Raw genomic sequence first — 57,671 nt, forward strand, 5'->3', positions numbered from 1 at the left:
TTCTACAATTGAAGAAGATTCAAGACGATACTTCAAAAAAGGAAACAACAGATTCCAATTTGGATATGCCTGCTGTTTGCGAAGCAAATTTATTTCTTTAAGTGGCATCCATTGTTTTAAGTTAAAGTCAACTTGGTTATGTAATATAAGGTTACGAATCGCACTTGCACTCTGAACTATACCATTGTGTTGCAAAATATCATCGTGACCGGCTCCAATTCGGTTAACTGGATGTAAAACTAATGGCGATCCCAAATTATAATTAGCAACGGCATAAGCCAAGGCTAAAATTGCATTAGGTTCATTAACTTCTTGACCAACTTCACGAGCCACCATTTGATTATACTGAGTAGAATATGTTTGACTATAATCATTAAAGTTCATATGGTTGGGAGGTATTTCAGCAATTTTACTTCCTAAATAAGCAAAATTTTGAGTTGCATCTTCAACGCCAAAAATTAAGTGATTTACGCCGATCTTAACCAATAAATCAATACTACCAAGAGCAAACAAATCTGCTGGTTCAACTGAGGTTGAAAAAGGGAGTTCAAACACCAAATCTGCTCCACTTTCAAGGGCAGTTTGCGCTCGTGACCACTTATCCATAATTGCCATCTCACCACGTTGCACATAATTTCCTGACATGACGACAATAATTGGATCTTTACTACGAGCAAGATTGCGTGCCTCATTCATCAAAAACTCATGCCCACTATGAAAGGGATTATATTCTGCTATGATCCCAACTACACTCATTGTTAGTTAATCTTCCTTTAATTCTATTTTTTTACCATCTACCCATAATTTTTCAACATTATAAAAATCACGAGCTTCTTCAGTAAATACATTAACCACAACATCACCTAAGTCAAGTAGCAGCCAATTTGATTCACTGGTCCCTTCAACTCGATAATTATAAAAGTTGGCTTTATGAGCTTCATCAATAATCGCATTCGCAATTGCGTGCAACTGCCTATTTGAGCCAGCACTAGTCACAACATAATAGTCAGACAAAATGCTATACCCTTGCATGTCATAGGCAGCCGTATCTTCGCCATGACGATCACTAATCGCTTTCAAGACGAAAGCTAAGATATCTTTACTAGTCAATTTTTCTCCTCATTATCTTTAATACTCCACACATTATATGCAGCCAAAGTGCGTGGATATACCTTATTTCTATTTCCTATTAAAAAATTAAGAGTGTGAGCTAATTGAAAACCAACACCTTCATCCAAATTAGCAAAAGTGATTTTTCGTGCCGTGTCGACACCCACAAAATCTCTTCCCGGCTCAATATAATCAGCCATATAAACGATTTTGTCAAGCATTGTCATTTCAGTATCACCCGTAGTATGGCGTCTAACGGCTGTTAAAATTTCAGGATCAGTAATTTTTAAATCTCGTTTAATAAAATATGTTCCTACAATTCCATGCCAAATTGCCGGCCCCCAATTCAAAAGCTCTTGATCAAAGCCCTGTGTCTGAATTGTTTTGCGAAAATCCGCAACCGAAACTTGTTTGGCATAATCATGGATAAATCCTGCTAAAGCAGCCTTATCTTCATCATAATTGTTAAGATGTGCCAATTTACGTGCCGTCAGACTTACTCCGATACAATGTTTAAAGCGCTTATGATCCATGTTATTTTCTTCTAACTTGATCAATTCACTACTGGATAATGAAGAATAAGTATTTTTCAAAACAAAATCAGTCATTATAAAGCCTCTTTTGGTAAAGATAATTTTCAACAGCTTCTGGCACCAAATATTTAATGGAGCCTCCCATTGCAATTGTTTGTCTAATTAATGTTGAGCTTATTTCTACTTTTGGCACATCAACCCAAATTATTGGTAAAGCTGCCTTTTGTGGGTATCCTGGTCGCTGAACACCAACTAAAGTAGCTAATTGTGCTATCTTAGTAGGCTCCTTCCAACTTTTTAAATTATTAACCTGATCACTACCTATAATTAAATAATAGTGGTTTTGGGGCTGTATATTATGTAAATGACGCAATGTATCAACCGTATATGAAACGCCACCGCGAAATAATTCAAAAAGCTTTACATAAAATTGTGGATTATCGTGCGTAGCTAATTCAAGCATATTGGCTCGATCTTCAGGTGAAACTTTCGGTGCATCCTTTAAGGGTGGAATATTAGTTGGAATAAACCAAATTTCATCTAAATGAAGTTTAGTTACGACTTGTTGCGCAACAAGCAGATGTCCCAAATGAACCGGATTAAAGGTGCCACCCAAAATGCCAATTTGTTTACCCTTAATTGAATCAATTTTTTCTGTTTCAACAGCAACTACTGGACTTTTTTCATCCTTAGAAATAGCAATCATTTTCCCCTCTAAATCAGTGCGCGTCTTATACCTAAGCCAATTTGACTAGGTGTATAAACTTTAACTAAGCAATCATTTGGCACTGTTACAAATCCGATGCCGCCAAACAAGAGATCACTCTTACTACTTGTATGAAATTTTTTCCCTTTCAATTCTGGTAGTTTATCCTCATTACTTGGCGGACTAAGCAATTCCCCCACATGTTTTGAGTAAAATTCATCAGCTTTTTCTGTCTTAGTTCGGTGAATATATAATTCTCGTGCAGCATAAACTGTAAAACTAGCAGGTTCACCTTTCAAAAAATCAATTCGACCTAATCCGGCCAAAAACAGAGTGTTACCTGGCTTCAATTGATAAGTTGCCGGTTTAAGCGGTTTTTGCGGTGAAATAATTGCTAACTCTTTTGCACTTAAATGCGTTGCCAATTGATTTTCTGTCATAATCCCCGGAGTATCAACCAATAAGTGCCCATTTTCTAGTGGAATTTCAATTTTATCAAGTGTAGTTCCTGGAAAGCGAGAGGTGGTAATCAAATCTTGAATATCGCCCATTTGATCAATGATTGCATTTAGCAAGGTTGACTTGCCGACATTAGTCATCCCAACAAAATACACATCTTGGTTGCGTGATTCTATATCAAGATAAGATATTAATTTTTCAAGATTTTTTTGCTTTTTAGCACTAACCAAAAATATTTTCTTAGGGAATAAACCAACGCGATTCGCTTCTTGACGCATCCAATCCTTAATCTTACTTTGGCGCAAATTTTGCGGGAATAAGTCAAATTTATTCCCAACTAAAATGAAATCATTATTACCAATAAAACGTGTTATTGATGATAAAAGTGAATTAGTAAAATCAAACAAATCTACTACGTTAACAATTAACGCTTTTTTTTCTGCCATTGAATTTAACAAAGCTAAAAAGTCATCATTATTGGTATCTACCGGCATAATTTCATTATAGTGACGCAAGCGAAAGCATCGCTGACAATAAACATCATTATCTTCACCATCTTGAACATTCTTCAATCTGGATGCGGGAATGTACCCGGCTTCTTCAGGACAAGTCGATTGCAATATTGCCCCACAACCAATACAAATAATTTTATCATCCATGTTTTAATGTCTCCTTAAAAGTTACAGGGTGTGATAAACCCAAAAAGAAAAAAATAATTTTTTCCAAAAAGCGGTTAATGCGCGTATTCCACTTATCTGTCTGAACAAGTGGTTTAACTAACACTGATTTTACGCCAGCAAGATTACCCGCTTGAATATCCGTAATCAACTGATCACCAACCATCATTACTTGATTAGAACTTAAGCACATTTTTTGTGTTTTATTTTTAATTGCAAACGGTAGCGGCTTTTTTGACTTGGCCACAAAGTCAATCTGATAAGGATTAAGCACCTTACCAACCCGCTCAGCGTTATTATTCGAAATAACCACCAATTTAATTCCAGCATCAGCTAAACGTTCGTTTAGCCTTCCCATTTCATTTGCCGTTTCAAACTTATTCCACGCTAAAAGAGTATTGTCTAAATCAGAAAATACCGCTTTAATTCCTAATTGGTGAAGCATATCGGTATCTAGATGATAAATTGTATCAATTGTATATCGTGGCCTAAATAACATTTAACTTTCCCCTCATTGTCATTCCATAGTTTAATATACCAAAGATTAACCTTCAAGTAATAATTTTTTACATAAAAAAACGGCGCAAATGCGCCATTTTCTAGCTTAGTTTAAAGCCTTCTTAGCAGTTTCGGCTAATGTTGCAAAAGTTTCTGAATCGTTATAAGCAATATCAGCTAACATTTTACGGTTAATGTCAATACCAGCAACTTTCAAACCATGCATCAGCTTAGAGTAAGAAATGTCATTTTGTCTAGCTGCAGCATTGATTCTAGCAATCCATAACTTTCTGAAATCGCTCTTACGTCTTCTACGATCACGGAATGCATATCTATAGGATACAAATAATTGTGTACTTGCAGCCTTAAATTGCATATGCTTTGCGCCACGGTACCCCTTAGCAAGCTTCATAACCTTCTTACGACGTTTACGTGTAACTGTTCCACCCTTAACTCTTGGCATCTAAAATTCCTCCTAAATATCGTTTTTACTTAATAATTAACGCATTTGAGAGAGCATCTGTTTGATGCGCTTCAAGTCGCTGCGTGAAACTAATGCAGCTTTTCTCAAATGACGACGTTGTTTCTTAGTCTTACCGTGGAAACGGTGACCAGTAAAAGCGTGATGACGTTTTAATTCACCAGAGGCAGTTCTTTTAAAACGCTTAGCAGAAGCGCGGTGGGTTTTCATTTTAGGCATTTTCTAATTCCTCCAAATTAACTATTTATTTTTTATCACTCTTAGGAGCAAGTATTAAGAACATCGAACGACCTTCCATCTTTGGCTTGCTAATCACAGTAGCAATATCAGATGTAGCTTCCGCCATCTTTTCAAGTACATCGCGTCCTAATTCTTTATGAGTAATAGCTCGACCCCTGAACCTAATTGAAACACGAACCTGAGCTCCTTCTTTAGTTAGGAACTTTTGAGCGTGTTTTAATTTAGTATTGAAATCATTGCCTTCAATTGTCGGACTTAGGCGAATTTCTTTCACACTAACAGTCTTAGACTTCTTACGTGATTCTTTAACCTTTTTTTGTTGTTCAAAACGGTATTTACCATAGTCCATAATCCGGGCAACCGGTGGTTTGGCATTAGGCGAAATTAGAACTAAATCTAAACTTGCAACACTGGCTTGGCGTAATGCCTCATCCTTAGTTACAACACCAACTTGTTCACCATCTTCATTAATTAAACGAACTTCACGTGCACGTATCTGATCGTTTAATATCAAATTCCTTGGTATAATTCTTCACCTCCATGTTAATTTGAGGACAAGAAAAAGACGGGTACTAAGTGCCCCGCCTTTAATCAACAGAAAATATCGATTAGCCCAGAGGTCAACTTAACTTAGGCGAGAAGCGGGAAGCTCCTTCTTGTTCTCAACTAATGCGATTATACACGTTCTCATTATTTACGTCAAATAATTTTTGTTTCAAGCGTAAATATAATTCTTAATTGCGATACATCACTTTATAATTAAAACCAGGTACTTTGCTGAACCATTTCTTAATCAACCGATTATATTTCCCACTATGTTGTAATTTCGAAATTGCTGTATTTATGGCATTTTCTAATTCAGGCTGATGTTTATTTATTGCTATTCCGTATGGCTCTTTTGTAAAAGTCCCGCCACGTACCGTTAACCTCGGGTTTTCAACTGCCAAGCCATATAAAACACCGTTGTCACTCGAAAGTGCATCCCCTTGACCCGCTTTTAACGCGATTACGGCTTGACCATAATCCTGCATTTGAACAACTTTAGCTTTGGGTGCCACTTTTTTAATCACATCAACTGAATTATCCCCTACAATGCCAATCACTGTTTTACCAACCAAATCATGAATGTTTTTGATTCTCGAATTTTTTCTAACTAAGAGTGATTGGCCTGCAGCAAAATAAGATTTAGAAAAATTAATTATCTTTTTACGTTCTGGTGTAATAGTCATCGTTGCAATAACGGCATCAACATTCCCATTCTTCAATAATGGAATTCGTGATTGTGCAGTCACCAAAATAAACTTTGCTTTTCCCTTTGATCCTAAAATTTCTTTAGTAATGGCTTTTGCCATATCAACTTCAAAACCTTTTTCTTGATTATCTTGAGTATCAGTTAAACTAAACAATCTAACATCACTCTCAATTCCCCAAGTAAGTGCATGAGACTCTTGTACATTCTTTAAAGCACTTCGATCAGAAACACTTTGGCTGCAACCGATTAATAAACAAGCACTGAGTAATATCGGAATTAGCCCTAATATTTTCTTCATAATGGCTCTCCCAATATTTAAATATCGATTGTTAAAAAAATCCAGAGTAACTATTATCAATTATTTATTACGTGAATATGATTTAACATCCTGCTTAATCTCTTTGATGAATTCATCAAATGTCTTTGATACCTCTTCTTCTGTTCCATAACGCCGAACATTAACACTATTTGACTTCATTTCCTTATCGCCTAAAACCAAGGTATATGGAACTTTTTGAGTTTGTGATTCACGAATTTTATAGCCCAACTTTTCATTACGTAGATCAGCTTCTGCTCTAAAGCCACGCTTATTGAGTTCGTCACGAACCTTCTTAGCATACTCAGCATGAGCATCTAGATTAACTGGAATAATTTGCACTTGAGTTGGAGCCAGCCAAGTTGGAAAGGCACCTTTATAAATTTCGATTAGATAAGCAATAAAGCGTTCCATTGTACCAACAATTCCACGGTGCATCATTACTGGACGATGTTCTTCACCATCTTGACCAATATATGAGAGATCAAAGCGTTCTGGTAGCATAAAGTCAAGTTGAATTGTAGACATTGTTTCATCTGCTCCTAATGCAGTCTTAGTTTGAATATCCAATTTTGGACCGTAAAAGGCAGCTTCGCCTTCAGCTTCAACATAATCAAGTCCCATGTCATCCATTGCCTTTTTAAGCATTGACTGACTTCTTTCCCACATTTCATCATTAGCAAAATACTTTTCTGTATTCTTTGGATCACGATACGATAATCTGAAGTAGTAATCAGTGATATCGAAGTCATTATAAACATCCATAATTAATTTCAATATTTTAGAAAATTCTTCCTGCACTTGATCTAAAGTAACAAAAGTATGACCATCGTTCAGTGTCATTTCACGCACACGTTGCAAACCAGACAAGGCTCCAGATTTCTCATATCTGTGCATCATTCCTAATTCAGCAATACGAATTGGCAATTCACGATATGAACGAATATGATGCTTATAAATTTGAATATGAGATGGGCAATTCATTGGCCGTAGTTCAAGCATTTCACCATCGCCCATGTCCATTGGCGGGAACATGTCATCACGATAATGTGCCCAGTGACCAGAAGTCTTATAGGCATCAACATTCATTAAAACGGGAGTGTAAACATGTTGATAGCCGTCAGCAACTTCTTTGTCGATTATATAACGTTCAACAACACGGCGAATTGTTGCACCTTTAGGCAACCAATAAGGAAGACCTGCACCAACTTTTGGGTCAACAAAGAACAAATCAAGATCACGTCCAATCGTTCGATGGTCACGTGCCTTAATTTCTTCACGCCGTTTCAAATCAGCATCAAGGTCTGATTTTTTGAAGAAAGCTGTACCCGAAATTCTTTGTAGCATTGGGTTAGATGATTGACCTTGCCAATAAGCGCCAGCAACTGACAACAATTTAAATTGCTTAATTTTACCAGTATTTGGTAAAAGAGCCGCGAAACCAAAATCAACAAAATTGCCTAACTTGTATGCTGAAATGGTTTCACCTTCTTCGGCCTTTAATAACTCCAACTTATACGGATCAGCTTTAAAAATTTCTTCCAATTCGGCTCTTGGCATTGTAACTGGTTCGATTTTTGCGCCAGACTTAACCATTTGCTTAACAGCTTTTTCTAATTCTGGTAATTCGCTAATTTTAATTTGATTTTCCTTATCAGTATCAACAAAAAAGCCATCTTCGTTTGCTGCATGTACACCTAAACATATTTCTGGATAAATCTTCTTAGCTGCTGCTTCAAAAACAAAGGCAACGCTGGCACGAAGTATGTTTAGTCCCTCATCATCCTTATCTGTAATAATTGCAACCTTAGCATCTTGGTTAATTTCATAATCAACCGATCGAATTTGACCATCAACCTTACCAGCAAGTGCTGCTTTGCCAAGAGAAGTCGAAATACTATGAGCCAAGTTACTAATCGTAATAGCCTGACTAAAATCCCTTTTTGAACCATCTGGCAAAATTATTGAAAAACTCATGTATACCTCCAAAACAAAAAAGTCCCAGTGCGAAATGCACTGGGACGTATTTAGCGTGGTTCCACCCAAAGTTTGGTCAAAAAAATTCTTGACCATCTCTATGAATTGATAATGGAACTCACCCGTTTAAAAATCTTTTTCATGTGAATGAGTGGGGTATTACTCAATTGAAAGACTTACAGAATAATGTCTTTCTCTCTGAATAGAGTAATATCATGTTCATTCATTGATGTTAATTATACATAATTAATATCGTATTGCAAACTTTTTTAAAATTTAATGAAGATTGTTAGAGAATTTCTAACCACCTTTATCTAATTGTTAGATTGATAAAATACTAGACAAAAATGCTTCGAAATTAGTATAAGCATCAGTTTCATATCACTTAATGCTTTACTTTAATTGCGCCGATTAGGACCAGACACAACAATTTCCTTAGCCAGGAAATGAACTCTTTCCATTAATCGAGCTGCCTTAACGGGATCAATCGCATTTCTTGTTTCCTTGAAATGTTCCTTTAATTCTTCCATCGCCATATTTGAAGAAAAGAAGGTTGGTAAAACATTATCCATTCGAGCTTGCAGAATCACTGCAAGTACCTCATCACGTGACCATTGGCTAAGCGTTTCTGCACCGATATCATCAATAATTAATAGATCACATTGGGCAATTCGTTGAACCTCATCCGCCAAACTATTATCATTAAAATGACTTGACAAATTAGCAATAAAGGTTGGTAAATGCAAAAATATTACTTGTCTGTTCATCGCAGCCACTGTATTTGCAAGTCCAGCCAAAAGATAAGTTTTACCAACTCCAAAATCACCAGATAAATATAAACCCTGGGGATGATGATTTTTTGAATAATTCACTAAAAAAGTTTGAATATCTGCAATCGCAGGTGCCCGTCCCGGAGCCATTTCTACTTGACTTAAACGGACATCGTGTAATGCAAATGGTAAATTAATTAAACGCACGTTTTTTTTAATACTTTGCTCACGATCTTTTTCCAATTTGCTTTCTTTTGGTACATATTTTAGTGTGATTGCTTGACCACTTAAAATAAGTTCAGGACGATAGCCACTAGTTACCGGGTCATCATGCTCTTGCGAGAGATAATATTCATATAAACTTGATAGGCTATTATTAATAATTTCAGGTGTCAACCGATCTTGATATTGACTGATAAATTCATGAATTTTTGGATTATTCAAGATTTGCTTACGCAGGTTTTCATTATCGTGCCCTTGTGCTTTTGTTGCATTTCCATGTGCTAAAAATTTGTTGATTGGTTGCATAATTATCACCTATTTCATGCCGTTTTGATCTTCAAAATTTTTAAAGAATTGTTTTAGATCTGCCGTAGAGACATCAGTCTTTTTTGCCGACTTCTTTTTACTCCAATCGGTACCTTTTTCGACTGGTTTATGAGAATAAAAACTGGCTGAACGAGTCTGTTGCTTTTTGAATTTATCTTGTTCTCTTTTATCCATGTAATCAATCGCCTGTGCGCCACTTTGCACCCCATGTTGCAACCAATCATGCAAAATTTTGTTAGCTAGTCGGTATGATACATTCGGGGCACTTTTCAAACAGGCATAGGTCAAGATATTTAGTAAATCAGCAGAAATTCCTTTCTGATTATAAAGATTGTCAAGAACTTGATATTCACTAGCATCAACATAATCATGACGATCTGATTTTAGTTGATATATAAATTGAGCAGGAGACTTCGATTGTGCAAGTTGTAATACCTGCTGTTCTCGTATACTAAAATGTTTAATATCCTCACTTTTATTAGAAGCTTGCTCCTGCTGTTTAAGATTCTGGCGTGTATGCTCAGCATGAATACTGTTAGCAATTGTTTGTTTAATCAACGGCATATTCAAGTGGTAATCACCATGTAAACATGGCAAGGTTTCATCAACAAATTCCTGTTCGGACAAGCCATAAGTCCTCATCAAACCTTGAATAGCAGGACGATTTCGCTCAATTTCACTTCCAGCAATCTGATAAATTTCAAACTGCTGTTTCATAAATTCCCAGTCAATTTGTTCTGGAGGATTAATTTCGGCCGGTTTACTTTGCACAATCTGGTTTTCTTGTGCTGCTTTCTTAACCTCAGGAGAGGGATCAATTGCTTCTTCTTCTGACAACCGAAAAACATCAATAAAAGAGGCAGAAACATCTTTAGCAGACTTAAGGCCATTAATTTGACTGAACGATTTTTGACTTTCACGAGCAAATTCATGACTCAATGATTGAAACATCGTTATCCCTACTTTTTCCTTTAACAGACTAGTTAAAAGTGCCGTTGAAAAAAATTCACTGCTGCTAGGTACACGCTTCAAAGAGAAGAGTAAAATTTGTCCCATAATCTGATTTTCTAACTTACTAGTTCTGACTAAACCAACGGCTTCAAGCTTATGCAAACTCGATAATAGTTTGTTTATATCACAGTCAAGCTGTTCCTGCAGTATATAAATTCCCTTGGCATCAGACAGCATCGCTCCAGAGTCATAATCTTCAATCATGCTTAAATATAGCGACAAGGCTAGTGAACCAATTAACGGCTGATAAAGTTTAATTAGAACTCGTAAATCACCCGGAAAAATATCTACTCGGTTAGTAATAAAGAAAGGCTGTTTAGGATTAGGCGTTTCATACATCACTAATTGTCCTTCTCACGTTTGGCAATCATGTCTTCCATTGTCTTCATAAAACTAGACATATCTTTAAATTCACGATAAATTGAAGCAAAACGAATATAAGCAACATCATCCAATTCTGCCAACTCATCCATCACTAGTTGACCAATTTTTTTCGAAGAAATTTCACTAATTCCTTGCTGACGGACCAGATTTTCCACATGATCAACCAGTTGCTCAAATTGTTCACTGGTAATCGGTCGCTTTTGTCCCGCAGCCATCACTCCACGTAAAATCTTCTTACGGCTAAACGGTTCACGTGTGCCATCGTTCTTGACAACCAATAAAGGGGTGGTTTCTACTCGTTCAAATGTAGTAAATCGAAACCCACAATTTTCGCATTCACGTCGCCTTCTGATTGCCCGATTCTCGTCACTAGGTCGTGAATCAATGACTCGCGAGGCATTCTGTCTACAGTTAGGACATTCCATATTGTTCCTCCTTTTTTATTTTAACTAGTAAGTGACTTAATTTTTGATTTAATTCTTCGATAGTACCAGTATTAGTGATGACATAATCGGCTAATTTTTCCTTCTGAGCTAAGGGCATCTGACTATGAATACGTTTAAGAGCATTTCCTTTAGTTAAATGGTCACGCGCCATTAAGCGTTCAAGTTGGATTTTCTCTGGTACAGTCACTAAGATAGTGCGATCACAATAATTTTGACCTCCGGATTCAAATAACACAGGAGCATCAACAACAATAAACGGCTTCTGTAACTTCCTATATCGCGTAATTTTAGTCTGAATTTCCCGAAAAATCAATGGATGAGTGATCTGATTAAGAACTTGCAATTGTCGCTTATCACTAAAGACCATTTGTCCTAGATACTGACGATTAACTGTTTGATTAGAATTTAAAATTTTCTTACCAAAGTGCTTTACCACATCATTATACCCTTGTTGCCCAATATCCAAAATTTCGTGAGCAATCTGATCACAATCAATAACTGGCAGTTGCCTTTCTTTAAAGAAATCATCGACAGTACTTTTACCACTGGCAATCCCACCAGTTAATCCTAAAACTAATGTCATCAATAGGTTACCTGACAATAAGGGCAAAATGTCGTGCCACGACCATTAACCTTAATTTTTTCTAATGCCGTCCCGCAGCGTCGACAGGGTTCCCCTCGGTGCCCATAAACTAAAAGCATTTTTTGAAAATTGCCTGTCTCACCATTTGCATCTAGATATGTATGAATAGTTGTTCCTTTCTCAATGATTGCCTGCGCAATAATCTCATTAATATTGTCACGCAAATTATCCACTTGATTTGAGGGGATTTTACTAGCCAAACTTAGCGGATTAATTTTAGAGCGCCATAAAACTTCATCAACATAAATATTACCTAGACCTGCCACAACTGATTGATCCAGTAATGTATTTTTTATATTCTTTTTTTTATGTTTTAAACTGGTTCTCAAATAAGCCTTGGTAAATTCAGGAGAATTTGGTTCAAAGCCAAGTTTACTAATTCCAGTAGCTTCTCTTTCTGTTCCCGTCCTAACCAACTGCATTCTACCAAATTTACGCACATCATTATAGCGTAGTGCCGTACTATCTGTGAATGCAAATTGAACATGATCATGCTTGTTTTTAGGATCTAACTCATTAACCAAACGATACTTTCCCTCCATGCGTAAATGCGACACAACGGTAAAATTATCATTAAAACGAATTAGTAAATATTTAGCATAACGATCAATATTAATAACTTTCTTTCCGGTCAATTGATTAACGAATTCCTTAGGATCACTGGCAATAATTTTAGGATACCACAATGTTATTTTCTTGATTGTTTTGCCCGTAATTAGCGGCAGTAGTGTGCGCCGCACAGTCTCAACTTCTGGCAGTTCTGGCATTTATTATTACTCCTTTACTTGGCTTCAAACCAGTTATGACCATAACCCGAATCTGCAATTAGAGGAATATCAAGTTTGACGGCAGATTGCATTACTTGTGGAACAATTTTTGAAACAATTTCAAGCTCATCTTTAGGCACATCAAAGATCAATTCATCATGTACTTGAACTACCATCTTGGTCTTTAACTTTAATTCGTCGAGCTTATGCTGCATATTAATCATTGCAATTTTAATAATATCAGCAGCTGATCCTTGAATTGGTGAATTTATCGCTGTTCGCTCAGCAAAAGAACGTACATTATAGTTTTTAGCGTGAATATCTGGTAAGTAGCGACGCCGATGCATAATAGTTTCCGCATAACCATGTTCACGTGCAAATTGCACAGCGTTATCCATATATTCACTAATTTTGGGATACTGCTCAAAATAGTTATCAATAAATTCCTTAGCTTGTTTACGACTAATATTTAAATTCTTGGATAAACCATAATCCGAAATTCCATAAACAATACCGAAATTAACAGCCTTTGCACGACGCCTCATTAGCGGTGTAACTTCATCCGTGGAATTCAAATGAAAAATTTTCATCGCTGTATGAGCATGAATATCATATCCAGTCTTAAAAGCTTCTTGCATTTGCTCATCACCAGAAACTTGCGCTAAAACACGCAACTCAATCTGCGAATAGTCACAAGAAAAAATATATCCATCTGGTTCACTTGGAACAAAAGCCTTTCTAATTTGCTTGCCTTCCTCAGTTCTAGTTGGAATATTTTGTAAATTAGGATCAACCGATGACAAACGACCAGTTGCTGTTAATGTTTGCAAGTAGCGCGTATGCACACGGCCGTCTTGTTGAATAACATCCAGTAAGCCATTCACATAAGTTGACTGAATCTTAGAAATTTGACGATATGTCAATATATGAGGAATAATTGGATTTTGCTCCTTTAATTGATTAAGAACATCAACTGAGGTTGAATAACCAGTTTTAGTTTTCTTAATTGGAGGCAAATTCAACTTTTCAAACAGAATATGTCCTAGCTGTTTTGGTGAATTCAAATTGAATTCTTCACCAGCTTCTTCAAAAATCTTCTTTTCTAATTCACTTAATTTTTGGGCAAATTCTTTTTGTAAATCGATTAAAGTACCTGCTTCCACTTTAATACCATTCATTTCCATAATGGCTAAAACTCGCGCAACTGGAATTTCAATACTTGCATAAAGGTCGTCTTGCTCATGTTCTTGCAGTTTATCGACTAAAATATTCTTCAAACTTTCAACAGCCTGTACTTTACTTGCTAAATGATTAAATATCTTTTGATCATCATTAGGAATCTGCAAACTTCTACCTTTACCATAAATTTCCTCATCACGCATAACTGAGTCGTTACCGTACATGTGACAAATTTCACCCATGTCATCAGAATTGTTTTCATTATTAATAAGATATGAGGCTAAAAGCATATCATAATCAATTCCATGAGCAGTGATTCCCAACCGATTTAAGCCGACCATTGTTCGCTTTAAGTCAAACACATTTTTCTTAACCTGCTTATCTTCAAGCGCATGTTGGAGATTAGTGCTTTTTAAAAGATCCATATCGCGACTAACAAAGATTTGCTTACCCGCTTTAAGGGCAAAGCCAACAAAATTGGCAAGATGATAATTTGCGCCAAGCATGGCTAAGTAAAAACTAATTGTTGCCCCACTTTTCACTTTAATATCAGTAATATTTTCATTAGTTACAATAGTATATTTAACTGGTACGATTGGAGTTGTTTCTTTAGTGGCAACCAAATCGGTACTAGATTCTAATTCGTTTAAAAATTTACGGAAATTCATTTTTTCATAAAAACGATGAAGCTTTTTGTAATTAACTTCTTGTTTTTTTATGTCATCTAGAGTAATGGTTACGGGCGTTTGGCAATTAATTGTCGCTAGTTTCTTAGCTAAAAAGGCTTTATCCCTATCATTGATTAAATTTTCTTTCAATTTAGACTTCTTCAACTCATCTACATGCTGATATAGATTTTCCACTGAGCCGTATTGTTGAATCAAATTCGAAGCTGTCTTGGGACCAACTTTGGTAACCCCAGGATAGTTATCCGAATTATCACCCATTAAAGCCTTCATATCGATAAATTCCGTCGGAGTAACGCCATTAACTTCTTTCATGTGTTCTGGGGTATAAGCCTCTAAATTCTGTACTCCCGTCTTGGTTACCATAACAGTAATTTTATCAGAAGCAAGCTGCGTTAAATCTTTATCTCCAGTTACAACTGTAACATCATAAGCGGAATTTTCCCCTAGCTTGGCAAAAGTTCCAATAATATCGTCAGCTTCGTAATTGACTAACTCGTAGGTCGAAATCCCCAAATCATGCAATAACTCCTGAATATACGGAAGTTGCTCCGAAAGTTCTGGAGGGGTTTTCTGTCGTCCACCTTTATAATCATCATACATAGCATTTCTAAAAGTCGTTTTGCCAGCATCAAAAGCAACCAATACATGGTCGGGGTTGATGTCATTTAACAAAACATCCAACATATTTTTAAATGTATAAATGGCATTAGTATGCAAACCCTCTGAATTCTTGAAATTATCAAGCTGACGGTATAGTGCATAAAAGGCACGAAAGGCAATAGAATTACCATCGATTAAAAGCAATTTTTGATTAGCCATTAGATCTCCTCATGTAAAACTTCAATTAATTTAACTATCATTTTAACAGTTTTTATCGCATCTTGCAGACTAGGGCCTTGGTGTGCATAGAAAAGTCGTTTATTTGTTTTTTTGGTATTTAATTTTTAAGATGTTAGAGTTAAGTTCATCCAACCTAAATCTTAAATAACATAAACTTTTTAATTATAATTATTCTTTTCGAAATATTTCTAAATTGTCTGAGATATTCAAAGCAAAAAATCCAAATTTTCAATTACTGAAAATTTAGATTTTTTAATCTATTTTAATTTAATTATTTTTAGCTGTGATTTTTAAGACTAACGGCCAAAGCACTATTATTACCAATGCAAGTCCCAAGCCGAGCCAAAGGGCAGCCGACGTTGACAAAGTAATCCCGTGATAAAACTCAGTTTGCAGATATTGCAATAATTCATTAACGTAGAATTGTTGCAAGCCAAATGTTGCTCCCGCTGAAAGTAGCAATAATAACGAAGCGATTTTTTTGCCAAGTAAAATAAGAAGCGCTGTAATCGCAAAGACGGCAATTACTCCGAAGAAAAAGTAATGAAACATATTAATTTTTTGCTTTACTGACTGTGAGTTATGTTTCAAATTATGATTAATTCTGTCTATGATAACATAATTAAAGGCCTTCTGAATTTGATTTTTCTCAGTTAGATTTAAATTCTTATCCGTCAATTCTCCATTTTCTTGATAACTAACGCTAAGATTATAAAGGTTTGTATAAGAAAGATTATACTGATACTTGCGTTGAAGTTGACCCCAAATTTTATCCGTAACGCCAAGTTCTTCCCCTAATTTTAACGTATTTTTTAAATCTATATTGTCTGAGTGGTCAACATTCTTTTGAACAATTGCTTTAGCCATTGCTGGAACATTCTCTACAACGATATTTATAGGGCTTTTCAATAATAAGAAACCAGAAATGCAAACCAAAACAGCAAAAACTATTCGCAACAAAAAAGTACCAATTTTTTTCATTTAAACTATTCGCCTCCGATTAATTAGCTTAGGGTTAACAATCATGCTGCCCCAGCGTTAAACAATCGCACGGAACCATTGCCGGAGCATTCTCTTTTTTACAGGCTAGTTCTTGTTCAATTGTTGTAATATCATTTTTAGTTAATGGTATCTTTTTGATAATTTCAATCAACACCTGTCCTTTATGCATATCACACATACGACTCATCATTTCATTTGTAACTTGAATCATCATTTCCACTTGAGTAACCGTCGCCGAATATACAAAACGGTGACCATCCTTATGTGTTTGCAAAAGACCTTTCTTCACTAAGCGTCTCATTAATGTTTTAATCGTTGACTGCGACCAATCTTTTTTTAATTGCAACTGTTCAATCACATCACCCGTATGTATTTTACCTAGTGTCCACACAATACGCATGACTTCCCATTCCGCTTCAGAAATATTATGCTCGATCTTTTTTTCCACCATAACCATTAACTCAATCTTAATTCTACTACAATATAAATTTTTTTAGTGCTTGGGCAACTCCGTCATGATCGTTATCTTCTGTCACGTAGTCCGCGTTCTTTTTAATCATATCAATGGCATTTCCCATAGCAATCTTTTTAAATCTAGGATTTGTAAACATAGACAAGTCATTACTCTGATCTCCAAAAACCATTATTTGATTTTGTTCAATTTTCAAGCGATCAGCTAATTGTTCGAGGGCACTACCCTTTGAAACATTTTTGGGAGTAATCTCAATGATTTCCGGAAGACTTCTAATAATATCGTATTTAGCAAATGCCCAATCTGGAATACTCTGCCATAATAGATCAACATCCTCGATATCGTCAATTAAGCCAAAGGTGGCTTTGTTGAAAGTAAAGTCCGTCTTAATTTCGTCCGGTTCACGAATTTTCAAGATATTATTTAGCAAATATGCGTTTTTAGTCAAATTCAAGCCGAGGTCATGGTCACATGACCAGAAACAATCCGTAGTTTCAAAATGAAGATTCACTTTAGCTAAACGTTGCAACTTCTGCATATTGGTAAAATCATTGTAATTCATCTTGTGATTAATAATAATATTACCGTCAAGATCTTGAACTACCGCACCATTAAAGACAACGTTATATTGATTTTTTCCAGCAAGACCTAGCTGCTGATTATAGGAAAAAACGCCTGATAATGGTCGCCCTGTTGCAAGAACAATCTTTATTCCTAAAGTACTAACTTTTTTAATTACTTGTTCAGTTTCCGATGAGATTTCAACGTTACTATTTAATAAAGTACCATCAAGATCTAGCGCGATCACTTTAATTGCCAAATTCGTTTACCTCCTACTTTGTAATAAGCCAATTATACAAAAAGTCGTAATTACTTACGACCCTTTTAGTATATTATTTATTCTCTACTCTATATCTATTCTACTGTAACACTTTTAGCCAAATTACGTGGTTTATCAACATCTAATCCCTTTGCCTTTGATGTATAGTAGGCAATTAATTGCGTAGCCACAACCGCTATTAAAGGTGTTAAATAATAATCAATCTTGGGTAACACTAGATCATCATTTGGTTTTGCCAAATTCTTGCTAGCAATTGTAATCACATTAGCCCCCCGTGCAACTACTTCTTGAATATTACCACGCATTAAATCAGCCGTTATAGGATCATTGATTAAAGCAATAACCGGGGTACCATCTTCAATTAGTGAAATGGTGCCATGTTTCAATTCTGCTGCAGCAAAGCCCTCAGTTTGAATATATGACACTTCTTTTAACTTAAGTGCTGATTCTAAAGCAAGTGGATAATCGAGACCGCGACCAATATAAAAGGCATTTCGAGAAGGCACTATATATTTCTTAGCCAATTTTTCGATTTTTGATTGATCAGACAAGAGTTGATCAATTCCTTCTGCCGCTAAGGACAAATTTTCTTTTAACTGGAATTTCTCAGCTTGCTTGCGATTTGCCTTTTCTCCCAGAGCCTTAGCCAACACTGCCTCAACAGCAATTTGAGCAGTATAAGCTTTAGTTGACGCAACTGCAATTTCAGGTCCCGCCTCAAGTGTCATTGTGTAATCGGCCTCTCGAGCTAAAGTTGAATTTGGAACATTTGTTATGGTTAAGCAAGGAATTCTACGCTTAAGAGCTTCCTGCAAGACCACACGTGAATCGGCTGTCTCACCAGATTGCGATAAAAAAATGAAAAACGGATGTTGCGATAACATCGGGAAATGATATCCAGCTTCTGACGCAAAACCGACTTCAGTTGGTATACCACTTACTTCTTCAAACATAGTCTTTCCGACTAAAGCAGCATGATAACTTGTTCCCGCAGCAAAAAGGTATAACCGATCAGCTTTGACTAAAGCATCAATAATCTTTGAATCGACTTTTGGCTCTCCTTTTTGATCAAGATAAAATTGATTTAAATGACGTAAAACATTTGGCTGCTCAGAAATTTCTTTCAACATATAAAACTCATATGTGCCTTTGCTTGCAGCATTAGGATCAACTCTTACTTGATAAGGTTGAGGTTTCACTACTTTACCTGTAATAGTTTCAATTCGATACTGATTTTTAGTAATATCGCCAACTTCACCATCATGTAAATCAACAAAGGTATTGGTTTGATCGAGAACGCATAATGCATCAGAAGCAATAATATTTCCTTCAGAAGTTAACCCAAGCATTAACGGTGATTTATTCTTAGCGATAAAAATATGATCCGGTTGTTGATTATCAACAAGAAGGAATGCATATGAGCCTTTAATAAGAGTGAGAGTTTGTTTCAAAGCACTGAAAGCATCCAGTTTTTTATCACGAGCAATCTTACTGACCAACTGGACAACTACTTCGGTATCGGTATCAGACTTGAAGGTTACATCCTTTAAATAATGTTTCTTAAGTTCCTGATAGTTTTCAATCACTCCATTATGAACTAAATAAAATCTCTTAGTTTCATCAAATTGAGGATGTGCGTTATTTTCACTTGGCGCTCCATGAGTTGCCCATCGTGTATGCCCAATTCCGACCACACCTTGCTCATTGGGAGTCATTTTATTTTTTAGATTCTGTATCCGACCAGTAGTTTTTGTTAGAAACTCATTTCCTGCTAAATCATTCAAATAGATCCCAGCAGAATCATAGCCGCGATACTCCAACTTTTTCAAGCCATTCAAAACAATGTCTCTGGCAGATTTTCCAATAACACCGACTATTCCACACATATTTATCTCCTTTGGTATAGTTATATTATTTAAAAATGGATTAGTTTTATAACTAAAGCTACATAAAGAATATTAACCTTTTATTTTGAATTGGTCAAGCACGGTATTTTAAATTGGTATATACATATTTAAGAATATTTGAAAAATCAATGCTTACTCAAAGATCTTTTTTAGTTTAATTTGGCACAAAGAGATAAATCAAAAATAAAAACTGATAATCAACGAGAATTATCAGCTCTTTTATTTATTTGCAATTTTTCACAGATTTTTTTTATGATACATTGACTAAACGCCCATTTCTTGTTTAACAACATCGGTAATACGTTTAACATACGTAGCTGTTTCTTCTTCTGTTGGTCCTTCTGCCATAACCCTTAGAAGTGATTGGGTACCCGAGGGACGAACTAAAACGCGTCCATCACCATTCATATCTTTTTCGACATCATTAATTACATCAAGAATTGCTTGATGCTGTTTCCAGCTATTCTTATCTTTGACAGGAACGTTTACAAGGCATTGGGGGTAATCTTTAAAATCAACCAATAATTCAGATAATGTTTTACCAGTTTTTTTCATAACAAGCATTAAATGAAGACCGGTTAGCATCCCGTCTCCAGTATTATGATAATCACTCATAATCACATGTCCTGATTGTTCACCTCCCAAATTAAAGCCATGAGCACGCATTTCTTCAGAAACGTACCGATCTCCGACTTGTGTACGAACATTCTTAATTCCGCGTCTTTCTAAAGCTTTTGTAAAGCCGAGATTACTCATCACTGTTGTCACAATCGTATCATTTTTTAGGCGACCACTATCTTCCATGAAAGTTCCTAAAATATACATGATATGATCACCATCAACTTCATGCCCGTTTTCATCAACAGCTATACATCTATCAGCATCACCGTCAAATGCTAAGCCCAGTTGTGCGCCTTGCTTTACTACTTCTTCTTGTAACCTTTCAGTATGAGTTGCCCCAACATGATCATTAATATTCAATCCATTAGGATGAGTTGCAATTGTTGTAAAATCAACGCCACAATCAGCAAATAAACGGGAAATCAAGCTACTAGCTGCACCATTCGCACCATCAATTACAACCTTTATGCCATCAAGATTTTCGGGAATCGTATTTTCAATAAATTGCAGATATTTTGCACTACCCTCATGAAAATCCGTGACAGAACCTAGCCCATCAGCTGATGGTCGGGGTAAAAGATCTTCATGAGCATCGATCAATTTCTCAATCTCATCCTCCATCTCATCAGATAATTTTAAACCATCACTACCAAAGAACTTAATACCATTATCCTCAACAGGATTGTGCGAAGCTGAAATCTGCACTCCTGCATCCGCTCCTTGAGCACGTACTAAATAAGATAAGCCAGGAGTAGTAATCACACCAACTTCAAGCACTTCAATACCAACGGAAAGAAGGCCCGAAATCAAAGCATACTCAAGCATTTGACCTGAAATTCTAGTATCACGAGATACTAATACCTTTGCTTGTTCTTTCTTCGACTTATTTTTAGTTAAAATGTAACCTCCATCACGCCCAAGTTTAAATGCCATTTCGGGGGATAAATCCTGATTTGCTACGCCTCGAACACCGTCAGTGCCAAAATACTTTAACATATAAAACACCTTTCTATTTATCTTTAAAATCGTTTATATTATCTACTTTTAACTCAACGTTAATCTGATTAGGATTAGCCTTAACGACCCCATTGGGTAATTTTAATTTCACAGTCTTTGTTGTCGAAGAGTTAACATCTCTAAGGTCTACTGCAACTGGTAGGCTTTTAATTTTTGCCAGAGCTGATTCACTACCATATAAAGTAACATAATTGTTTTTAGCCGTCAGAGAATAAACTTTTCTAGCTTTTTCATGTTTTGGCTGTAATGCAACCTTAACTTTCTTTTGGGCGGTAGTAATTGGAATTGTCACCCTTGCCGTTGCCGGTTCAATAATCACATTCAATTGTCGACCTCTTTGATCCTCAGCAATCAAACTAACTTGTCTTTCATAAGAATGATCAATTCCATTTGGCAATACAATCTTTGCTACGATTTGATCAATTTGATCTACTTCGCCACGAGCACCGGTAACTTCGACTTGTTGCGGATCAACACTTGTTTTGCCAAACTTGTATCCGCTTGCTACGGCATTTTTATTATACTCTATTTGTACAGGCATTGTCGTTGATTTTCGACGTTGAACATTTACATGAACAATTTTAGGATTAACTGTATAAGAAATTTGATTATTAATCCCATTAATATGAACCTTAACTGTTTGATCTCCAATCCTGTTATTAGTTAAATCAATATAGGCTCGAAAATTCTGTGTATTAACAGTTGACGTTACTAATGCCGTTGATCCTTCCAACGTAACACTAACTTTTTCAGGATAGCCCACAACATAATATTTATCGGTATCAATTGAAACTTGTAAAGGAACTTTGATAGTCTGTACCTTATTAGCAGTTTGCTTGGTTCTTTCCGCTTGTCCTGGAGTCAAAAAACCATTTTGTGTGTAATTAACATAAATTACTAATAAAATTGCAATCAAAAGTGAAACAAGGCGAATGAACCATGTTTTTCGCCAAAACTCTTTCATCGATCTGCACCCCACTTCCAAATTTTTTGCAAGGCTTTTTGATACCACTTATCATTGCCGTTTTTCTTAGGCACTAATTCAGCGGTTAAATACTTCATGTATTCCTCACGAGTCATATCAAGCATCATTCGACCATTTCGAGTGATTGTGACACCACCAGTTTCTTCAGAAACAACAATTGTAATTGCATCAGTTACTTCAGAAATACCAACAGCAGCGCGGTGTCTAGTTCCCAGTCTTTTAGGGATCATCGTGCTATCAGATAGTGGCAGATATGCCGCCGCAACCGCAATTGTATGATCCTTATTAATGATCACAGCACCGTCATGCAACGGTGTATTAGGGATAAAGATATTAATCAATAATTCTCCAGTTACGTGTGCATTCAACTTAATTCCAGTTTCAATATAATCTTCAAGTCCAGTTTCCTGTTGGATAGTAATTAAGGCACCTATGCGGCGCTTGGACATATACTGAATTGCTTTATCAAGCTCATTAATAAAGTGAAGCGATTGATCACGTTCACTGTCTTCGCGCTCACCAAAAATAGGTAGGCGTCCCAAATGCTCCAATCCTCGCCTAATTTCGGGCTGAAAAATTATGATAATTCCTATTACTGACCAAGATACAATCTGATCAATCAACCACGTTGTCGCATGTAATTGCAAAAATCCCGCAATGATACGCACAATAAAAATCAACACAATCCCTTTGGCTAATTGAACAGCCTTAGTTCCTCTGATTAAAACCACAAGGTGATAGACCAAAAACCAAATAATCAATACATCCAGAATGGTTGACAAGCTACTCCAAGTGAAGATATTTGCAACATTATAATGCATAACTAATCCTTTCAATTTATTTTATATTACCAGTTTATTCAACTGGATCACCAATAATTCTAACTTCAGTTTGCAAATCTATCCCATCTTTTTCTTTAATTTTCTGCTGAATTAATTCAATTAAAGCAAGATAGTCGCTTGCGGTAGCACCTCCTTTATTGACAATAAATCCTGCATGCTTCATCGAATCTTGTGCTCCACCAATTTGTTTACCTTGAAGCCCAGCAGCAATGATCATTGGCCCAACAAAATGACCAGTAGGCCGCTTAAAGACGCTACCACACGAGGGATATTCTAGAGGCTGCTTATATTGTCGAAGCGCATTTAAATAGTTCATCTCTGCCAGAATTTTCCTTTTTTGACCCTTTTTTAAAGCAAAAGTCGCCGACAAAACAATATCACCATTGTCTTGCACTAAAGAATGACGATAGGAAAACACCATTTTATCTTTTGTATATGTTTTTAATTCACCAGCTCGAGTCAATACTTGAACTTCTTTCACTACTGAGCCGATTTCTCCACCATAAGCACCAGCATTCATATAAATTGCTCCTCCGATACTACCAGGTATCCCTGACGCAAATTCAAGACCACTTAATCCCTTATTTGCAGCGTTAAACGCGGTATCAATAATCCGCGCTCCAGCCTGAGCAGTAACTTCATCGCCTAGTACTTTAATTTGGTTCATTTTGGTTAAAATTATTACTAATCCTTTTACTCCACCATCGCGAATAATTAAATTAGATGCATTACCAATTATAGTCAAAGATATATTTTGTTTACGAACTAAATAAATTAACTGCTCAAGTTCTTTTTGGCTACGTGGAAAAGCCAAGTATTCCGCTGGCCCACCTGTTTTAGTAAATGTATATTTACTCAGTGGAACATTTTGTTCGATTTCAATTCCTTGTTGGATAAGTTCAACTAACTCCAATACTAAAATCCCTTCTATTGTACAAGTATTTCTTTATATTTTACCGCATTCAGGCTTTTGCTTCACTCTATGTTATACTAAAATTACGTTTTAAAGGAGAAAAAATGAATTTTATTGCAATGGACTTTGAAACTGCCAATCGTCACCCAGAAAGTGCGTGTTCACTTGCCTTAGTGATGGTTCGCAACAATCAAATTGTTGACCGTTTCTATACTTTAATCAACCCACAAATGCCATTTGATGCTCGTAATATTCAGATTCATGATATTACTGCACAAGAAGTAGCAACTGCTCCAACAATGGCTGAAGTATGGCCTTATATTAAAGACCTATATCAACCTGGTATGCTTGTATGTGCACACAATGCACGTTTTGATACCAATGTTATGCGCCAGAGTTTAGCGCGATATGATATTAGTGAACCACATTATTTTGTTATCGATACATTGCGGACTAGTAAGCAATTTGAACCTAATTTGCCTAATCATAAATTAAATACAGTAGCAAAGGCATTAAATGTTGAATTGTGGCATCATCATAATGCATTAAGTGACAGCGAAGCATGCGCAGGTATTTTACTTGAACAGGAAAAGCAATTTGGCGATGAAGCAATCAAAAATTTAGTTGAACAAGTTTGATTTTATTAAAAAAGAGGCGGGTCTGATATATGATATGACCCACCTCTTTTAGTTTATTTGCTTCATAATTGCTTGAACCCACCGCTCATTCCTTTCACCTTGTGGCTGCAAACTAACTATCCGCTTAGTTGAATCCCAACTGTCATCAACTCGCAGAATTTGTATTTGCAAATATTGATCAGGCAATTCTTGTTTAACTGCTTCTGGCCACTCAATGACAACTAAGCCAGGTTCGGCTAAATAGCTAGTTAAATCAATTGATGATAAATCATCATTTTCTAAGCGATAAAAATCCATGTGAAAAAGTGGTAAAGTAGCTTCTTGATATTCCCGCACGATGGTAAATGTCGGACTTTTAACTGGTCTCTTAATCCCTAAAGCAGCACCAAGCCCTTGAGTTAGAGTGGTTTTTCCCGCGCCTAAATCGCCATTCAGTAATAATAAATCATGCGGTTGAGCAGTTTGAGCAATGGCTGCTCCAATTTTTTTCATTTCAGTAGAGGAATTGACTTTAAGGTCCATTAATTTTCTTCTCCCAACATTGATTGTGCTGCTGTCAAAATTGCAACATTATAAATATCGTCACTGTTCGCACCACGGGACAGGTCATTAATTGGTTTGGCTAATCCTTGTAAAATAGGTCCGACTGCAATAAAACCACCTAAGCGTTGAGCAATCTTATATGCAATATTACCTGATTGTAATTCTGGAAACACAAAAATATTTGCTCTTCCTGCAAGTACTGATGTCGGTGCTTTTTTGGCTGCGATTTCGGGGACAAAAGCGGCATCAAACTGTAACTCGCCATCAGCTGGAATTGCGGGATAAGTTTGTTTAAATAATTTGCAAGCTTGTGCAACTCGTTCAACCATTGCACCTTTGGCAGAACCTTTAGTCGAAAAACTTAAAAATGCAACTTGAGGATCAAGACCTACCATTTGTGCAGTTTGAACCGATTGGTAGGCAATTTCTGCTAGAGTGGCACTGTCTGGTTCAGGATTAATCGCACAATCCGCAAAAATATACTTTTCTTCACCCCGTTCCATAATAAAACTACCAGATACCCTCTTCATTCCAGCGGCGGGATGAATTAATTGCAGTGCAGGACGAACTGTCTCAGCCGTTGAATGAGCAACACCTGAAACCATTCCATCCGCATTGCCAATTTGAACCATCATTGTGCCAAAGTAATTGGGATTTTGTAAAAGCTTCTTTACCATCTCATTGCCTACTTGTTTACCTCGGGCATTGATAAATTCTTGCTGTAACTTTGCAAGTCGAGGATAGTGCATGAAATCAATAATTTGCGGCGAAGAATATATTATTTTTTCTTTTTCTAAAATCATATTAATTCGTTTAGGATCACCTAATAAAATCGGCTCAATGACTCTACCTTGTGCCAGCTGCGCAGCTGCACGTAAAATTCTTAGGTCTTCTCCTTCTGGAAAAACAATACGATATTTCTTACCTGTTATTGTTAATTTTTTTTCTAATAATTCAAAAACACTCATTTATCTTACCTATGCTAATTCTGATTGCATTACTTGAAGCGGTAATTGCCAATCAATTGGACTTTTACCAAATTTTTTTAAGGCTTCATTACATCGCGAAAAGGGACGTGACCCAAAGAATCCGCGATCAGCCGAAAATGGACTAGGATGAGCTGATTTAATCACAAAATTCTTCTTTTGGTCAATTAAAGCGATCTTGTTTTGAGCAAACCGACCCCACAAGATAAACACAACTTGCCCACGATCGCTTAGAGCCTTAATTGCTTTATCAGTTACTTTCTCCCAGCCCATTCCTTGATGACCATTAGCATTGCCATATGGCACAGTTAAAACTGCATTTAGCATCAATACACCTTGATCTGCCCACTTTTTCAAATAACCATGTTGCACTGGTTGACAACCAACATCGTCATACAATTCTTGATAGATATTTTTTAGAGACGGTGGTAAATCGACCCCCGGCATTACACTAAAACTCATTCCGGTTGCTTGGCCTGGATTATGATACGGATCCTGTCCTAAAATAACTACTTTGGTTTTAGCAAAAGACGTTAATTTAAAAGCAGTAAAAATATGATACATATCAGGGAAAATCTGCTTAGTCGCATATTCTTTTTTCAAAAATGTACGCAGTTTTTGATAATCATTACTTGCAAACACAGGTGCCAAAACTTGATCCCAGTCATTGCCTATAAACTTTTTCATTATTTAAACAGCCTCTCTTTCACCGACTTTTATGGTATCATGAAATTACTTATATTGATAAAAATACTAAAACATTTAATCGCTTTTTAGCAATTAAGCTAAGACGATAGGCAAAATTTTGCAATAGCATTGTTAGCCTGCAGACTGAAAGGAGGAAGCAATTTTATCTTGATTAAATTAGTAGCTTGTGATCTTGATGGAACTTTATTTAATAGTAGCCTAGATATCTCATCTGAAAACATAAAAGCAATTCGTGATGCCCAAAAAAATGGTATTGAATTTATAATTGCAACGGGTCGGGCCCCTGAACAGTCTCGCCAAGAAATCAGAAAATACGGTATTCAAACTGGATTTATTAATATTAATGGTGCTTTAGTTTATGATGCACACGACCAGCTACGTGTTAAACATCCTCTATCACAAAAAAAGGCTTTGCAGATCGCCACGATTTTAGAACGTCACCATCTTTATTATGAATTGGTTACTGCAGATAAAATATATTCCGAAGATATCAGTCAGCGAATCGTTAATTTTGCTCGCTCAATGATTGCTTTAAACAAGAAACTTTCTTTCAAACAAGCAGTTGCGATTGCCGCTGGCAGTAACGTGATGTTGAGTATGACATTTGTGCCTCACCTGCGAAACCTGTTATTACAGCAAAATCTTGAAGTTATGAAAATTATTTCATTTGATGGTCGGGGACCTAAGGCGTTTATTAATGCTGAAAAAGAAATTCAAGACTTAGGAGGATTGGCGATAACATCAAGTGGTTCTGCTAACATTGAAATTAACGATATCCAAGCTCAGAAAGGGCCAGCCTTACTCGACTATGGTAAAACCAAAAATATTCAAGCAGAAGAAATTGCAGCTATCGGAGATAATTTAAACGATGCCAGTATGATCAAAGCAGCAGGAACTGGTGTTGCAATGGCTAACGCAGTTTCTGAAATTAAAAAAATGGCACAAATAATTACTAAGACAAATGATGAAAATGGTGTGGCACATATTTTAAGAAAATTTATTAGCGACAACGCTAAAGAATAGAGGTGCTTTAATGCGCTATTTATTGGAATTAAATCAGAAACAGGAGTATGGCCAAATTCCCGTAGCTGATCAAAATGGCAAGATTTGCTACATTATTCAAGGCAATCTTGATAATCCAAATCATACGCTTTATTTAAAAAGAACTAATGGCAAAGAAATTGGTCGACTATACTCTGACGGAAATGGTCTCATTTCATCTTTTACAATTGATGTCGTTAATCACTCGTTAGTCAAAGTTAAAAGATTAAATAGTAGACTGACTAATCTTTTTTACATTACCAGATTAAACTATCTTGTTAGTGGTAGTATTAAAAATGGTAGTTACAAATTTTTAAGTGGCTTAAAAAAAATTGCGATTGTTAAAACAGATATGAATAAGTTGGGTGTAATCTTAACTTGTGATATTTTGCGACCTGAGGATGTTCCATTTATTCTATTATGTGCCACCTTATTTACGCAGTGGCACACTACACCACTGCGTCTACCTACTTTTCCGCCAATTGGGCAAAAATATAATGTAAAATTCAACTAAAAAACACCCCGTAACAGTTATTCAACGTAACTATTACGGGGTTTTTAGTTAATTATTTTGCATCTTTAACAAAATTATCAACGCGAATATATTGTTTCTTTGGACCACCTACACGGTAGTAACCATTACAGTCATAAAATCTGTACCTTGATCCAAAAGTAAGAATCTGCTTACCAGCTGGCACTATACGCTTGCTTGTTTTCTTACTACTAGTTTCATAAACATAAGTATCATTCTTCACTGTCCGTAGGGTTCCAAAAACATTCCCTGCCATAATATAACTATTGGTGTCCGTTTGATAAGCCAAACTACCATCAGTTAGGCGAACAAGTGGTGAATAAACATTAACCTTTGTAAAAGCTGGCAACATTTCCTTACCAATACGTTGGTGATTCAGGTCATAAATATATGCGTTATGCATCAAGGTCATTGAAACAAGATGGCTATCATTTGAACGATAAACATAGACAACTCTTTGAGGTACTGCACCAAAGATACCGGTAGCGTTAGCTGGCCTACTAATCATTGTATAACCAGGTATTTCTTTTGCATTCGTTATATATCCATTGTTAGCAGTTCCCTCAATAACGTCTCTAGGTACGATATCGTTACCCTGCTCATCTTGGTAATATACAACTACGTCTGGACCAACAAATGGCGCTTGATCAGACACAGCCATTTTTGATTCTTGATTATTCTGTAAAGAATCAGCGTTCACTATTTTAACATTGGTAGACATTAAGGCCATAGCAGCCAAAATTATACTACTAAAAATTGTTTTTTTACTAACCATTGTTTGTCTCCTTAACTTACTAAAGTTTAATAATAATAATTTTATAAGGTGTTTAACTCTTACAATAAAACAATTATATCAAACATAAACATTATTTTTTAGAAGAAAATATTTTTATTTTAGGTTAGTAACAAATTTTAAAGCAGTTTTTCAAATGCTTCCTCATATTTTTGGATATCACCTGCACCCATGAAAACGATAACACTGTTTCTGTTCCGAGTTAAGTCAGCAATATTATCCAAATCAATCACTTCTGAATTTGGAATCTGTGCCACAATGTCTTCACTAGCAATGTCACCCCTAGCTTCTCTTGCTGAAGAATAAATTGGTGTTAGATATGCTTTATCTACCCCGCATAAAATTTCAATAAAATCATTGGCATATTTTTTGGTTCGTGAAAAAGTATGTGGCTGAAAAACGACGACTAACCTCTTATGAGGAAATTTCTGCCGGGTAGCCTGAATTGTTGCCCGCATTTCCGTTGGGTGGTGAGCGTAGTCATCAATAATTTTTGTCTCACCAAAATCTTTTTCGGAAAAGCGTCTTTTAGCCCCTCGATATGTCAATAAACCCTTTTGAATATCAGCCAACGGAACATTTTCTTTATAGGCAACCGCAACTACTGCTGTTGTATTTAAAATATTATGATCGCCAAAGAGGTGGATCGTAAATTCGCCAATTAATTTGCCATGAGTCTGCACCTTAAATGTCGAACCTGTGGTTGTTTTTTGAATATCAATTGCCTGAAAATCATCATTAGCGCTAAAGCCATATGTATATTTAGGAATTCGCGTTTGTAACTGCTTTAGCCGTTCATCTGCTCCCCAAACAAATAAGCCCTTTTGGGTTTGATCAGCTGCTGTTTGAAATGCTGAGGCATAGTCCGCTTGATCCTTAAAATAATCAGGATGATCAAAATCAATGTTAGTCATAATTTGGTAATCGGGATGATATGCTAAGAAGTGCCTGCGATATTCATCAGCTTCATAAACAAAGAAACGCGAGTTTTGAACTCCTTTGCCTTCACCATCACCAATAAGATAGGAAGTAGGAGCTGCTTCACCTAATACATGAGCAAGCAAGCCGGTTGTCGAAGTCTTACCGTGAGTCCCAGAAACGCCAATACTAGTGTGCATTTTAACAACTTCTTCAACTGTATCGGGGTAACTTTGCCAAGAAATCTTTTTATCTTGACATGCCTTAACTTCAATATTATCTTCTTTAAAAGCATTTCCCTTAACAACAATTTGACCGTTTGGCTTAATATTTTTTGCATCAAATTTAGCTACTTTGATCCCGGCTTTTTTCAGTGGTACCTGAGTAAAGGTGTATTTTTCAATATCACTACCAGCAACATTGTATCCCAAATCATTAAGCAGCAGTGCCAATGAGGCCATGCCAGTTCCCTTAATTCCGATAAACCAAATCTGTTTATTTTTATCTAACATATTTTAAGCTCCAAAATTTAATTCACATTGCTTATCATTTTACCATTATTTTTATAAAAGAGCAGAAGCGTTAGTGAAACACTACCCATAAAAAAAGAACTTTTATTAAAAAGTTCTTTTTACTGCTACATGCTAATTTTGCCACTCGCAAGTAACTCATCACATTTTTCTGGATTAAAAGCAGCTCCGATCACAAAATCATCCGGAACCACTAAAATACCACGCTTTTGAGGCGCATGTTCAAGGCCTAACTCACGTGCCGAACAAATCATTCCATAAGAATCAACGTGACGCAATGCACCTGGCCAAATTATTTGACCATTAGGCATTAAAGTACCAGGTAACGCCACAACAACTTTTTGCCCTTGAGCTATATTAGGAGCACCACAGACAATTTGATACTCCTTACTATTTCCCACTTCAACCGTGGTAACATGCAGATGATCGGAATCTGGGTGCTTCTCACAGCTCTTAACATAGCCATAAACGAGCGTTGGTTGACCATAAGCAATTTTTTCATCAAAACCCACTTCAGTCAATTTTTTGTTTAAAGCAGCAAGCTCAGCATCTGAAAGTTTAACTTGACCATCTGGTAACTTATCATATGCGATTAATTGGTCAACATTAAAAAAGTTATAGCCAGTAACAGTACCATCCTCATTGCTAATACGCGTTACGCCATCTTTTTCTTCATAATTACTTTTGCTATGGTCTTGACCTAAGATCACAATCAAAGTATTAGGGTAGCTGCGTTTGTTAATACTAGTAATCATCTATTATAATCCTCTTTCAATTAGTCAAGTGATCGCAAAAAGTTTTCTACTTCTTCCTTAGTTTTGCGATCCTTATTAACTAGTCTACCAATTTCTTTGCCATCTTGGTAGACAACAAATGAAGGAATTCCCATAATATTCAATTCTTTTGCTAAATCAATCGAACCATCCCGGTCGATTTGATAAAACTTAATATTGGAGAAATCTTGTTCAATTTCAGGTAAAAATGGGTCTAAAAAACGGCAATCTGGGCACCAATCGGCCGAAAATTCTAGGACAACACGACCTGACTTAGTAATTTCAGTTAATTTAGCTTGTTCTAACTTTTTAATTTGTTCCAATGTAAAAACCTCACAATCACTACTGTTAATTTATTATTTTACTCCAAAATCAGCATGAAGGGCATAAATCGGATTACCTTTGGCCGCAAATTTATGTTCATACTCGGTTTCAATATTATCATTAGCAATCTCACTTGAGTCGTTGTGCAAATCTACTGAAACATAATCAAAGTGCATTCCATAATTATTCATGCTCTGCAACGAATAAGAAAAGAGTCCGGAATTATCGGTCTTAAATTCAATTTGCCCTTCTGGAACCAATATTGCTTGATATTTTGTCAAAAAATTCTTATAAGTTAAACGCCGCTTTTCATGACGAGTCTTCGGCCATGGATCACTAAAATTCAAATATAGCACCCCCGCACTATGCTTTTCAAAAAAATGATCAATATTAGCAGCATCTGCGCATAAAATCTGTAAATTGTCTAATTGCTTTTCTAATTTTGTGCGCAAAATAATTCCGGCAGCCGTGATTTGTAATTCCACAGCCACAAAATTTATTTCAGGATGTTGCTCAGCCAGTGTAGTAATAAACTTTCCTTTGCCAGACCCGATTTCGACGGCTAGAGGCTTAGAAGGATCGGGAAAGCGGTTTGCCCAATTGATTTTTTGATCAGGGTCTGGACGATCTAAAACACTTTCTGGATGTTCATTCACTAAGTTAACTGCCCACGGTTTATTACGTAATCTCATCGATTAAATCTTCCTTTGCTTAATTTTTATTGGTAAATATAATCGGCCAACTAATAAACTAAAGATTAAAAGTAGCCCACTTGCTTCAAATAATTGCAGATTGATCGGTAAAATCAACAACCAAAATAAACTAATAATTAACCACTGCATAATTAATGCTAGCGCTAAAACCATTACCAAATCTTGGCCTCTTTTGGCTGACTCAATTGGATAAATCCGATACATAATATTATCATCAAATTCGCTTGCCATGGGTAATAATTGATAAACGGTCAAAAAAACCACTAAACATGATAATCCAAGTGCCCAAAGCCAGTTTTGTACTAACCATGAAATTAGAACAGCAAAGGCTGTCATTCTAACTAGTAAGTTTAAATTTTCCGGATTTCGTAAAAGCGAACGTCGGTAAAGAAAACCGTTTGGATTTTCTTTTGCTAATGATTTAGGCAACAAAAAATCCAAGTATTTCCGTCGCTTAATTTTGGGCACTTTCTCCTTAACGTCAGTAAACATGCTAAAGACATTATAAATTTGACTTTTACGATTTTGCTCTTGCTCAACTGCATATCGCCAATCAAATAGGGTAACGTTTTGCGGCTTCAATAGCAAAAAAAGCAAAATTATGATTAATAAAATCGCAATGACATAAATAGTTTGTGGCCAAATCAACGCAAAAGTAAAGATAGCCAAAAACAGTAAATTAACAGTGGTAAGTGAAACTTTACGTGTGAAAAATAGATTGTATTCCATTACTTTTAGCTGCAAAATCTTTGCTGCTAAAACTGCTAAAACTGCAACCACATAAGTTAATGAAGGAACTAATGCCTTAATCGTTGCAAACGGAAATAAAATTCCTGCAAGGAATAATAAGCAGATTACCGGAACTAATAAACTATACTTAAGCATTGGAGCTAAATAAATGAGCATATTCTCATCTTCTGGTAATAAAAATTGTAAATCGGCTGGTTGAATCAATGTTACTAGTTTGCCTATGAATATGGGTAAGGACAATAATGCACCAACTATTGGTCGATAAAACCATAAATTTTCAGGCATAACTTTCATACTTTGAGCATACCAAAACATCAATGCACCAAATAAAAAAATCAACGCTAAAACAAAAAAATCGTTAAACACAAGAACCAAATACTTAAGTGATTGCTGGAAATTAATCTTTAATCTCTTTTTCGCTAACTTACGCATGTTGCTGCTCCTGGTTTAGAATACGATAAATTTTATCGAATGAATCGGCAGCTTTTAAGCCGTAATGTTCACGCAACTGTTGTAAACTTCCAACTACCTCAATTGTCCCATTATTTAAGACAGCATAATTCGAGATTGCTTGTTCGGCATCAGCCAAAATATGAGTAGACATCAAAATCATTTTTCCATTATCAACAGCTTGTTTAATTAAAGCAATCAAATTGGCAACGGCTAAAGGATCAAGACCAGTAAAGGGTTCATCAATTACCAGTAATTGCGTATCGGCAAGAAAAGCTGTCACAATCATAACCTTTTGCTTCATTCCTTTAGAAAAATGAATGGGAAGCCAGTCCAGTTTGTCATCTAAGCGAAATTGCTGTAAAAGTTCTTTCGCCCTCTTTTTCGCTTTTTCCTTATCCAAATTATAACTTAGAATTGTCAATTCTAAATGTTCTTGTAACGTTAGCTCTGGATATAGAACTGGCATTTCAGGAATATATGACACCTGTTTCTTAAAGGCAGATGGATTGCTACTTAGCTCAATCCCATTTACTGATATTTTCCCCTTTTGCGGACGTAACAATCCCAAAATATGTTTAATCGTTGTTGATTTACCAGCACCGTTAAGCCCAATCAGTCCCAAAGCTTCACCGGGTTTAATTTCTAAGTTAATATCTTTAATAACTGGGACACCAGCATAGCCCCCCGTCAAATGATCTATTTTTAGAACCATAATTCCTGTCTTTCTTTTAATGAATTTACTCTTCTTATATGATAGCATGATACTAAAAGAAACTAAATTTTGAAATTAAGAGGTTTTAACATGAACGAACTAAAACAAGATTGTTTATTCTGTAAAATTATTCGCGGTGAAGTTCCCAGCTATACCATTTTTGAAAATGAGGATGTCAAAGCTTTTTTGGACTTGTCGCAAGTTAACCCTGGACATACTCTGATGATACCCAAAAAACATCTCGTTAACTTTTTCGATTATTCATCCCTAGATATACAAAAATACTTACAGTATATCCCAGAAATTGCTAATGCAATTAAAAAATTCGACCCTAAAATATCCGGAATGAATATTAGTACCAACAATGGTAGCAGTGCTGGACAAGTTGTAATGCACTCACATATTCATTTCATTCCACGCTTTGAAGGCGATGGGCTCAAAATCGCCACTCGCAATAATGAAGAACAATATAGTGAGGCAGATTATCAAAAAATTGCTACACAAATAAAAGCACAGTTTTAAGGAGGAATTATGAAACGATTTAACTTTAATGTGGGATTAGCTACGGGAGCTGCTTGTGGAATAATTCTTTCGTTGTTTAAATTTAAAAATGGCAGGCGGCTCGGACAATCTATACAAGATCAAGGGCAAGCAACAAAAAAAGATGCGACAAATCTTGCACAGGCAATTTCTAACTTAAAAAACGCTCGTCAAGAATTAAATGATACATTACCTGCAAGTAAAAGGGCAATCTCAGCACTGCAAAATGACTTTGAATATTATCAAATGAGTATTAGTCGCTTAATTGATGAACTACAAAAACAGGCTGAACAATTGGTTATTGATAATAAAACTAATTCTAAAAAAGATTAAAGAAAGAATGATTTTTCCGTAAAAATCAACAAATTAAAAACGTTTTTACTCAGTTTATGTTATATTAGTTCTCGGTGACTTAATTAAATAAGGATGTGGAGATTTATTTTATGAACAAATATATTAAAAGATTAGCTGCAGTAGTTGCTGTAGCTGGAATTGCATTATCAACTGCTGCTTGTTCTAATGGGGGCAAGACTGTTGCCTCATACAAGGGCGGTAAAATCACCCAACAAGATTATTACGAAGAATTGAAAAAATCACAAGCAGGTAAAACTACCCTGGCAAATATGATCATCAATCGCGCATTGGAACAACAATATGGTAGTAAAGTTTCTAGTAGTCAAGTTGATAAGCAATTTAATAACTATAAAAAGCAATATGGTTCTCAATTCGACGCTGTATTGCAACAAAACGGAATGACTGCTTCCAGTTTCAAGCAGAGTTTAAAGACTAACTTATTGACTGAAGCAGCTTTGAAAGATGTTAAAAAAATTTCCAAGAGTCAAGAAGATAAAGTTTGGAAAACATATGAACCTAAGGTAACTGTTCAACATATTTTAGTTTCGAAAAAATCAAAAGCTGAACAAGTTATTAGCGAGTTGAAAGATGGCAAGAGTTTTAAGAGTTTAGTGAAGAAATATTCACTTGATACCGCTACAAAACCAAATGATGGAAAATTACCAGCATTTGATTCAACAGATTCAACTTTAGATCCCGCATTCAAGGCAGCTGCATTTAAGTTAAAGACTGGTCAAACAACTAAGACCCCCGTTAAATCACAATCTGGATATCACATAATTAGAATGATTGATCATCCAGATAAGGGTTCATTTGCTTCACACAAGAAAGATATTGATGATCAAATTTATCGTTCAATGTCACAGAATCAAGAAGTAATGCGGAGTGTTATTTCAACTGTTTTGAAGAAATCCGATCCCCAAATTAAGGATAAAGACTTACAAGATGCCCTTTCATCATACATTAGTACTCCTGAAAATAAGAAATAATCATCTTGAGCTTTAATCAGTAATTTATAAAAAAGGGCTAACTCCAGATTATAATGGAATTAGCCCTTTTTGGTATCTTCTAAAAAATCATAATTGAAGAACAACAAAAATTAAGCACTTTTCTTTGTCTAATTATTGCCTACTTTTACCGGCTTAAAATATTTAGTCATTTAAAAATGCTCTTAATACTTAGTTGTTATTCTAACTATTTGAGCATTCATAAAGAGCCTGCAGTGATAATATAAATTTCCACCCTAAACAATATTTTTATTCTAATTTATGAGATTTTGTTAATGCTTCATCTACTTGAGGTCGATAAAATTTACGTCCACCTTGACTCATTATACTATCAGTAAAACTACCTGGACGAGTGTGTTGTAGAGCATTTGTTATTGCATAAATCGCTGCGTCTAAGTCATCAATTCTGTGTAATAATTCTGCTTCAAGTAAAGCTGGCAGCTTCGGCGAGCCATACTCGTATTTGCCATGATGTGCTAAAACCATGTGCCGTAACAGTAATAAGTCTTCGGACTCTGAATCAATTCCTAGTTCATGCGCTGCAATCATAATTTGCTCATCAATCAGTACCAAATGGCCAATTAAATTTCCTTCTGTCGTATATTGTGTAGCGGCGGGGCCAGTGAGCTCTAGTACCTTTCCCATATCATGTAGAATACAGCCTGCATATAGCAGCGAGCGGTTCACTTGCGGATAGTTATCAGCAAGTGCCTTGGCATCGCGTAACATTGATAAAGTATGATATGCTAGGCCTCCACGAACAGCATGATGATTACTTTTACCTGCTGGGTAGTCAAAAAAGCGCTGATTCCATTTTTTTAACAAAAAGCGCACTATTCGGTTACATACCGGATTCAAAATTTCGAAAACGTATTGATTAATTTCTTCTTTCATTGTTGAAATCTTTTCAGGAGCAGACTTAATAAATTGTTTAAGATCATACCCTTCTTCAGGTCCTACAACACGTAGACTATAAATTTTAATCTGAGGCTGACTTTGATATTCTTCTCGTTTACCATCAAGTTCAACAATCGTTCCAGCGCTGTACATTGTCGCATCTTGATTATTGGCATCCCAGTAGTTACCATGAATTTCCCCTGAGGAATCTCCAAAAGTTAAAGCCAAATATAATTTACCCTTTTTAGTATGCCGTAACTGTGCATTTTTAATTAAAACAACTAACTCTAATTCTTCACCATCATTATAATCTAGCAAACGTCTATACATTTTGGGTTCCTTTCGTTAGCAGTATTGGATGCTGCAATTTACCAACTATTTTATCTTGAGCCGTAAAAATTAATATTTGATTACTCATAGCAATTTGTTTTAGTAGATCCTTTATTAACTCTGTTCTTTGATCATCAAAATTTACAAATGAATCATCAATTAAAATTGGTAAATTAATTTGATCCCCTATCTGCTGAACAAAAGCCAGTTTAAGAGCAAAGTAAAGCTGTTCAGAAGTCCCACGTGATAAATATTGGACTTTTATCTTCTTACCGTCATAGCGACTAACAGTTAATTTATTACCAACTTCAATATTATTATACCGATTATTTGTTAGTAGTCGCAAATAGTCTTTGGCGACTACCAGCATCTTCGGAAAACGCTCATTAGATGCCAAATCCAATGCACGTCCCACCCATTCACAAGCAAGAACATTCGCCAAGTATTTAGCTGATAAATTTCTAAAATCTGTTTGCAAATCAGCTAATTCCTGTTTAGCAGCAAAGACAGCAGTTGAATTGGCTAAGTTGGCCATTTTTACCTTGATTTCTGCAATTGCACTTTGCGTGGTCTGAAGTTTTTCTTGGCATTTCTTTATCTCATAAAGTAATTGGTTATTTTGATCTGTTACAGTTTGTGACTCCAATAAAAATGACTTTAATTGAGGCAAGTCTTTTGCTAAATTTTTCTGTAAGATACTAATCTGAGTCTGTAATTCAGTCTGTTTCTGCTTTTGAGCCTGTAAATCCGCATATTCAGCCATACTATGTACCTGAAATTCTGCCATAGCAGTTTGCAGGCTCAAGTTTGCTTTCTTTAAGGCTGTAGAATTTTCTGCAAGATTATTCTTCAAGTTAGTGGCTGCTTCTTGCTGATAGCGACTTTGACTGTATTTATTATCTAGTTCATCCATCGCTCTAACCACAATGGTGAAATCAGGTTGAACTCGTTGATGCAGAACCGCACTTATTTCAATAGCTAGTTGCTTTAACTGATCTGCCAATTGTTGTTCTTTTTGGAGATTAACTTTATTTTGGTGCTCAAGTGTTTGAAATTGTCGCCAATCATTAATTAATCTAGTAATATCAAGTCGATCTGGTTTTAAACCATATTTAGCTGTAAAAGCAGTGCGCTGCTTTTCTGCCAAAAGTTTTCTTTTCTGTGCACGTTTTTGTATCTGAGTTTGTTTTTGCTGACTTTTTATTCCTAACAAAAAAAAGACAATTCCACTCATTACCAGTAAACAACCACCAATTTTAGAAATACTCAAAATTAGAACTATACCAATAAGTGCTAGAACAACTCCTAACACTAGCAGGCTTTGTCCTTGCTTATCTTCTTGAACCACTACATCGGTATTAAGAGACAATAATTTTTGATATTCTTCTTGAAGTTGAGCAACTGCTGTCTGATCCAATTTAGCGATTTGAGACAATTCAGGATCTAATGCTAATAATTGCTGACGTTCATTAGCAAGCTGCTGGTTTTTTTGACCACAATTATGATCTTCAGCCTGCCACTGCAGCAAAGCAGGTTTTTTTTGCAATAATTTGCTAACATCAGCCATATTTTCTTGATTCTGATTGAGTTGTGCTAAGCGTTCTTGTAAATTTCGCTGATGATCTTCTAAACTCTGCAGCTTTAAGGAAAGTGTTTGTGCTTCTTGATATTTTTCTTCATCAAACTCGACAGGTTTTAGCTGTTTTTCTAACGAAGTCAGTTCTTGATAGCTAGGAATCAAATTTTGCAAATGTTGTAATTTATTCTGTTTTTTTTGAAGCTGTAAAAGTTCATTCTCATACTCTTTTTGTTGCTGTTGTAAGTTTTTAAAGTCTGAATTCAATTCTTGATAAGTTGTAAACTCACTTTCAGCATCATCAACCTTACTTTTTTGAGATTGTAATCGTTTGATTAACTGATTAAGAGGTGGTTTAGAGCCTCCTTTTTTAAATAATTCACTAGCCTTCTTGGCAAAAAAATCGCGTAAATCAATTAACTTGTCACTATCAGCTGCACCAAGATAATAAATTCGCTCCAGCAAATCTGTCTGCTGAATGGAACTTACTTTAGCTAACATATCTTGATTAAAAATAAAACTATCTGCAAAAAAAGAACCATCAATATTTTTGATTTGGTCAAAAAATGTACTTTCTGGTACTGCCTGATCATTGAGCTTAACAGTTAATGTTCCTGCTTTAGAGCCCTTACCACTCGCAAATAAGCGCTCTAGTTCATAAATATCACCCTGTGCATTTTCAAAAAACAAAGATCCCCCCATAGGACTAACACGAGCTAACGGTTGATAATCTTCGAAAAAGTCGCTCTTATGTTTAGCCAAATGAAAGCCAAACATTATTTGCTTTATAAAGGCAACAATTGTACTTTTCCCTGCCTCATTGGATCCAAAAAAAACATTAATATCAGAATTGGGTAGATCGATTGTTATATCTGAAAATTGGCCAAAATTAACGATTGCGATTTTAACTAATTTCATTGTTAATTACCTTTCAACTTGCTGTTTAACTCTACTTCAGCCAATTGCCTTACTTCATTTAAGAATTGCGAATTTTGGGCAAGTTCTGTTGCAAAAGAATCTTTTTGTGCCCAATCTTTACATAGACGCAGAATTTGATCTTCAGTAAATACTTCTTCCTGCGCTTTCTTAAAATATGCTTGATCATTTTCTGCAATCTTTAGTCGACTGCTTACCGCGAAACGGACATCGACAAGTTGTGAATCGAAATCGAGTTTGTGCGATATCATTTGCCAAAATTCACTATCTTCAACTAACTCACGCTCTTGATCATTTAAAAATTCTGCTCCTGTAATTTTAAGACTATAATACGTAGTTTCTTTAGGAGTAAGGTTCAACAAAATTTTACTCTGTAAATCTATTTGTGAAATAGGTTCAGTTATTTTAATTGCAGCTTGTTGCCATGTGATTGGTCCAGTTTGAATAAAACGAATTTGCGTTTGAAATGTTTGTTCATTGATTTCACCTAAATAACAACCCTTAGCCCCCATTTCGTTGATATGTCTTCCTTGAATATTACCCGAATATACAATCAGAGGAGCTTGAGAAAGGACTTGTCGTAAATGAATATGCCCCAAAGCCATATAATTGTAATTGAGCTCCTTTAACTCGCTTAAATTAAATGGCGCATAAACATTTTGTCCTCCGCTACCTGATTTTTCCTGTGCATGCATTATACCAAAGGTGTAATTGGAACTTTTTACAGGAAAATCGGTAACCAAATCATTTGTAATATGATTATTTAAATAAGAAAAGCCCGTTACATCATAGTCAAACCCCCCCTTAGTACGCCTGGTAATAGTTTCAATTTGTTCCCTGTCACCAAGTAATTTAAAGTAGGGACTATCAGAAACCAGCAAGTCTTTTTTTTCCATATGGTCATGATTACCAAAAATCATAACTACTTGAATTTTTGCCTCAATTAAACGCTCAATTTCATGCGCAAAAAACAGCTGACTGCTAGGATTAGGACGTGGACTGTCAAAGGTATCACCCGCTATTAAAACCAGATCAACTTGTTCTTTCACTGCCAAATCAACAATTTTAGTAAGTGAATCGTTGGGAGCTCGATGAATTTTGGTAAAGCTATTAGATGGTAAAAAAGATAGTCCTAAAAATGGACTATCTAAATGTGCATCCGCAAAATGGATAAATTTCATTGCTATCTCTAATTTCTAAGACCATCATACAAATCACTAATTGGCTTAGTAATTGCTTTTTGAATGTCATCAATCAACTTATACAGAACCTGTTCTGTTTGCAAAAGTTTAATAATTTGAGGATCTTTTTGAACGTCTTCATTCAATTTTTGATAATTGTCCTGCAATTCTTTAGATAGGTCTTTTCCTTGACTCTGCAGATTGATAATTTTTGTTTGCATTTTATCCATTTCTTGGAACAATTTTAAGCTCTTTTCATTGCTCTTGACTTCTGCAATTGCTTTTTCTAGAGCCTTATATTCATCAATTTGTCGTAAATCAGCTGCTACTTGATTAGCTGAATCATAAATATTTACCATTTAATATCCTCCTAATTTACCGGCCTAAAAGACCTTTGACGTCATTATACCATTCATTAAGACGTTCACTAGCAGAACCTAACCCTTTTTCAATTTTATTACTCCAATCATTTGTCCAATCAAACCCAGTACCATTATTCTTAATAATTTGACTTGGTGCCTGTTCATTAAACTGATTTTGAGCCGTGTAAGGAAGAATCCCCTCCATCTCAGCTTTATATAGCCTAGTAATTTCTGTTTCGGACACGCCATGCATATAATGAGTCCGATTGGTACGGTCAAACCCTACCCATGTAGCAACAACTACGTCAGGAGTATAGCCAACTATCCATTGGTCTTTGGTTCCAAAACCATATGAATTAGGTACTTCAGTTGAACCTGTTTTACCGGCAACTCGGTAGCCTGCTGGTTGGGCCGAAGCACCAGTTCCACTAGCAAATACTCCTAAGAGCATTGTTGTCATTTCTTTAGCTGTATTCTCCGAAATTATTCGATGCCTTCCTGTATCATGATTTTCTGCAATTACTTTGCCACTAGCATCTGTGATTTTGGTAATGAAATATGAACTATCAGGTAGATTACCCTTATTGGCAAAAGCAGAATATGCCCGTGCCATCTGCAAAGGCGAAACTCCTGTAGATAGACCTCCTAATGCCAATGCTAAATTTTGATCTTCCTTAGCAACTTTTAAACCAAAATTATTTGCAGATTGAACCCCCTTAGAGACTCCAATCCTATCTAGCAACCAAACAGCTGGTATATTTTTACTCTGCGCTAATGCCACATACATTGGAATCCTATCAGAATAGCCATTATCTACATTGTGCGGCTCATAACCATTTCGACCAAAACGCTGTAACTTATTTGACAGTTGTGAATCATAATGATATCCCTGCTGCAAAGCTGGTGCATAACTGACCAAAGGTTTAATTGATGAACCGGGCTGACGTTTCATCTGGGTTGCACGGTTATAACCGCGAAAGACATGATCATCCCGACCACCAATCACAGCTCTAACTGCTCCTGTTGACGGATCCATTACAACACTAGCTCCCTGAGTCTTAGTTCCATCAGGTGCATTTTGAGGAAACAGCCAATCTTGAGCAAATTTTTGCTGAAGTTGATCCTGATAGTTTTGATTTAAAGTAGTGTAAATTTTCAAGCCCTTATTCATTACGTCTTCTTCTTTTAAGCCATAACGACTAATTGCTTCATCAATCACTGCATCAAAGAAATACGGGTAGCGATAACCATCTTTATTGTGGTACGTATCTTTTAAAGTTAAACCCTGCTTTTGCTCAATTTTAGCTTGCTGAATTGTTAGCTTATGATTTTGTGTCATTAAATCTAACACTAGATTTCGACGGGCAAGTGCATACGACATATGATCGATTGGATTATATCTACTAGGATTACGTAATATCCCCGCTAACGTGGCGGCCTCACCAGGAGTTAACTCACTAGCATTTTTACCAAAATACTTTTGACTGGCATCTTGAACTCCCCAGACACCATTGCCAAAATATGCCTTATTTAGATACATTGTTAAGATGTCTTTTTTAGAATAAACATGTGTAATTTCCACTGCAAAAAAAAGTTCCTCAATCTTACGGGAAAATGTCTGTTTTTGTGTTAACAATGCATTTTTTGCAAGCTGCTGAGTGATTGTTGATCCACCACCAGCAATTTGACCACGATGAAGCACTAAACTAAGAGCTGCTCGCCCCATTCCTTTAATGCTAAAGCCTGAATTATTCCAAAATGTTCTGTCCTCAGTGGAAATAACAGCATTCCTAACATTAGGTGAAATTTTATTATATTCAACAAAAGTACCTTTTTGTGAGTATAGCGAACCAGCCTTTTGACCTTTATAATCATAAATTGCGGTCGTCGTTGACAAAGACGCCTTTAAATTAGATATATTTGAAGTTTTAACTTTAACTGTATAATAAGTACAAACCACAAGTATTATGCTAAGCAAAATCAAAATAAGCCAGCGGCCAATACAAAAACGGTGATCAAATCGGTGCCATATGGAACCAGCTCCGCTTCTTCTTGGTTCATTGTTTTCCATTGCATCTGCTCCTTTAGCAAACAATTAGAATTGTATCATATTAGGAATTCATTATTCATATTTTCAAAAAGGTTTAATAAATATTTATGAGCTATTATTTTACACTTACCTATCCACAAAATCTTGCACCATGCTCTATTGGTGACTTACTACGTAAACTACTAATACCACGTAAATGGCGTCATTATTTACGTATCGAACAAAACATTCTAATTAATAAGCGCTACCGCCCATTTAATCAGCTTATTTATCCCGGTGAGATAATCGAGATTACATTGAACCATGTTGATTCTGCTCAAGGTAATTATGCAGCAAGCGGTATTTTGCCCGATATTATTTACGAAGACAAGGATTTGCTAGTTATTAATAAGCCAGCTGGACAAAAAACACATCCCAACTTAACTGAAACTGATACAGCACTAAATGATTGCGCAACATATTTGAGGCATACTCCTTTTATTGTACACCGTTTAGATATGCTGACTAGTGGGCTATTATTGATTGCTAAAAATGCTGCAGTTGTTCCGATCTTAAACCGGCAATTAACAACTAAAACTTTTCACCGTGAGTACCTTGCCGTGGTAAACAATAGTGCTAATTTAAAAGATGTTGGAACTATTGATCTTCCTATCGGACGCGACCCGCATGACCCAAGAAAGCGAATGGTGTGCTCTGACGGTCTTCAATCTATAACTCATTATCAAGTTATAAGCCGTACACAAACAACTGCACTAATTAAACTCAGTCTGGCAACTGGTCGTACCCATCAGATTCGCGTTCACTTAGCTGCCCTAAATTCTCCAATCATTGGCGATCCACTTTATAATTGCAAATTTAGTGAAGGTGAATTTTTACATTTAACTGCTTATCAAATGTCTTTTTATAAGCCATTTTCTTTTGAACAAGTATCAATTAAACTACCTGAAGAAAAAATCAGACTATTAAACTAAATCACAATTAAAACAGGAACTTACATTTTCCAATGATTAAGTAGCTGATTTTTTGCATTAAAGTTCTTCAACCCGATTTTGCTCCATGTTTTGCAAATTTGTAGGTTCATATGAATCTGGCTCATCATTAGCTAAAATTTCAGCATAATGACTGACTTTGCGGTTAATTGTTCTCAAATGCTGCTTGAGCTCCGTAATTTCACGTAAAGTTTTTCGTTGCTGTTTCAGCATAATCTGGTAGCGCTCTGGTACAGTTTGCTTACCCTGCTGGACTAAAGTTAAATAATGCTGAATTTCTTTCAACGGCATCCCCGTCTCACGTAAACATACAATAATCTGCAACCATTCCAGATCAATATCATTGAATATTCGATTATTATTGGCATCTCGCTTAACATAAGGTAGCATTCCATTATCATCGTAATAGCGTACTGCATATGGCGTTAATCCCACCTTGTGCGCAGCTTCATGTACCGAATAGGACATTTTTACTACTTCCTTTTCAAAAAATTATTGCCTTCGAGTTACTGTAAAGTTCTAAAATAATTTTAAACTAAAAAAGAAAGGAGTTCAAAACATGCGTATTTTAATCATTGGTGCTAGCGGGTCTATTGGTCAGGTTACACGAAAGTATTTTATTCAACATTCGTCCGACTATCTAACACTGATGGCGCGTCATACGACTAGCTTGCAAAAGGATTTCAATCCTAATCGTGAGCAAATTTTTTCGGGTGATGCTTTAGATCAACAACAACTACAAGCAGCCTTAGAAAAGCAAGAAGTAGTTTTTGCAGCAGTTAGTGGTCAAATTCCTCAAATTGCACAAGCCTTAGTAGAACAAATGCCACGGGCTCATGTCCAAAGATTAATCTTCATTACATCAATGGGAATTTATAATGAAATTCCACCTACAGTAGAAATTAGTGGAAATTTAAAAGATAACCCTGCCCTTAAGCCTTATCGGCAAGCTGCAGATATAATTGAAGCATCAAAGTTAAATTATACAATCATTCGTCCAGGTTGGTTTGATAATGCTGCTGACACAGATTACCAACTAACACAAAAAGGAGAATTATTTGGTGGTCATGATGTATCGCGCATAAGTATTGCCAACTTAGTATTTCGCTTAGCCCATGACCCACAATTAGGAAGCCGCGCTAGCCTTGGCATTAATCGCGTCTAAGAAATATAAAGGAGTTATAAATGAAAAAACAAGTTATGCTAGTTATTGGTGCTGGTCAAATTAGTTTAGCCATTGCTCGTAGAATAGGTGCTGATTACCAGATTGTTGTCGGTGATAAAAATTTTTCAAGAAGCAGGTTTTAAAGCAGAACCAATTGAAATGGACTTATCATCACGTCAATCAATCATTAAAACAATTGAGTTTGCTCAGACTTTCGGTGAAATTGGTGCTTTGATTAACGGCGCTGGTTTATCACCTAGTCAAGCTAAGACAGAAGACATTCTAGAAGTTGACCTTTACGCTACAGCAGTCTTATTAGAAGAAGTCGGCAATGTAATTGCGGACGGTGGCGTGGATGTGACAATTTCTAGTCAATCTGGTCACCGACTTCCAGCTTTAACACCTGAAGAAGACAAGCAACTGGCACTTACACCCACCGAAGAGTTATTAAAATTACCACTGCTGCAACCAGAAAACATTCCAGACACTTTGCATGCTTATCAGCTTGCCAAACGTTGCAATGAAAAACGAGTAATGGCTGAGGCAATTAACTGGTCTAAGCGTGGAGCTCGTCTTAATGCAATTGCTCCAGGCATTATTGTTACACCTTTGGCACTAGATGAATTTAATGGTATTCGGGGAGACTTTTATAAAAAAATGTTTGCTCAGTCACCAGCAGGTCGACCGGGAACTGCCGATGAAGTAGCTAATATAGCTCAATTATTGATGAGTGCTCATGGGGCATTTATTACCGGATCAACCTTTTTAATAGATGGTGGCGCAACTGCTAATTATTTCTATGGTCAAAATTAAGTCTTTAGAAGCAATGTTATATACGACATTGCTTTTTTGTAATTCAAGATTAATTTAGCCAAATTAGGAAAAGGTTAAATTTATTGATAATGTATTAGCTAACTAACAGAAATTATTTAATTTTAAATGAAGTTAGAGTAAAATATAAATCTAAATTACCAATCAACTATCTACTATATGAAAAAGAAGGTATAGCTATGGAGACTAATAAAATTAATGATTTAGCACAAAAAATGATGTCCCAATTCGATTTACCTAGTCTTGGAATTGGTATTTATCATAAAAACGAGCATTTTAGTCATGTATATGGTGCTGCCCAGCAGGACAGTTTATATCCGTTAGCTTCCATCTCAAAAACATTTTTAGCGACTGCTATTTGTCAGTTAGCGGATCAAGGTGTGCTGAATTTAGATGATCCACTTAAAAAATATTGGCCTAAGTTTAAATTAGTTGACCAATATGTACAAGATCATCTAACTTTCAGAGATGCACTCAGTCATCAAAGCGGCCTACCAGCACATGATTTGATGCGCTTCACTAATATGAATAAACATGATTTGTCCCTAAAAGAAAAGGTAGAACATGTCGGCTATTTAGAGCCTAATCATGAATTACGTTACCAAATGCAGTACAGCAACCTTATTTATGCTGTTGCAACTTACGTAATGGAGCAAGTAATTGGGCAAGATTATGGTACATATGAACGTGAACATTTACTTAAACCCCTACACTTGAATAACACTTTTATCAACCATCATGAAACTACTCAAAACCGAATTGTTAAACCTTATATACACGATAATAATGTAACACAGGAAGTACCCTTTATTGCACCCGGCAAGGTAGGTGGAGCTAGTAGCATGCTGGCTACAATTTCTGATTTGCTAACATGGGCAGAATTTCAGTTAAAGACCCAAAAATCAACTAAAGAAGAGGTAACTGCCCAACGCTATCTTCCGCAATCAATTATGCAACCTAGTCGAGCATATGGTGAGGCTAATTTTGCAGCCTATGGTCTAGGGATGATGATGGAAGATTATCGCGGGCATAAGTATTTTTATCATAGTGGCTCATATATCGGCTACTGTTCATTTTTAGGCTTTGTACCAGACTTAGATTTAGCATTTGTCTTCACTACCAACATGGATTCAACAGATGCAATTTTCGCTCTTAGTTACCAAGTAATTGATGAAACACTGGGAATAAAGACAACCGATTGGGCACAAAAGGTTAGTCAAATAATGACAACAAAAATTGCGGCTAAAGAGCAACACATAGCACAACTTATGGGAACGAATCCCCAATTTGTCCACACTGATTCCGCCCTGCTTGGTGATTATGAAAATCCAGGTTATGGCCTGATTAGCTTAGGTGATCATGGTGGTCACCTAAAAGTTACTATCGGTAAGTGGAACTATCCCGTCATAATCAATGAACAAAATGAAATGTTTGTTGAAGAAAGGTTATACCAACATGAACTCTTACCTATTAGTTTAGAAAATAATCAGATTGCGTTACTAACAGAGCCTGCTCTCAAGCGGCCAACAATTTTCAAAAAGAAATAGTTAAAATATTATTAAAAGCAAGATTCTATAGTCAGACAACTTACGAATCTTGTTTTTTTATTAATAGTGACATTCGTTTCAAAAATATTTAAGCAATATTAATAACTCAATTTTCTATTAATGTTTTTAAATAAAAGAACGACAAAAAACATTTTGTTAGTAAAACAAAAAAGCGCTCAAGCATAAAGCTTGAGCGCCTTTTATAAAATCATTATTATTGTTGCCTAACAACAAACTTCTACCAGAATTTCCTTAAACTTTAATTTAAGAAAATCAGGCAAAACTTGTAGGTATAAATGATATCACTTAATTGTTAGTTAGTAAGTATCTTGACAAAATCTTAAGTTTATTTAATTCCCGTGGATAAGGTCCAAGTTAATGAAGTCGTATAAGTTCCATCTTCAACACTGGCACTTGCTGGTAAAGTCAACTTGATATCACTTGGATCCCAAGCAAAAACGTAAGCACCACCAGCAGAAGAATCTGATACAGTTCCAACCTGAACTGCAGTACTATCGGCAGCTAAATTAACCGTCAAATTCTTTGTTACTGTAGGATATATTGCGCCGTTGGAAATATATCCTTTATCTGCAACACTTCCCGTTAAGCCAAAAACGTCTGTTGTAGAGGCAATTTCAGTATTGTTAAAAGCCAACGTAGCCCCAGCAATTGTTTTAGCATCAGCGTCTTTGCCAGTGGTCAGCGGGCCATCGGCTTTGACGCTCAATTGCCAACCTCCTGGATGCCTATCATTCTTAGCATCAGTGTCTGTACGGCTATCTTGCTTATCAACTACTGTTACCCAAGTCTTGCCATTAACATAGTCTAAATGATCAGCAGTAGTAGAAAGCTTCGGGGTCTGGTTAGCTCCCCCGGCATATCCCTTGTTAGTGTCATTGGTAGTATTATTTAAGTTCGTACCAGCTGCTGTAAAGACAGGGTTGGCAGAATTAAACGCAGTATGACTACCAAAGTCCAGCACTGCGGGCACGTATTGTAAACGTAAGTACCCGACGCCATCATCTGGTTTATTTGTATTACCGCCGCCGCCAGGATTAGTACCGCCGCCAGGATTATCACCGCCGCCAGGATTATTACCGCCGCCGCCAGGATTAGTACCGCCGCCAGGATTATTACCGCCGCCGCCAGGATTAGTACCGCCGCCAGGATTATTACCGCCGCCGCCAGGATTATTACCGCCGCCAGGATTATTACCGCCGCCAGGATTAGTACCGCTGCCTTTTCCAAAGGTAATCCCTACTCTACTATGATTGGTATCTGGTAAAGCTTTACCGCCGTTCATTTTTGCATTGCCTTCTTGAGTTTTAGCTTGAATAATGGCCGGGGTAGCGACAGCTACAGTCGATAAGACTGTGGCACTTGTCATTACCAGACTGGCTATTTTAGTTAATTTCATCTTGAAGTTCCTCCTTCAAATACATATTTTTCATACACAACTAATCATCTTGTAATGATTCTCAACGATTGTTTACTAGTTAATAAAGATTGATCGTCTTCCAAGTATTAAAATCGTTATATGTTTTGATTGTAAAGTACAGACACGTCGCAAAGGCAATTGCTAAGAGTATCGATAACACCAGCCAAAACCACTGCACGCGGCGGTAGGAAAATTTCGCGATCAATGCTTTCAAATACTATCACCTCCTTTAGTGCGCGGCCGCAACATGAAAGTCCAAACCAAACCGCCGAGACTTAACACCAGTAAAACCCCGCAAATAATCGTGGCATACAGCCAATAATTAATCGGCTTCCTAACGGCGCGGTCATTGATTGTCTTAGCCTGGGAATTATTCACCTTCATGGTTTCGTTAAAGGTCCAACTTACCGGGAAGCGATTCTGCGTGTTCAATCCTTTTAGGGTGACTTTGATATGATATATACCGGATTGTAGTGCATCATAGCTCCAGGAAATCGGCAACACAATGCGCGAATTAGGGGCAATCATAAAGTTGTTGGCTTTAAAGGTGCGCACCTCGCCGCCACCACTGCGACCGATGGCTACCGCAACACTTGCTTTAGAAATAGCCATGGGGGCAATGTTGCGCAAGGTAACGCCTAAGGCAGGGTGACGGTTAAAGAGTATCGGCGTGGTTTTAGCGTACTTCACCTTGGGAAAGACCTGATAGTTCTGTCCGCGTAAAACAATTCCTAATGAATAGGCATAATTAGAAGTAATCATGCCGCCCTTAGTCTTAGGCCTCTTGGGGCGTTCGACAAAGTGCCAGTCGCCATAAATCATGCCATCAAAGCGCTCTTTAGGCAGCTTAACCGTGGCACTGATAATGCGGGATTGCTTGGGCCCTAGCTTAAGCTTCTGGTCGCCTCGATGCAGCGTGATTAAGGTAGTTAAAGGGTGCTTTAAACTAGGATCAAGTGTTTTAGTCTGAGGCGTAAAATCAATGCCACCCCCATCTTGGGTGTAAGCATTACGCAAATTAACCCGCACCGTGATCGTTTTCTTAGAAAAGTTCTGCACAGCCATCTTAAGCACATGAGTGGAATTCTTCCGATAAGCTAAATCAAAGTAGTTAAGGGTCGTATCGACCTGCTCTTCGGGGAAAAGCGGCCTAACTTCAAAGTCGGTGCTATCATCTGATTGAGCAGCCGCCACCATGGTTTGCGGAGTTAACCAGATTGCCAAGACTAAAATTAATCCCAGCCACCAACGCTTCTTAGTTTGCAAAAATGATTCCTCCTAGCAATTTTTAAAATATTGACAGTTAAACCCGCCAAATTAACATTAATTCAGCGGGAAAACATCAAAACCCATGCAGCTGTTTTTATCAAACCAATCGCTAATTTCGTAGTAGTAAAATGAACAAGCAAAAAGTATCACTATTACAAAAGTTGGCAAACCGATTAACTATATTAAAATAGTGGTATCAACATTGCACTGGTATTTTGAATAGCGCAGTTAGTATAAATGTATATAGCCATAGGTTTGGACTAACAAATTGAATTATAAAAATACGAAACAAGAAATATATAATTCAAAAATAGTCGTAAATAGGAAATAAAAGCTATTACTAAATGCGCTTAAGTTTATGATATCTCAATTTGCGGGATCGTACAGAGTATATAAAAAAAAAAAAAAAAGTAATATAGAATTACCGTTATTTGAGAAAATAATAAACCTTAGAAAAAGCTGGATTTAATTAAAGCTAAGTAGTTATTATCATGGGGTTAGCAATTACTAAATAAGTAAACAAGAATTAATAAAATAAAGCAAATAAGCGGAGAAAAAGTAAACATTAATTCTTAGATAACGGTAGTTATTAATAACAGATTAAGATTTTGTTATGCTTAAAAGCAACAAAAAAAGGCATTAACTGCCTTTTTGATTTTAAAATTAATTCTATAATTGTATAAATTATCTAACTAAGTTAAAAAGAACAAACTTATTTCTACTTGAAATTAGTGCCTGAATAATACAAGTCATATCTTTATTCAGTTAACGTTTAATTATTTTACTTAATGAATCTTTCACGGCTTCTTTAATTGCCCGACTAGTTTGAGAAGCACCAGAAATAGCATCAACATCATAAGTATTTTCTTCAATCATTTTCTTTGGCAATTCCTTTACAGCCTTTAAACCATAGTCATCACTTTCTGTTTGTTTTAGTATTTCAACGTTCTTTATCTTTCCTTCATTATCAACAGTTGTACGAACTACTACACCATCGCCCATGCCTTGATTACTGAAGCCCAAGTATTGATTTTTGCCAACTGAATATTGTTGTTTATCCTCATCACTTGTAGAATTAAAATCATTATTTATAATTGCATCATTCAAATTTAAGCCGCCAAATATAGGTATGTCTTGTTTAATAGTGGCCGCATTTTCACCTGCAATTTTACCTGAAATTAAACAATCAGCAACATTGCCACCCGTTGTGTACTTATTAACAAACGGAGCACCTAACTCACCTGCTTCATATAAATGTGGGATTGGCTGACCATCTGGATTTAAGACTTGAGCATGTCCATTACGGCGACCGCCACCTTGAGTATTAAGCATATTTTGTCTTAAAGCAATCGCGTAATAAGGTCCCTCAGCACTAAATGCTCGTAAAGTTTTCGGATCACGATGAAAGGCATAATCTTTTCCTTGTTGAGCCATAAAATTAAACTCAGTAACTGTCATTTGCAACTTTTCTTGTTTTTTACCAATTTTTTCTGCTAGTTCAGCCAACGTATCTGCTTTAATCGCTTTTTCCAAGTAACCAGGCACCTTAAAACTGTTTTCTGGTTCATTTTTAAGTTCGTCATACTTTCGTTGATCAAAAATCATATATGGTTGATTCTGATTTAACGGAACTGCCCAATCACCATGGTTATAAATGTGACCATGACGGTTCATTTCTGCTTCATTGAAATAACGTGTACCATCATCACCCACGACAATTACACTGCCCATAAAACTTTCTTGCCAAAAGACATTGAGTGCATATGTCGACCGTAAGCCCTCTTTTTGCCGTAATGATAAACCATGAAATTGTCCTAGCGACTCAAATGAACGCATATTCCAGAGTTGAGCGTTTACTTCCTCAAGCATTTTAATGCCATCACCCTTGTTATATAAACTGCCAATTGGTGACAAATATGGTGCTTGCAAGAACGTTTGAATCATTTCTTTGTTATTTTCAAAGCCCCCTGTAGCAAGAACAACACCATTCTTAACCTTGATATTACGTAAAACATGATTACGTTCAATTTGCACACCGATAACTGTCTTAGTTATCCCATCTTGAATTAAGTGTTTAGCAGGTGAAGAATACCAAATATCAATTCTTTCTGACCGCTCTAAAACCTTTTGACGCAAAATTTTCCATAAAGCTGCATCATCAACTCCTTCGTGAACCAAATAATCATCGTATGAATCTGCATCGGGCAATTCAGGATATTCAGTTACATAAGCTGTCGAAGGTGTGCCCGCTAATAACTTCTTCATACTAACGGGCTCAACATCTAAATACTTTCGAAAGTAGTCCCCCATATTAGCCATTCCCTCAATAAAGTTATCAAAAGCTGCTTTATCAGGTTTTAAAGGTTCAGCTAGGTGTTCATGATAATTTTTTAAAGCATTATAATCAGTTCCGGCACCAACCATTTGACCTGAATAACGGGTATTTCCTCCTTCATGACCTTCAGGCGCACTGTCAACTAGTAATACTTTTGCACCATTATCGGCAGCAAATCTTGCTGCCGTAGCACCGGCACCACCAAATCCAAGAACAGCAACATCATATACTGCATCCCATTGAAATTTTTCATTATTATTCATAATAAATCTCCTATACTAATAATTGATTGTTTACAAATTTATTAAACCACTATAATTATAGTTTGTGAATTATTTAGCTAATAAAATAGTTATTACTAAAAATGGAAATTTTATTAACTACAAATAGTAACTGTTGTTATCAAACCTTATTCATACTTGTGATTCTCATGTTTCTTGTAATTAAATTGCTGAAAATTAGTTAATATAACAATAAGTATTAAAAATATACAGTATATAACTAACCCCCATAATTATTTTTATTAAATTACCACCTTCTGAAGTCAATATTAACTTTTCAGTTTCTACAGCAAAAGCAAAAAATCATCTTTCCTTTGAAATCGATTACGTTATTTCCATACTTCAACAAGAATTCAAAAAAGTGCTCTTACAACATTAATATTTAGCACCAACATAAAAAAGGGTACCAAATTTTTTGGTACCTTTTAAATTAATACTTGCTATAGTTTCCCACCAAATACAGGAAAATGACCAGCAGAACCGTAATCTAAACTTCTAACTTTCCCTAGTGTTGTCATGTCCTCATCACTAATTGTGAATTCTAGTTCCGTATTTTGTTTAATATGCGCACGACTTGAAGCTTTAGGTAAAACAATTGTATTCAATTGCCAGTCATAACGAATACACAATTGCGCAACCGATACCTGATATTTTTTTGCCATTTGTTCAATTAGCGGATTATTTAAAGCCGCTCCATGAGCAACGGGCGAGAATGCTTCCACTGCAATTTCATGATCCTGCGAAAAATCAATTAGATCTCTTGGTGTTGCCCCAATATGACACAAAATCTGGTTAACCATTGGTTTAGTATCACTGTGAGCAAGTAAATTACGCAAATCATCAGGTTGAAAGCTAGAAACTCCAATGGCTCTAAGTTTTCCCGCCTTCATAGCGTCTTCTAAGGCTCTCCAAGTTTCAAGATTTCCTTCATAATGACGATCATCTGATTGGTTTACTTCTATCCATGGCTGAGGATTATGAATAATCATCATGTCAAGATAATCTAAACCCATCTTTAATAAAGTATCGTCAATCGATTTTTTGGCTTCATCATAATTTTTGATTTCGGCTGCTACTTTGGAATTAACAAAGATTTCTTCACGCTTAATTCCAGAATTTTTGATACCTTTTCCGACTCCGGCTTCATTACCATAAGCCTGAGCAGTATCAATGTGACGATATCCTAGTTGCAAAGCAGTTTCTACCACATCTGCTACTTGATTATCAGCAATTTCCCAAGTGCCCAAAGCAAGCTTGGGAATTTTTACACCATTATTCAATGTCAAAGTTTCATCTAAAATCATATTTTTTCCTCCATATATTAAAGTATATCTCTTCAATTCAACTTTAAGTCAAGTAAGAAAGTTCACTTTATTTTAAGTAAGATTGCTTATTCTACCATTTTTTAGATACAATAAAATTAAAATTTAAATACTAAGAAGGTATAAATTATGAAATCAGTTTATTTAGTACGTCATGGACAAACTCTTTTTAATGTACAACATAAAATTCAAGGCTTTTGTGATTCTCCACTTACAGAACTTGGGATTAAACAAGCTCAAGCAACTAAAAAAGAATATTTTGAAAAGCTACATGTACCACTAGATGAGGCTCACTGTTCGACTTCAGAACGAGCAATTGACACCTTAAAAATTATTACTAATCTTCCTTTCAAAACGCACAAAGAGTTGCGGGAATGGAATTTTGGTACTTATGAGGGGGAGGGTGAACACCTTAACCCACCGTTACCATACAATGACTTTTTCGTGCAATTTGGCGGTGAATCACAAAAGCAGTTGACCGAACGCATTAATCAAGCTATTACAACCATTGTCACAGCTACCACCAAAAAACATATTCTAATCGTCTCTCACGGCGCTGCGATTGCGAATTTTTATAAAAAATGGTCTGCATATAATTCCTTTGAACGTAAAGATCGGATCAAAAATTGTTCCGTTCTTAAATATAATTTTAGTAATGAGGTTTTTCACTTCCAAGAAATATTTAATCCGGATTATTAATTATAAAAACAGCACTAAGCTATAAGATAGCTTAGTGCTGTTTCACTTATTATTTAACATCCATTTCAATAAAGTTCCTCATTGATGGTCGTTAGGCTATTTTATCTTATTTAAAGCATCATTGACTGCATCTTTTAATCCACGACTTGAACTCGATGCTCCTGATACTGTATCAACATCTACTTTATTTTGCCTTATCATCTCAGCTGGCATCGTCTTAATGGCCTTTAAGCCATAGTCATCAGATTCTGCCTGCTTTAAAACTTCAATATTTTTTAAATTTTTCTCTTCATCCACTGTTACGCGAACAACTATTTCGTCACCCATCCCTCGACTAGATCTACCTATGTATTGATTCTTAGTGGTCGGATAATCTTCTTGTTTGAGATCTGAAGTTAGACATACCTCATGTTCTGAAGTACCAGTAGCAATATCCACAGAAGCGTCTCCTTCTTTTCTTTGAGCAGCTTCTTCACCAGCAATTTTACCCCAAATCAAACACTCAGCTAGGTTACCTCCACCTTGATATTGATTTGCGCATAGTCCTCCTAATTCACCTGCTGAATACAAGTGAGGAATTAGTTTCCCTTCTGTATCTAAAACTTCAGCTTTAGTGTTTCTTCTTGGTCCACCTTGAGTATTAAGCACTGTTTGTTCCAAACCAACAGCATAAATTTTTTTACCAGTTAGTGCACAAATCGTTGTCGGATCACGTCGAAATTCTGGATCATTTTGTTCTTTCGCTGATTGATTAAATCGTTTTAACGTATCGCTAAGAATTTCAGGATCAACATCAATTTTTTCAGCTAATTGCTCTATTGAATCTGCAGAAACCACATTTTGAGTATATATCTTGTATTCACCAATAATTTCATCAGAATCAAGTTCTTTCTTTTTTGTTTCATCAAAAATAAGATACGGATGTTCTTGATTTAATGGCACTTTCCATTGACCATGGTTTTTAATATGTCCATGTCTATTTTCTTCAGCTTCATTGAAATATCGTGTACCGTCATCACCAACAACTAATACACTTCCTGTTGAAACAACTTTATTTTGCTGACCAAGGAGTAAACGAGCACGCTCACCTTTTGGCACTGCAAAAGCCATACCATGAAGTAATCCGAGTGCTTCGAAATTATTCATATGCCAAAAATCAGCCCCAACTTCTTGTGACATACGAATACCGTCACCCTTATTATAAAGTGTACCCAATGGTGCTAGATTTTTAGCCCCTAAGTAATCTTCTACCATTCGTTGATTATTTTCGAAACCACCAGTAGCCAGAACAACACCATTTTTTGCTCTGACACAAAGTAACTTCCCATTACGCTTGATAACAACACCAGTAATTTGGTGGCTTTCGTGATCCTGGACTAACTTTTCAGCAGGTGTATTATACAAAACGTCGATTTGATCTTGACGTTTAATTACTTGATCTTTTAAAACTTGCCACAAAGATGCATCAAAATAGCTTTTACGAACAGTTGTGTAGTCATACGACTCAGAGCCCTTTAATTCAGGGTATTCTCGATAAGATTCACTTAGTTCAGGTGCATATTCTTTTGCACTGCACGGTTTTGTTTCTAAGTATTTAGCAACAAAATTGGGCATATCAATCATTCCCTTAACAAAAGTATCGATCATATCTTCGTCAAGAGACATTGGTGCCGTTAAATTTTGGTAATATTTTTTAGTACTAGCAAAATCGCTTCCTGTACCAATTAATTGAGCTGAATAACGTGTGTTACCACCCTCATGTCCTTCTGGTGCACTATCTACTAAAAGAACCTTTGCACCATTATCTGCAGCAAATCTGGCGGCAACAGCACCAGCACCACCAAAACCTAATACAACGACATCATAAGTTGCATCCCATTTAACTTTTTTTGTATTAATCATAAAATTTCTCCATTTATTAATTAATCTTGCCTACATTTTCATTTAACACTATAATTTAATGTATGTTAAATGCTTAGTTATTAAAATTAATATTACTAAATAGGAATAGGCGTTAAATA

57 protein-coding genes, 1 pseudogene and 1 other annotated feature (2 of these 59 running past the window's edge) are annotated in these 57,671 nt (G+C 36.0%); of the genes and pseudogenes, 12 read left to right on the forward strand and 46 right to left on the reverse strand.

The annotated features are described in order from the left end of the window. The 25 genes from F5ESL0228_RS05725 to murB all read right to left on the reverse strand — a co-directional run. Positions 1-756: the 5' portion of a nucleotidyltransferase gene (locus tag F5ESL0228_RS05725; protein ID WP_122023145.1), read on the reverse strand. The gene continues 399 nt to the left of window position 1, outside the view; 756 of the gene's 1,155 nt are visible here — the first part of the coding sequence; it begins with the start codon at positions 754-756; its stop codon lies beyond the left edge, outside the window. A 6-nt stretch (positions 757-762) separates the two neighbouring features. Then, on the reverse strand, positions 763-1,110 hold the full coding sequence (gene rsfS, locus F5ESL0228_RS05730) for a ribosome silencing factor (RefSeq protein WP_122023146.1): 348 nt from the start codon (positions 1,108-1,110) through the stop codon (positions 763-765). Beyond that, the gene (gene yqeK / locus F5ESL0228_RS05735) at positions 1,107-1,718 is read right to left on the reverse strand and encodes a bis(5'-nucleosyl)-tetraphosphatase (symmetrical) YqeK (protein ID WP_122018515.1); all 612 of its coding nucleotides are present in this window, start codon (positions 1,716-1,718) and stop codon (positions 1,107-1,109) included. Before yqeK ends, rsfS begins: the two co-directional genes overlap by 4 nt. Continuing rightward, entirely contained in the window at positions 1,711-2,349 is a 639-nt protein-coding gene (locus tag F5ESL0228_RS05740; RefSeq protein ID WP_122018516.1) for a nicotinate-nucleotide adenylyltransferase, read from the reverse strand. The genes yqeK and F5ESL0228_RS05740 overlap by 8 nt, the downstream gene beginning before the upstream one ends. Before the next feature lie 8 nt (positions 2,350-2,357). Then, a complete protein-coding gene (yqeH, locus tag F5ESL0228_RS05745) occupies positions 2,358-3,467 on the reverse strand; it encodes a ribosome biogenesis GTPase YqeH (protein WP_122023147.1) in 1,110 nt (369 codons plus the stop codon). Continuing rightward, entirely contained in the window at positions 3,460-3,984 is a 525-nt protein-coding gene (locus tag F5ESL0228_RS05750) for a YqeG family HAD IIIA-type phosphatase (RefSeq protein WP_122023148.1), read from the reverse strand. Before F5ESL0228_RS05750 ends, yqeH begins: the two co-directional genes overlap by 8 nt. A gap of 105 nt (positions 3,985-4,089) precedes the next feature. Next, entirely contained in the window at positions 4,090-4,446 is a 357-nt protein-coding gene (gene rplT / locus F5ESL0228_RS05755) for a 50S ribosomal protein L20 (protein WP_122023149.1), read from the reverse strand. 36 nt (positions 4,447-4,482) lie between these two features. Beyond that, positions 4,483-4,683 carry a 50S ribosomal protein L35 gene (rpmI, locus tag F5ESL0228_RS05760; protein ID WP_122018520.1) on the reverse strand — a complete coding sequence of 67 codons (201 nt, stop codon included), beginning with the start codon at positions 4,681-4,683 and terminating at the stop codon, positions 4,483-4,485. A 25-nt stretch (positions 4,684-4,708) separates the two neighbouring features. Then, on the reverse strand, positions 4,709-5,218 hold the full coding sequence (gene infC, locus F5ESL0228_RS05765; RefSeq protein ID WP_122018521.1) for a translation initiation factor IF-3: 510 nt from the start codon (positions 5,216-5,218) through the stop codon (positions 4,709-4,711). Positions 5,219-5,255: 37 nt separating this feature from the next. Next, positions 5,256-5,368: a sequence feature (ribosomal protein L20 leader region), on the reverse strand. A gap of 70 nt (positions 5,369-5,438) precedes the next feature. After that, on the reverse strand, positions 5,439-6,254 hold the full coding sequence (locus tag F5ESL0228_RS05770; protein WP_122023150.1) for a transporter substrate-binding domain-containing protein: 816 nt from the start codon (positions 6,252-6,254) through the stop codon (positions 5,439-5,441). A 60-nt stretch (positions 6,255-6,314) separates the two neighbouring features. Then, entirely contained in the window at positions 6,315-8,249 is a 1,935-nt protein-coding gene (thrS, locus tag F5ESL0228_RS05775; RefSeq protein WP_122023151.1) for a threonine--tRNA ligase, read from the reverse strand. A gap of 398 nt (positions 8,250-8,647) precedes the next feature. Then, the gene (dnaI, locus tag F5ESL0228_RS08365) at positions 8,648-9,547 is read right to left on the reverse strand and encodes a primosomal protein DnaI (protein ID WP_199713328.1); all 900 of its coding nucleotides are present in this window, start codon (positions 9,545-9,547) and stop codon (positions 8,648-8,650) included. A 9-nt stretch (positions 9,548-9,556) separates the two neighbouring features. Then, a complete protein-coding gene (locus F5ESL0228_RS08370) occupies positions 9,557-10,918 on the reverse strand; it encodes a DnaD domain protein (RefSeq protein WP_199713334.1) in 1,362 nt (453 codons plus the stop codon). Between the two features lie 2 nt (positions 10,919-10,920). Further along, positions 10,921-11,388: a transcriptional regulator NrdR gene (gene nrdR, locus F5ESL0228_RS05785; RefSeq protein WP_122018524.1), complete on the reverse strand. Its 468-nt coding sequence runs from the start codon at positions 11,386-11,388 to the stop codon at positions 10,921-10,923. Further along, entirely contained in the window at positions 11,375-11,992 is a 618-nt protein-coding gene (gene coaE, locus F5ESL0228_RS05790) for a dephospho-CoA kinase (protein WP_122023152.1), read from the reverse strand. The genes nrdR and coaE overlap by 14 nt, the downstream gene beginning before the upstream one ends. Beyond that, entirely contained in the window at positions 11,992-12,819 is an 828-nt protein-coding gene (gene mutM, locus F5ESL0228_RS05795) for a bifunctional DNA-formamidopyrimidine glycosylase/DNA-(apurinic or apyrimidinic site) lyase (protein WP_122023153.1), read from the reverse strand. The genes coaE and mutM overlap by 1 nt, the downstream gene beginning before the upstream one ends. A 14-nt stretch (positions 12,820-12,833) precedes the next feature. Further along, the gene (polA, locus tag F5ESL0228_RS05800) at positions 12,834-15,506 is read right to left on the reverse strand and encodes a DNA polymerase I (protein WP_122023154.1); all 2,673 of its coding nucleotides are present in this window, start codon (positions 15,504-15,506) and stop codon (positions 12,834-12,836) included. A gap of 288 nt (positions 15,507-15,794) precedes the next feature. Further along, the gene (locus tag F5ESL0228_RS05805; protein ID WP_122023155.1) at positions 15,795-16,508 is read right to left on the reverse strand and encodes a hypothetical protein; all 714 of its coding nucleotides are present in this window, start codon (positions 16,506-16,508) and stop codon (positions 15,795-15,797) included. Positions 16,509-16,542: 34 nt separating this feature from the next. Further along, complete coding sequence (locus tag F5ESL0228_RS05810; protein WP_122023220.1) at positions 16,543-16,980, reverse strand: CopY/TcrY family copper transport repressor; 438 nt, start codon at positions 16,978-16,980, stop codon at positions 16,543-16,545. 25 nt (positions 16,981-17,005) lie between these two features. Further along, entirely contained in the window at positions 17,006-17,821 is an 816-nt protein-coding gene (locus F5ESL0228_RS05815) for a Cof-type HAD-IIB family hydrolase (RefSeq protein ID WP_122023156.1), read from the reverse strand. Between the two features lie 95 nt (positions 17,822-17,916). After that, positions 17,917-19,728 (reverse strand): glutamine--fructose-6-phosphate transaminase (isomerizing), encoded by a 1,812-nt coding sequence (gene glmS / locus F5ESL0228_RS05820; protein ID WP_122023157.1) that lies wholly within the window; start codon positions 19,726-19,728, stop codon positions 17,917-17,919. A 285-nt stretch (positions 19,729-20,013) separates the two neighbouring features. Then, the gene (gene glmM / locus F5ESL0228_RS05825; RefSeq protein WP_122023158.1) at positions 20,014-21,366 is read right to left on the reverse strand and encodes a phosphoglucosamine mutase; all 1,353 of its coding nucleotides are present in this window, start codon (positions 21,364-21,366) and stop codon (positions 20,014-20,016) included. Between the two features lie 13 nt (positions 21,367-21,379). Then, the gene (locus F5ESL0228_RS05830; RefSeq protein ID WP_122023159.1) at positions 21,380-22,351 is read right to left on the reverse strand and encodes a YbbR-like domain-containing protein; all 972 of its coding nucleotides are present in this window, start codon (positions 22,349-22,351) and stop codon (positions 21,380-21,382) included. Then, the gene (gene cdaA / locus F5ESL0228_RS05835; RefSeq protein WP_122018533.1) at positions 22,348-23,193 is read right to left on the reverse strand and encodes a diadenylate cyclase CdaA; all 846 of its coding nucleotides are present in this window, start codon (positions 23,191-23,193) and stop codon (positions 22,348-22,350) included. The genes F5ESL0228_RS05830 and cdaA overlap by 4 nt, the downstream gene beginning before the upstream one ends. Before the next feature lie 34 nt (positions 23,194-23,227). Further along, positions 23,228-24,127: a UDP-N-acetylmuramate dehydrogenase gene (gene murB / locus F5ESL0228_RS05840; RefSeq protein WP_122023160.1), complete on the reverse strand. Its 900-nt coding sequence runs from the start codon at positions 24,125-24,127 to the stop codon at positions 23,228-23,230. Between the two features lie 104 nt (positions 24,128-24,231). Between murB and F5ESL0228_RS05845 the strand changes: the two genes are divergently transcribed. Beyond that, on the forward strand, positions 24,232-24,765 hold the full coding sequence (locus tag F5ESL0228_RS05845; protein WP_122018535.1) for a 3'-5' exonuclease: 534 nt from the start codon (positions 24,232-24,234) through the stop codon (positions 24,763-24,765). Positions 24,766-24,813: 48 nt separating this feature from the next. On the opposite strand, the gene tsaE is transcribed toward F5ESL0228_RS05845, so the two are convergent. Genes tsaE through F5ESL0228_RS05860 form a run of 3 tightly spaced genes read right to left on the reverse strand, consistent with a single transcriptional unit; the run spans position 24,814 to position 26,981 of the window. Continuing rightward, on the reverse strand, positions 24,814-25,287 hold the full coding sequence (gene tsaE / locus F5ESL0228_RS05850) for a tRNA (adenosine(37)-N6)-threonylcarbamoyltransferase complex ATPase subunit type 1 TsaE (RefSeq protein WP_122023161.1): 474 nt from the start codon (positions 25,285-25,287) through the stop codon (positions 24,814-24,816). Next, positions 25,287-26,276, reverse strand: a complete 990-nt coding sequence (gene pta, locus F5ESL0228_RS05855; RefSeq protein ID WP_122023162.1) for a phosphate acetyltransferase — start codon at positions 26,274-26,276, stop codon at positions 25,287-25,289. Before pta ends, tsaE begins: the two co-directional genes overlap by 1 nt. Positions 26,277-26,285: 9 nt before the next feature. Next, entirely contained in the window at positions 26,286-26,981 is a 696-nt protein-coding gene (locus F5ESL0228_RS05860; protein ID WP_199688572.1) for a uracil-DNA glycosylase, read from the reverse strand. Between the two features lie 168 nt (positions 26,982-27,149). On the opposite strand from F5ESL0228_RS05860, the gene F5ESL0228_RS05865 reads away from it, so the two are divergent. Together F5ESL0228_RS05865 and F5ESL0228_RS05870 are read left to right on the forward strand one after the other, a co-directional pair. After that, positions 27,150-28,025, forward strand: coding sequence for a Cof-type HAD-IIB family hydrolase (locus F5ESL0228_RS05865; RefSeq protein WP_122023163.1), 876 nt, complete (start codon positions 27,150-27,152; stop codon positions 28,023-28,025). 10 nt (positions 28,026-28,035) lie between these two features. Continuing rightward, positions 28,036-28,557 (forward strand): hypothetical protein, encoded by a 522-nt coding sequence (locus F5ESL0228_RS05870; protein WP_122023164.1) that lies wholly within the window; start codon positions 28,036-28,038, stop codon positions 28,555-28,557. A gap of 52 nt (positions 28,558-28,609) precedes the next feature. Here F5ESL0228_RS05870 and F5ESL0228_RS05875 read toward each other — a convergent pair whose 3' ends face one another. From F5ESL0228_RS05875 to F5ESL0228_RS05905, 7 genes are all read right to left on the reverse strand, one after another. Further along, on the reverse strand, positions 28,610-29,350 hold the full coding sequence (locus F5ESL0228_RS05875) for an SLAP domain-containing protein (protein WP_122023165.1): 741 nt from the start codon (positions 29,348-29,350) through the stop codon (positions 28,610-28,612). Positions 29,351-29,487: 137 nt separating this feature from the next. Next, complete coding sequence (gene murC / locus F5ESL0228_RS05880) at positions 29,488-30,798, reverse strand: UDP-N-acetylmuramate--L-alanine ligase (protein ID WP_122023166.1); 1,311 nt, start codon at positions 30,796-30,798, stop codon at positions 29,488-29,490. Positions 30,799-30,923: 125 nt separating this feature from the next. Next, positions 30,924-31,571, reverse strand: coding sequence for a YtpR family tRNA-binding protein (ytpR, locus tag F5ESL0228_RS05885; RefSeq protein WP_122023167.1), 648 nt, complete (start codon positions 31,569-31,571; stop codon positions 30,924-30,926). A 20-nt stretch (positions 31,572-31,591) separates the two neighbouring features. Beyond that, a complete protein-coding gene (locus F5ESL0228_RS05890) occupies positions 31,592-31,912 on the reverse strand; it encodes a thioredoxin family protein (protein ID WP_122023168.1) in 321 nt (106 codons plus the stop codon). A gap of 33 nt (positions 31,913-31,945) precedes the next feature. Beyond that, on the reverse strand, positions 31,946-32,605 hold the full coding sequence (gene trmB, locus F5ESL0228_RS05895; RefSeq protein ID WP_122018545.1) for a tRNA (guanosine(46)-N7)-methyltransferase TrmB: 660 nt from the start codon (positions 32,603-32,605) through the stop codon (positions 31,946-31,948). Positions 32,606-32,608: 3 nt separating this feature from the next. Beyond that, positions 32,609-33,808, reverse strand: coding sequence for an ABC transporter permease (locus tag F5ESL0228_RS05900; RefSeq protein ID WP_122023169.1), 1,200 nt, complete (start codon positions 33,806-33,808; stop codon positions 32,609-32,611). Next, positions 33,801-34,541 carry an ABC transporter ATP-binding protein gene (locus F5ESL0228_RS05905; protein ID WP_122023170.1) on the reverse strand — a complete coding sequence of 247 codons (741 nt, stop codon included), beginning with the start codon at positions 34,539-34,541 and terminating at the stop codon, positions 33,801-33,803. The genes F5ESL0228_RS05900 and F5ESL0228_RS05905 overlap by 8 nt, the downstream gene beginning before the upstream one ends. A gap of 90 nt (positions 34,542-34,631) precedes the next feature. Here F5ESL0228_RS05905 and F5ESL0228_RS05910 point away from each other — a divergent pair, with 90 nt between their 5' ends. From F5ESL0228_RS05910 to F5ESL0228_RS05920, 3 genes are all read left to right on the forward strand, one after another. Beyond that, positions 34,632-35,063 carry an HIT family protein gene (locus F5ESL0228_RS05910; protein WP_122018548.1) on the forward strand — a complete coding sequence of 144 codons (432 nt, stop codon included), beginning with the start codon at positions 34,632-34,634 and terminating at the stop codon, positions 35,061-35,063. A 9-nt stretch (positions 35,064-35,072) separates the two neighbouring features. Beyond that, complete coding sequence (locus F5ESL0228_RS05915; RefSeq protein ID WP_122018549.1) at positions 35,073-35,414, forward strand: hypothetical protein; 342 nt, start codon at positions 35,073-35,075, stop codon at positions 35,412-35,414. A 110-nt stretch (positions 35,415-35,524) separates the two neighbouring features. Continuing rightward, a complete protein-coding gene (locus F5ESL0228_RS05920) occupies positions 35,525-36,424 on the forward strand; it encodes a peptidylprolyl isomerase PrsA (RefSeq protein ID WP_122023171.1) in 900 nt (299 codons plus the stop codon). A gap of 267 nt (positions 36,425-36,691) precedes the next feature. On the opposite strand, the gene F5ESL0228_RS05925 is transcribed toward F5ESL0228_RS05920, so the two are convergent. The 5 genes from F5ESL0228_RS05925 to F5ESL0228_RS05945 are packed head-to-tail and all read right to left on the reverse strand — an operon-like array spanning position 36,692 to position 43,795. Then, a complete protein-coding gene (locus F5ESL0228_RS05925) occupies positions 36,692-37,669 on the reverse strand; it encodes a 3'-5' exoribonuclease YhaM family protein (protein WP_122023172.1) in 978 nt (325 codons plus the stop codon). Then, positions 37,662-40,163 carry an AAA family ATPase gene (locus F5ESL0228_RS05930; protein WP_122023173.1) on the reverse strand — a complete coding sequence of 834 codons (2,502 nt, stop codon included), beginning with the start codon at positions 40,161-40,163 and terminating at the stop codon, positions 37,662-37,664. Before F5ESL0228_RS05930 ends, F5ESL0228_RS05925 begins: the two co-directional genes overlap by 8 nt. Positions 40,164-40,165: 2 nt before the next feature. After that, the gene (locus F5ESL0228_RS05935; protein ID WP_122023174.1) at positions 40,166-41,362 is read right to left on the reverse strand and encodes a DNA repair exonuclease; all 1,197 of its coding nucleotides are present in this window, start codon (positions 41,360-41,362) and stop codon (positions 40,166-40,168) included. Between the two features lie 8 nt (positions 41,363-41,370). Next, positions 41,371-41,721, reverse strand: a complete 351-nt coding sequence (locus F5ESL0228_RS05940) for a YlbF family regulator (RefSeq protein ID WP_122018554.1) — start codon at positions 41,719-41,721, stop codon at positions 41,371-41,373. A 16-nt stretch (positions 41,722-41,737) separates the two neighbouring features. Continuing rightward, entirely contained in the window at positions 41,738-43,795 is a 2,058-nt protein-coding gene (locus tag F5ESL0228_RS05945; protein WP_122023175.1) for a PBP1A family penicillin-binding protein, read from the reverse strand. An 86-nt stretch (positions 43,796-43,881) separates the two neighbouring features. Between F5ESL0228_RS05945 and F5ESL0228_RS05950 the strand changes: the two genes are divergently transcribed. Beyond that, entirely contained in the window at positions 43,882-44,745 is an 864-nt protein-coding gene (locus F5ESL0228_RS05950; RefSeq protein WP_122023176.1) for an RluA family pseudouridine synthase, read from the forward strand. Positions 44,746-44,802: 57 nt separating this feature from the next. On the opposite strand, the gene F5ESL0228_RS05955 is transcribed toward F5ESL0228_RS05950, so the two are convergent. Beyond that, positions 44,803-45,231 carry a MerR family transcriptional regulator gene (locus F5ESL0228_RS05955; protein ID WP_122023177.1) on the reverse strand — a complete coding sequence of 143 codons (429 nt, stop codon included), beginning with the start codon at positions 45,229-45,231 and terminating at the stop codon, positions 44,803-44,805. A gap of 91 nt (positions 45,232-45,322) precedes the next feature. Here F5ESL0228_RS05955 and F5ESL0228_RS05960 point away from each other — a divergent pair, with 91 nt between their 5' ends. From F5ESL0228_RS05960 to F5ESL0228_RS05970, 3 genes and pseudogenes are all read left to right on the forward strand, one after another. After that, a complete protein-coding gene (locus F5ESL0228_RS05960) occupies positions 45,323-45,928 on the forward strand; it encodes an NAD(P)H-binding protein (protein WP_122023178.1) in 606 nt (201 codons plus the stop codon). A 20-nt stretch (positions 45,929-45,948) separates the two neighbouring features. Continuing rightward, positions 45,949-46,741 (forward strand): annotated as a pseudogene (locus tag F5ESL0228_RS05965) (SDR family oxidoreductase). A gap of 197 nt (positions 46,742-46,938) precedes the next feature. Beyond that, positions 46,939-48,306: a serine hydrolase gene (locus tag F5ESL0228_RS05970; RefSeq protein ID WP_122023179.1), complete on the forward strand. Its 1,368-nt coding sequence runs from the start codon at positions 46,939-46,941 to the stop codon at positions 48,304-48,306. A gap of 346 nt (positions 48,307-48,652) precedes the next feature. On the opposite strand, the gene F5ESL0228_RS05975 is transcribed toward F5ESL0228_RS05970, so the two are convergent. The 4 genes from F5ESL0228_RS05975 to F5ESL0228_RS05995 all read right to left on the reverse strand — a co-directional run bounded on the left by F5ESL0228_RS05975 (position 48,653) and on the right by F5ESL0228_RS05995 (position 54,933). Continuing rightward, positions 48,653-49,723, reverse strand: coding sequence for a WxL domain-containing protein (locus tag F5ESL0228_RS05975; protein ID WP_122023181.1), 1,071 nt, complete (start codon positions 49,721-49,723; stop codon positions 48,653-48,655). A 231-nt stretch (positions 49,724-49,954) separates the two neighbouring features. Next, positions 49,955-51,010, reverse strand: coding sequence for a DUF916 and DUF3324 domain-containing protein (locus F5ESL0228_RS05985; protein WP_369916854.1), 1,056 nt, complete (start codon positions 51,008-51,010; stop codon positions 49,955-49,957). Between the two features lie 768 nt (positions 51,011-51,778). Further along, positions 51,779-53,611, reverse strand: coding sequence for an FAD-binding protein (locus F5ESL0228_RS05990; RefSeq protein WP_122023183.1), 1,833 nt, complete (start codon positions 53,609-53,611; stop codon positions 51,779-51,781). A 458-nt stretch (positions 53,612-54,069) separates the two neighbouring features. After that, positions 54,070-54,933, reverse strand: coding sequence for an aldo/keto reductase (locus F5ESL0228_RS05995; protein WP_122023184.1), 864 nt, complete (start codon positions 54,931-54,933; stop codon positions 54,070-54,072). Positions 54,934-55,080: 147 nt separating this feature from the next. Between F5ESL0228_RS05995 and F5ESL0228_RS06000 the strand changes: the two genes are divergently transcribed. After that, positions 55,081-55,650, forward strand: coding sequence for a histidine phosphatase family protein (locus F5ESL0228_RS06000; protein ID WP_369916855.1), 570 nt, complete (start codon positions 55,081-55,083; stop codon positions 55,648-55,650). Between the two features lie 96 nt (positions 55,651-55,746). On the opposite strand, the gene F5ESL0228_RS06005 is transcribed toward F5ESL0228_RS06000, so the two are convergent. Beyond that, a complete protein-coding gene (locus F5ESL0228_RS06005) occupies positions 55,747-57,552 on the reverse strand; it encodes an FAD-binding protein (RefSeq protein WP_122023186.1) in 1,806 nt (601 codons plus the stop codon). 118 nt (positions 57,553-57,670) lie between these two features. On the opposite strand from F5ESL0228_RS06005, the gene F5ESL0228_RS06010 reads away from it, so the two are divergent. After that, position 57,671, forward strand: a 1-nt sliver of a protein-coding gene (locus F5ESL0228_RS06010) for a LysR family transcriptional regulator (protein ID WP_122023188.1). It continues 920 nt past the right edge of the window; a 1-nt sliver of its 921-nt coding sequence is all that appears in the window; the start codon is cut by the window's right edge — 1 of its three bases falls inside, at position 57,671; its stop codon lies beyond the right edge, outside the window.

This window comes from Lactobacillus sp. ESL0228, assembly GCF_003692825.1.
Lineage (GTDB): Bacteria > Bacillota > Bacilli > Lactobacillales > Lactobacillaceae > Lactobacillus.

What these genes read in the sequence shown, in the direction of transcription:
- yqeK (WP_122018515.1), bottom strand. Translation starts at nt 1,718, where the DNA reads ATGACTGATTTTGTTTTGAAAAATACTTATTCTTCATTATCCAGTAGT.
- F5ESL0228_RS05740 (WP_122018516.1), bottom strand. Translation starts at nt 2,349, where the DNA reads ATGATTGCTATTTCTAAGGATGAAAAAAGTCCAGTAGTTGCTGTTGAA.
- yqeH (WP_122023147.1), bottom strand. Translation starts at nt 3,467, where the DNA reads ATGGATGATAAAATTATTTGTATTGGTTGTGGGGCAATATTGCAATCG.
- F5ESL0228_RS05750 (WP_122023148.1), bottom strand. Translation starts at nt 3,984, where the DNA reads ATGTTATTTAGGCCACGATATACAATTGATACAATTTATCATCTAGAT.
- rplT (WP_122023149.1), bottom strand. Translation starts at nt 4,446, where the DNA reads ATGCCAAGAGTTAAGGGTGGAACAGTTACACGTAAACGTCGTAAGAAG.
- rpmI (WP_122018520.1), bottom strand. Translation starts at nt 4,683, where the DNA reads ATGCCTAAAATGAAAACCCACCGCGCTTCTGCTAAGCGTTTTAAAAGA.
- F5ESL0228_RS05770 (WP_122023150.1), bottom strand. Translation starts at nt 6,254, where the DNA reads ATGAAGAAAATATTAGGGCTAATTCCGATATTACTCAGTGCTTGTTTA.
- thrS (WP_122023151.1), bottom strand. Translation starts at nt 8,249, where the DNA reads ATGAGTTTTTCAATAATTTTGCCAGATGGTTCAAAAAGGGATTTTAGT.
- dnaI (WP_199713328.1), bottom strand. Translation starts at nt 9,547, where the DNA reads ATGCAACCAATCAACAAATTTTTAGCACATGGAAATGCAACAAAAGCA.
- F5ESL0228_RS08370 (WP_199713334.1), bottom strand. Translation starts at nt 10,918, where the DNA reads ATGTATGAAACGCCTAATCCTAAACAGCCTTTCTTTATTACTAACCGA.
- nrdR (WP_122018524.1), bottom strand. Translation starts at nt 11,388, where the DNA reads ATGGAATGTCCTAACTGTAGACAGAATGCCTCGCGAGTCATTGATTCA.
- coaE (WP_122023152.1), bottom strand. Translation starts at nt 11,992, where the DNA reads ATGACATTAGTTTTAGGATTAACTGGTGGGATTGCCAGTGGTAAAAGT.
- mutM (WP_122023153.1), bottom strand. Translation starts at nt 12,819, where the DNA reads ATGCCAGAACTGCCAGAAGTTGAGACTGTGCGGCGCACACTACTGCCG.
- polA (WP_122023154.1), bottom strand. Translation starts at nt 15,506, where the DNA reads ATGGCTAATCAAAAATTGCTTTTAATCGATGGTAATTCTATTGCCTTT.
- F5ESL0228_RS05805 (WP_122023155.1), bottom strand. Translation starts at nt 16,508, where the DNA reads ATGAAAAAAATTGGTACTTTTTTGTTGCGAATAGTTTTTGCTGTTTTG.
- F5ESL0228_RS05810 (WP_122023220.1), bottom strand. Translation starts at nt 16,980, where the DNA reads ATGGTGGAAAAAAAGATCGAGCATAATATTTCTGAAGCGGAATGGGAA.
- glmS (WP_122023157.1), bottom strand. Translation starts at nt 19,728, where the DNA reads ATGTGTGGAATAGTCGGTGTTATTGGAAAATCTGCCAGAGACATTGTT.
- glmM (WP_122023158.1), bottom strand. Translation starts at nt 21,366, where the DNA reads ATGTTAAAGTATTTTGGCACTGACGGTGTTCGAGGCGTAGCAAATCAG.
- F5ESL0228_RS05830 (WP_122023159.1), bottom strand. Translation starts at nt 22,351, where the DNA reads ATGAAAGAGTTTTGGCGAAAAACATGGTTCATTCGCCTTGTTTCACTT.
- cdaA (WP_122018533.1), bottom strand. Translation starts at nt 23,193, where the DNA reads ATGCATTATAATGTTGCAAATATCTTCACTTGGAGTAGCTTGTCAACC.
- F5ESL0228_RS05845 (WP_122018535.1), top strand. Translation starts at nt 24,232, where the DNA reads ATGAATTTTATTGCAATGGACTTTGAAACTGCCAATCGTCACCCAGAA.
- tsaE (WP_122023161.1), bottom strand. Translation starts at nt 25,287, where the DNA reads ATGGACCTTAAAGTCAATTCCTCTACTGAAATGAAAAAAATTGGAGCA.
- pta (WP_122023162.1), bottom strand. Translation starts at nt 26,276, where the DNA reads ATGAGTGTTTTTGAATTATTAGAAAAAAAATTAACAATAACAGGTAAG.
- F5ESL0228_RS05860 (WP_199688572.1), bottom strand. Translation starts at nt 26,981, where the DNA reads ATGAAAAAGTTTATAGGCAATGACTGGGATCAAGTTTTGGCACCTGTG.
- F5ESL0228_RS05870 (WP_122023164.1), top strand. Translation starts at nt 28,036, where the DNA reads ATGCGCTATTTATTGGAATTAAATCAGAAACAGGAGTATGGCCAAATT.
- F5ESL0228_RS05875 (WP_122023165.1), bottom strand. Translation starts at nt 29,350, where the DNA reads ATGGTTAGTAAAAAAACAATTTTTAGTAGTATAATTTTGGCTGCTATG.
- murC (WP_122023166.1), bottom strand. Translation starts at nt 30,798, where the DNA reads ATGTTAGATAAAAATAAACAGATTTGGTTTATCGGAATTAAGGGAACT.
- ytpR (WP_122023167.1), bottom strand. Translation starts at nt 31,571, where the DNA reads ATGATTACTAGTATTAACAAACGCAGCTACCCTAATACTTTGATTGTG.
- trmB (WP_122018545.1), bottom strand. Translation starts at nt 32,605, where the DNA reads ATGAGATTACGTAATAAACCGTGGGCAGTTAACTTAGTGAATGAACAT.
- F5ESL0228_RS05900 (WP_122023169.1), bottom strand. Translation starts at nt 33,808, where the DNA reads ATGCGTAAGTTAGCGAAAAAGAGATTAAAGATTAATTTCCAGCAATCA.
- F5ESL0228_RS05905 (WP_122023170.1), bottom strand. Translation starts at nt 34,541, where the DNA reads ATGGTTCTAAAAATAGATCATTTGACGGGGGGCTATGCTGGTGTCCCA.
- F5ESL0228_RS05910 (WP_122018548.1), top strand. Translation starts at nt 34,632, where the DNA reads ATGAACGAACTAAAACAAGATTGTTTATTCTGTAAAATTATTCGCGGT.
- F5ESL0228_RS05915 (WP_122018549.1), top strand. Translation starts at nt 35,073, where the DNA reads ATGAAACGATTTAACTTTAATGTGGGATTAGCTACGGGAGCTGCTTGT.
- F5ESL0228_RS05920 (WP_122023171.1), top strand. Translation starts at nt 35,525, where the DNA reads ATGAACAAATATATTAAAAGATTAGCTGCAGTAGTTGCTGTAGCTGGA.
- F5ESL0228_RS05925 (WP_122023172.1), bottom strand. Translation starts at nt 37,669, where the DNA reads ATGTATAGACGTTTGCTAGATTATAATGATGGTGAAGAATTAGAGTTA.
- F5ESL0228_RS05930 (WP_122023173.1), bottom strand. Translation starts at nt 40,163, where the DNA reads ATGAAATTAGTTAAAATCGCAATCGTTAATTTTGGCCAATTTTCAGAT.
- F5ESL0228_RS05935 (WP_122023174.1), bottom strand. Translation starts at nt 41,362, where the DNA reads ATGAAATTTATCCATTTTGCGGATGCACATTTAGATAGTCCATTTTTA.
- F5ESL0228_RS05940 (WP_122018554.1), bottom strand. Translation starts at nt 41,721, where the DNA reads ATGGTAAATATTTATGATTCAGCTAATCAAGTAGCAGCTGATTTACGA.
- F5ESL0228_RS05945 (WP_122023175.1), bottom strand. Translation starts at nt 43,795, where the DNA reads ATGGAAAACAATGAACCAAGAAGAAGCGGAGCTGGTTCCATATGGCAC.
- F5ESL0228_RS05950 (WP_122023176.1), top strand. Translation starts at nt 43,882, where the DNA reads ATGAGCTATTATTTTACACTTACCTATCCACAAAATCTTGCACCATGC.
- F5ESL0228_RS05955 (WP_122023177.1), bottom strand. Translation starts at nt 45,231, where the DNA reads ATGTCCTATTCGGTACATGAAGCTGCGCACAAGGTGGGATTAACGCCA.
- F5ESL0228_RS05960 (WP_122023178.1), top strand. Translation starts at nt 45,323, where the DNA reads ATGCGTATTTTAATCATTGGTGCTAGCGGGTCTATTGGTCAGGTTACA.
- F5ESL0228_RS05970 (WP_122023179.1), top strand. Translation starts at nt 46,939, where the DNA reads ATGGAGACTAATAAAATTAATGATTTAGCACAAAAAATGATGTCCCAA.
- F5ESL0228_RS05975 (WP_122023181.1), bottom strand. Translation starts at nt 49,723, where the DNA reads ATGAAATTAACTAAAATAGCCAGTCTGGTAATGACAAGTGCCACAGTC.
- F5ESL0228_RS05990 (WP_122023183.1), bottom strand. Translation starts at nt 53,611, where the DNA reads ATGAATAATAATGAAAAATTTCAATGGGATGCAGTATATGATGTTGCT.
- F5ESL0228_RS05995 (WP_122023184.1), bottom strand. Translation starts at nt 54,933, where the DNA reads ATGATTTTAGATGAAACTTTGACATTGAATAATGGTGTAAAAATTCCC.
- F5ESL0228_RS06000 (WP_369916855.1), top strand. Translation starts at nt 55,081, where the DNA reads ATGAAATCAGTTTATTTAGTACGTCATGGACAAACTCTTTTTAATGTA.
- F5ESL0228_RS06005 (WP_122023186.1), bottom strand. Translation starts at nt 57,552, where the DNA reads ATGATTAATACAAAAAAAGTTAAATGGGATGCAACTTATGATGTCGTT.